Here is a 56,628-nt window from a genome sequence, read left to right on the forward strand (position 1 = left end):
GGCAAACCGACTGGCGGATGGCATATCCGTCTGGCTCGACGCCTCCGGCAATTGGGTGGAGTCGCTGCAGGACGCCTTCGTCGCCCGCCACGCCGAGGCCATTGCGGCGCTCGAAGCAACCGGAAAGCGCTCGTTCGACGAGAATAAAGTCGTGGACGTCAACGTTATCGACGTTGAGGAAGTTGACGGCACGCTTCGCCCGCTGCGCATGCGCGAGCGGATCCGGGCCGAGGGCCCGTCGATAGCCTACGCTCCTGGATATCATGGGCTTTCCGGCCCGAAATTTGCTGCCTAAGGACCTGAGACCCTATGTACCGTTACGACGAATTCGACCACGCCTTCGTTTCTGCACGTGTCGAGCAGTTCCGTGATCAGGTCCAGCGGCGGCTGTCCGGTGAACTGGCTGAAGATGCCTTCAAACCGCTGCGGTTGATGAATGGCGTCTATCTGCAACTGCACGCCTACATGCTCCGCGTTGCTATCCCCTACGGCACGCTGTCGAGCCGACAGATGCGGATGCTCGCCCACATCGCCCGCAAATACGACCGCGGCTATGGGCATTTCACGACGCGCCAGAACATCCAGTACAACTGGCCGCGTCTTTCCGACACGCCGGACATCCTGCAGGAACTGGCAAGTGTCGAGATGCATGCGCTGCAGACCTCGGGCAACTGCATTCGCAACGTGACGGCGGATCACTTTTCCGGCGCGGCTGCCGACGAAGTTGCCGACCCGCGCCCCTATGCCGAGATTCTCCGCCAATGGTCGAGCGTCCATCCGGAATTCTCGTTCCTGCCGCGCAAGTTCAAGATCGCGGTAACCGGTGCCGAGCGTGACCGCGCCGCGATCCAGGTGCACGACATCGGCTTGCACCTGAAGAAGGACGAGAATGGCAGGCTCGGCTTTGCCGTCTATGTGGGCGGTGGGCAGGGCCGGACCCCGATGATCGCCAAGAAGATACGTGACTTCCTGCCGGAAGAGGACCTGCTCTCGTACACCACGGCGATCATGCGCGTTTACAACCTGTATGGCCGCCGCGACAACAAGTACAAGGCGCGCATCAAGATCCTGGTGCATGAAACCGGTGCCGAGGAGCTGGCGCGCCAGGTCGAAGGCGAATTCGCCAAGCTCCAGGACACCGAGTTGAGGCTGCCGGAAGCCGATATCCAGGCGATTTCGGCTTATTTTGCGCCGGCAGCCTTGCCGAACCGACCGGAAGGCTGGGGAAGCCTCGCGCGCTGGAAGAAGGCCGATCCGGAGTTCGCGCGCTGGGTTCCCCAGAACGTCGAGCCGCACAAGCATCCCGACTACGGCATGGTGACCATTTCGCTGAAGCCGATCGGTGGCATTCCGGGCGACGCCAGTGACGCACAGATGGATGCGGTCGCGGATATCGCCGAGGAATACGCCTTCGATGAAATCCGCGTCAGCCACGAGCAGAACTTGATTCTGCCGCATGTGGCGCTCGCTGATTTGGAGCCGGTCTACCGCGCTCTGGTTGCGGCCGGTCTCGCGACGGCCAATGCGGGCTTGATCACCGACATCATCGCCTGTCCCGGCCTTGACTATTGCGCGCTAGCCAACGCGCGTTCGATCCCGGTCGCCCAGGAGATTTCGAACCGCTTCGGCTCCCCCGAAAGGCAAGCCGAAATCGGCGAGCTCAAGATCAAGATCTCCGGCTGCATTAATGCCTGCGGCCACCATCACGTCGGCCATATCGGCCTGTTGGGTGTCGAGAAGAAGGGTGCCGAACTTTATCAGATCACGCTCGGCGGGTCTGGCGACGAGAACACGTCGATCGGCGAAATCATCGGCCGCGGCTTCGAGCCGGAAAAGGTCACCGATGCCGTCGAGACGATCGTCGACACCTATCTCGGTCTGCGCCGGGACAGGTCGGAGACCTTCCTCGAGGCTTATCGCCGGGTTGGACCGCAACCGTTCAAGGATGCACTCTACGGCGGCAATGCACAGGAAGCCGCTTGAGGCAGGGACGAGAACATGACGAAAATCTGGAAAGAAACCGGCTTTGTGAGCGATGATCCCTGGATCATCGAGACGGAAGAAGCCAAGGCCGGCTCGAACGAAAAGGCGATTCTCGGCCTCGATGCGTTCCTCGACGCGGTCTCCACTGGGGACGGGCGCGAGTTTGGTGTCCTGATCGCGCCCGCCGACGACGTGACGCGGTTGGCCCCTTACCTGGATCGGGTCGCTCTGGTCGCGGTCGCGTTTCCGGCCTTCAATGACGGACGTGCCTTCAGCCACGCCTCGCTGCTTCGCGCGCGGCTCGGCTTCGAAGGTGAAGTCCGCGCCGTCGGAGACGTGCTGATCGACCAGATCCCGTTGATGTTGCGTTGTGGCATTGACAGTTTCGCTGTCACCAATGCGACGGCGATCAAGCGTCTTTCGGAGGGGCGCCTACCCGGCATCGCCAATCACTATCAGCCGACTGCAAGGCCCTCATCGGACGTGAAATCTTACAGTTGGCGCCGCGTTTCTTAAAAAAACGCGGTTGCGACAGTGTGAAGCAAGCCGAAATCCTCGAAAGCGCCTATATTTGGAAGGGATTTCCTTTCAATCGAGTGCGAGTTGGAATATCCGCTCATACTTGATAGACAGGGTCACCATTACAGGACTGTAGCCACGATGAATGCTCCGGCAAAAACGGAAGATTTCGCGATCCAGGCACCGGCGGGTGTCTTTGTCGAGACGGTCACGAGTGTCACGCACTATACGGACCACCTTTTCCGTTTCCGCATGACCCGTCCCCAGGAGTTCCGTTTCCGCTCCGGCGAATTCGCCATGATCGGTCTCATGGTCGGCGACAAGCCCATCTATCGCGCCTATTCGGTCGCAAGCCCGGCATGGGACGAGGAACTCGAGTTCTTCTCGATCAAGGTTCCGGACGGTCCGCTGACGTCGCATCTGCAGAAGATCAAGCCGGGCGACCAGGTTCTTATGCGCAAGAAGCCGACGGGCACGCTGGTGCTCGACGCGCTTGTGCCCGGCCGCAGGCTTTACATGTTCTCGACCGGTACCGGCATTGCTCCCTTCGCGAGCCTCATCCGCGATCCGGAGACCTATGAAAAGTTCGAGGAAGTCATCCTTACGCACACCTGCCGCGACGTGGCGGAACTGAAATACGGTTTCGATCTGGTAGATGAGATCCGCAATCACGAGTTCCTGAACGAGATTGTAGGCGGCAAGCTTCGCCACTATGCGACGGTGACGCGCGAAGACTATCCATTCAAGGGCCGGATCACCGACCTGATGACCAACGGCAAGTTCTTCGCGGATCTCGGCCTTCCGCCGCTCGATCCGGCGATCGATCGCGGCATGATCTGCGGGTCGACTGCGATGCTCAAGGACACCAAGGAAATTCTGGAGGCCGCCGGCCTGACGGAAGGCGCCAACAACAAACCGGCGGAATTCGTTATCGAGCGTGCATTCGTCGGCTGATATCGCAGGCAATTGAGATATCAATGATTACGAAGAGGCGCGTCCCGAACGTGCCTCTTTTCGTTTGTGGAGCGTTGAGTTCAGGCAAACATCACGCTGCACGCCGCGCAGACGTCGCATATTCTTGAAGAAGCCTTTCACTGGAAAGGGCGGTTAAAGACCGGAAGCATGTCGCCGGACGCTCGACATCAGGCGTCCGCGAGGTAATCCATCAACTGCAACATGGCCGCGGCGGCTTTCTCGGCATCCGCTGCCTCGATCGCGCGCATCACCTTGATGTGACGTTGCACTGACGCCTTCATCTTTTCCGGCGCCGCGGATGCAAACCATATGCGGCGCGCATGGGTCTGCAAGGGCGCAAGTGCTGCCGTCAGAAACCTGTTCGGGCAGGCGTCTTCCATGATTTCGTCGAACATCTTGTCGGCGACGAGGAAGCCTTCCATGTCGCCTTGATCCGAACATGCCGCCATCTGTTGCTCGCAGCCGCTTATCGCCAGCCGAGCCTCGGGGCTCGCATGTTGCGCGACGAGGGTTGCCGCTAATGGTTCCAACCGTTGGCGCGTCTGCATCACGTGAGCGCGATCCTCCGGTTGGATCATGGTGATCTGTAATCCCACCCGCGCGCGAATCTCGATGAGCCTCTGCCAGGCAAGTTTCTGGATCGCTTCCCGAACAGGGGTACGGCCATGCTCGGCGAGTTCGATGAGCTGGCGCTCGGTTACGAGCGATCCGGGCTTGAGCTTTAACGTGACGATGAGGCGTTCGAGCGCCAGATAGGCGAGGTGGGCCTGGGAATGGACTGGCATGGGCATCCCTTGGTTCTGATATATCAGAAAATGACACGTATTCGAAATGGTGGCAAGCAAGCTGATATATCAGAAACAAGGAGGCCTATCATGTGCGCGGCGTATTTCCTGCAGTAACCACAAAATTCACGACTGAGGGCGAGTTCGACAAGGCGGAGATGGAACGCCGCTTTGCGTTCGAGGCCGGCGCGGACGGCATGATCGTTTGCGGTTCGCCTGGCGAGAACATGACGCTCGACGCGGAGGAGGTTGCCGGCGGCAAGCGGCCGACACTGCCCGCACTTTGACAGTTCCGGCGGGGCCGGTTGCCGGTCCGCCTCGTTCTAGGCGGTCACGCGATCCCGCGAGGGCGGTACGGAAAAACTGACGATTGAAACGAGAACGGCCCGCCAGTTGCTGGCGGGCCGTTCTCGTTCGAATTTATGCTCTCGATATCAGTGCAGGATCTGGCTGAGGAACAATTTGGTGCGCTCGTGCTGCGGATTGTCGAAGAACTCGGCAGGCGAATTCTGTTCGACGATCTGGCCTTGATCCATGAAGATCACTCGGTTGGCGACCTGACGCGCGAAACCCATTTCGTGGGTCACGCACAGCATGGTCATTCCTTCTTCGGCGAGGCTCACCATCGTGTCCAACACTTCCTTGACCATTTCCGGGTCGAGCGCCGAAGTCGGCTCATCGAACAGCAGGATCTTCGGCTTCATGCACAGCGAACGCGCGATCGCCACACGCTGTTGCTGCCCGCCAGAGAGCTGGCCCGGATATTTGTGCGCCTGCTCCGGAATCTTTACGCGCCTCAGGAAGTGCATCGCCACTTCCTCGGCCTGCTTTTTCGGCATCTTGCGAACCCAGATCGGCGCCAGCGTGCAGTTTTCAAGAATCGTCAGATGCGGAAACAGGTTGAAGTGCTGGAAAACCATTCCGACTTCGCGGCGCACCTCATCGATCTTTTTCAGGTCGTTGGTAAGCTCGATGCCATCGACGACGATCTTGCCCTTCTGGTGTTCCTCGAGCCGGTTGATGCAGCGGATCATCGTCGATTTGCCGGAACCGGAAGGGCCGGCGATGACGATGCGCTCGCCTCCCATAACTTTGAGATTGATGTCGCGCAGAACGTGGAAGTCTCCGTACCACTTGTTCATGCCCGTGATTTCGATCGCAACATCGGTCCCGGTCATTTTGGAAGTTGTGGCTAGATTGGCCATGTTATTTCCCCTTTTTATCGTTGTTGGCTCGTGTCGAGCACTCGCTCCATAAAGCCTGAATAGCGCGACATGCCGAAGCAGAAAAGCCAGAATATGAAGCCTGCAAAAATCAGACCCGAGACCGGCGTAACCGCAGAAGCCCAATTCGTATCCGAGAAATTCAGCCGGACGATGCCGAGAAGGTCGAACATGCCGATGATCGAGACCAGCGATGTATCCTTGAACAGGCCGATGAAGGTGTTCACGATTCCGGGGATCACGAGCTTCAGCGCCTGCGGCAGGATGATCAGGTTCATTTTCTGCCAGTAACCCAGGCCGAGCGAATCGGCGCCTTCATATTGACCCTTCGGGATCGCCTGCAGGCCACCGCGCACGACCTCCGCCATATAGGCCGACGCGAAGAGCGATACGCCGATCAGGGCGCGCAGGAATTTGTCGAAAGTGACGCCCTGCGGCAGGAACAGCGGCAGCATCACGCTCGCCATGAAAAGCACTGTAATCAGCGGAATGCCGCGAACGATCTCGATGAAGATCGTGCAGAGCATCTTGATCACGGGCATCGTCGAGCGCCTGCCGAGCGCCAGCAGCACGCCCAGAGGAAGCGAGACTGCAATGCCGACGAACGAAAGGACGAGCGTGACCATGAGGCCGCCCCAGAGCGGCGTCTCTACATAGGTCAGGCCAAACCAGCCGCCCGGCAGCAGAATGATGGCGAGGATCGGCAGCACGACGAGGAGGAGAAACGCGTTCAGTCCCTTGTATGGAACCTTCGGGATCAGCATCGGCACGAGGAAGAGCACGAAGATGATACCGACGAGAGCGGGCCGCCAACGTTCATCAGGCGGATAGCGCCCGAAGATGAACTGGCTGAACTTCGCGTTGACGAAAGCCCAGCAGGCACCACTCCAGCCATCCGGTTGCGAGCCACCCTGCGCCACCGTGGCGCAAACGCCACGACCGCCGCCACTCCAGGCCGCGTCGATGAAGAGCCATTGGATTGCCGGCGGAATCAGCCATGCCAAAACAAGCAGGCTGATGATCGTCAGGGCCGTGTCCTTCGGCGTGGCGAAGAGATTTTTTCTCAGCCAGTAGGCAACGCCGCTTTCCAGCAACGGTGCCGGTGAGGCCTCGATCATCGAGGCACGAACAAAACTTGCCTGGTGCGTGGTCATGATCTCACCTCTCCACCAGAGCCATGCGGGCGTTGTACCAGTTCATGAACAGCGACGTCGCGAGACTGAGGCTCAGATAGACGATGAGCCATATGCTGACCACTTCGATCGCTTGCCCGGTCTGGTTCAGGATCGTACCGCCGACGGCGACGAGGTCGGCATAGCCGATAGCGATCGCGAGCGACGAGTTCTTGGTGAGATTGAGATACTGGCTGGTCAGCGGCGGGATGATGATCCTCATCGCCTGCGGCACGACTACCAGGCGCGTCGTCAGCCTGGGGCGGATGCCGAGCGCGTGCGCCGCCTCCGTCTGCCCCTTGGACACGCCGCGAATGCCCGCGCGGACGATCTCCGCGATGAACGCTGCGGTGTAGAAGGAAAGCGCAAGGAACAGCGACAGGAATTCCGGTCCGACGACCGAACCGCCGGTGAGGTTGAACTTGCCTGCAACAGGCACATCGAAGGTAAGTGGTGCTCCCGTCGCAACGAACGTCACCAGCGGCAAGCCGATGACGAGCCCGAGCACTGTCCAAAGCACCGGAATGCGCTGGCCGGTCTCGGCCTGCTTCCGGCGTGCATAGCGGCTGACCAGGAAGCTGGCGAGCGCGGCCAGGATGAAGGCGTAGAGCGTGTACTGAAAACCGTCTCCGAAGACAGGTCTCGGGAAGGCGACGCCGCGGTTGCTCACGAAGATGTTCAAGGGGAGGGCGAGCGCTTCACGCGCCTGCGGCAACACAGCAAGAACGCCGCTGTACCAGAAGAAGATGACGAGCAACGGAGGAATGTTGCGAAAAACCTCGACATAGGCGAGCGACAGTTTCGCAATGATCCAGTTGTGCGAGAGGCGGCCGATGCCGACGACGAAGCCGATGATCGTTGCCGTGATGATCCCCGCAATCGCCACAAGCAAGGTATTCAAGAAGCCGACAACCAGCGCGCGGCCATAGGTGGAATCACTCGTGAAGGCGATCAGGGATTGCCCGACGTCAAAGCCTGCGCGGCCCCTGACGAAGCCGTATCCGGAAGCGATGTTCGCGCGCCTCAGGTTCTCGATCGTATTGTCGGCGATCCAGTAAATCAGTAGTGCGAGGATAATGACCGTGATTGCCTGGTAGAAAATCCCGCGCACCTGCGGATCGTTGATGAATGAACCGGCAGATTTCTCTTTTTCAGGCGTGGTTGTTGCGCCAATGGCCATGCAATGCCTCTTTCCCCTATCCACTCTTTTTGAGTGTTCTTATCGTTGGGATGGAGGAGCGGTTTCCCGCTCCTCCAAAGTCGCAGGCGATCAGCGGACCGGCGGTGCGTACTGGATGCCGCCCTTGCTCCAGAGCGCATTCAGTCCGCGCTCGATTTTCAGCGGGCTGCCGGCACCGATGTTGCGATCGAAGACTTCGCCGTAGTTGCCGACGGCCTTGATGATGTTGACGGCCCACTCATTGGTCAGGCCGAGGTCGGTACCGATCTTGCTGTCGGCCTCAACGCCAAGGAAGCGCTGGACGTCAGGGTTGGTCGACTTCTTCATCTCTTCGACGTTCGCCTGGGTGATGCCGAATTCTTCAGCCTGGACCAGCGCGTAGTGAACCCAGCTGACGATGTCGAACCACTGGTCGTCGCCCTGGCGGACGGCCGGGCCAAGCGGCTCCTTCGAGATGATTTCCGGCAGGATCATGTGATCATCCGGCTTCGAAAGCGTCAGGCGGAGAGAGTAGAGGCCGGACTGGTCGGTGGTGTAGACGTCGCAACGGCCGGCGTCGTAGGCGGCGTTCACTTCGTCGAGTTTCTCGAAGACGACCGGATTGTACTGCAGGTTGTTCGACTTGAAGTAGTCGGCAAGGTTCAATTCGGTGGTCGTGCCGGTCTGCACGCAGACGGCAGCGCCGGAAAGTTCAAGCGCCGACTTCACGTTCAGGCCCTTGCGGACCATGAAGCCCTGGCCGTCGTAGTAGTTGACCGTGCGGAAGTTGAAGCCGAGCGCGGTGTCGCGGTTGATGGACCAGGTCGTGTTGCGAGCCAGAACGTCGACTTCGCCCGACTGCAGCGCTGGAAAGCGCTCCTTGGCGGAAGTCGGAGTATACTTGACCTTGCTGCCGTCGCCGAAAACTGCCGCGGCGATTGCCTTGCAATAGTCCACGTCGAAACCAGCCCAGTTGCCGGAAGCGTCGGGAGCGGAGAAACCGGCCAGACCGGTGTTGACGCCGCACTGCACGAAGCCTTTGGCCTTCACGTCGTCAAGGGTTGCAGCCGATGCCGCAGGTGCGCCAATACCCATGACAGCAGCGCCAACCAGAGCTGTCAGAATTCGTCTTGCCATTTTTTGAACCTTTTCGGTTGTCGTTAGTTCCCGTCTGCACAGTCGCGCTCTGTCGGCGCGTGCAGCCTCCGCCACCCTCCTGGCGTGAGTGCAATCTATCTCATGCTCAAAATTCACAAGGGTCAAGAGATGTTGCCGATTTTCTGATTTTGCATGTGAAAAACCCGAACTTCGCCAGAAGTTTAGGCAAATTCTCGCCGGGAACTGGGCTTCTTTGAACAAAAAACGGCCAGGTCGGCATTTTGCACCCGCCGTCGGCCTTTCGCCGGAATTTTCCCTTGACCCGGCGGGTGCTGCGTTCGATGAGTTGGCGTCGAATTCAAACAGCGGATTTTTCAATGGCAGACAAGATCAGCGCGCTCAAGGAAACGGGCATCAACACCCGCCTGGCGCACTCCGGCAACAATCCCTCGGATTTCCACGGTTTCGTCAATCCGCCGGTGGTGCACGCTTCCACCGTGCTGTTTCCTAACGCCAGGACCATGGAAAGCCGGGCGCAGAAATACACATACGGGACGCGTGGCACACCGACGACCGACGCGCTTTGCGAGGCGATCAACGAACTCGAGGGTGCTGCCGGAACGATTCTCGTGCCCTCGGGGTTGGCGGCCGTCACGGTGCCGTTCCTGACCTATTTGTCCGCCGGGGACCACGCCCTCGTAGTCGATTCGGTTTACTTCCCGACACGGCATTTCTGCGACACGATGCTGAAGCGCCTCGGCGTCACCGTCGAATACTACGATCCGATGATCGGTGCCGCCATCGAGAGCCTGATCCGCCCGAACACGCGCCTGGTGCATACCGAGGCGCCGGGCTCGAATACGTTCGAAATGCAGGACATTCGTGCGATCGCGGCCGCGGCGCACCGGCACGGCTGCGTTGTGACGATGGACAATACCTGGGCGACGCCGGTTTATTTTCGCCCGCTCGATCACGGTGTGGACGTCTCGATTCATGCGGCGACGAAATACCCGTCAGGGCACTCCGACGTGCTGTTCGGAACCGTGTCGGCGAATGTCGCCCATTGGCCGGCGCTAACCGAGGCGATGGTCACGCTCGGCGTCTGCGCATCGCCGGACGACAGCTATCAGATCCTCAGGGGCTTGCGCACGATGGGGATTCGCCTCGAACGGCATCAGGCGAGCGCGCTGGCGATTGCCGGGTGGCTCGAGAGCCGCGACGAGGTTGCGCGCGTGCTGCATCCGGCGCTGCCGAGCTTTCCGGGACATGACCTCTGGAAGCGCGACTTCGGCGGTGCGAGCGGAATCTTCTCCTTTGTCCTGAAGGCCGACAGCCCGGAAAAGTTCAGGACCAAGGCCCATGCCTTCCTCGATGCGCTCTCGCTGTTCGGCCTCGGCTATTCCTGGGGCGGCTTCGAAAGCCTCGCCGTTCACGTCAATCTCTCCGACCGCAAGGTGGCGAAGGCGCCGTCGGAAGGGCCGGTGATCCGATTGCAGATCGGGCTGGAAGACGTGCCGGATCTTCGCCGTGACATCGAAGCGGGCTTCGCCGCCGCGAACGCCGTTTAACGCTTCAGCGTCCCCTACAGCGCCAAGCGTCCAATCCGACGCGGAAAGGTCGCTGTAGCGCTTTGAATTGGCGCATGTTTTTACCCTTAAATCGGCTACGATTTAAGGGTAGGTGCAGCAGCGCCGTAGCCGTAGAGCCAGTCGAGGTCGGCAGCCAGCGCTTCAGGACCCTTGAGGGCCAGAACCAGATCGCGCCCTAGCCTCACCGGGCCGCGGGCGTGATAGGCGAATCGGTTGAAGGCAGCGCGCTTCCGCACACGATCGATCCGCGACCGCCGTGCGCGATCATATCCGGCAAATGCGGAGGGGATATCCTGGGCTTCAGCGAGGCACCGTGCGAGTTCTCGCGCATCCTCGATCGCCATTGCGGCGCCCTGGGCCGCAAATGGCGTCATGGCATGAGCTGCATCGCCGATGAGAATAGTTCTCGCCCCGTCGTGCCATGCGCCGTCATCGACGGTGCACAAGGGCCAGTAGGTCGCCGCGGTAGCGCGCGTCAGAAGCTCGCGCAGCTTGGGATGCCATCCATCGAAAGCTGCTGCGAGTTCGCGCCGTCTGTCTTCGGAATCCTTGCCGATCCACACGCTGTCGGCGGCCTCGCCCCCGACGATCGCAACAAGGTTGAAGCCGCCGATCTCCTTGATCGGGTAGGCGACGAGGTGCGCATTGGGACCGAGGAAAGCCGTGACGCGATCGGTCGACAGGCAGGCCGTCGCCTCAGCGCCCGGCAGCATCATGCGCCAGGCGATGTTGCCCGAGAACCGTACGGCGCCGGCGCCCGGAATGGACACCCTTGTCTGCGACCAGATACCGTCGGCGCCGACGATTACCTGCGGACGCCGCATCATCGAGCGATCGATGGCTGCCTCCGGCCCGCTCTCGATCCGGCAGCCAAGGTGAACGCGGCAGCGCGGCTCGGCTTTGACCGCGTCGAACAGGATCTTCTGCAGGCTGGCGCGGTGCAGGACGCCATAGGGAGCCGCCCACCGGTTGCGGGCACGGGCACCAGCCGGCACGCTTGCAAGCGAACGTAACGAGTGGCCGTCGACAAGCGCAATCGAGCCCGGCTCGCTCCAGACACTTTCGAGGGCAGGAAGCAGACCGAGTTCGATGAGGATGCGTGACGCATTCGGCGACAATTGCAACCCGGCGCCCACTTCTTTCAAAGCGTCGGCCTGTTCGAATATTTCCGTCTCGAAACCCTGCCGGGCGAGGCAGAGAGCAGTCGTCAGGCCGGCGATACCGGCGCCGACAATTGCGACCGGACCAGCGTTTTGCATCGATCTCTTGCCGGGGAGTTGGGGCGACTTAAGCGGCCTTGCTGGTGAAGAGGCACCCCGGAGGATTCGTATCCGTTGCCTTCAGCGAAGGATTGTAGCGGTAGAGCGTCGAACAATAGGAGCAGACCTTCTCGTTGTCGTCGCCCATGTCGATGAAGATGTGGGGGTGGTCGAAGGGAACGGATGCGCCCGTGCACATGAATTCCTTGACGCCGATTTCGATCGCCTGGTGTCCGCCGTCATTCTGAAAATGCGGGATGCTGTGGCCGGCCATGTCATGCTCCGATAATGCAAGTCTCTGGATGTGAATTTGCCGGCACCATAGTGAGCTTTGCCGTAAATGTGTAGCGGCAAACATGCCGCGCCTGTGGGTTTTTGGACGGCCGGGGGTTTCACGCGAGGGCGTTACAACCTAGTTTGCGCCGAAACAGAACGACCCTTCAGGAAACGAGACATGGATCTGATCCCGCCGCCATTTTCGCACTTCGCGCATGAGGGACTGGAGATCGCCTTCTTCGACGAAGGCGATCCGTCTGGAGAACCTATCCTCCTCATTCACGGTTTTGCGTCGAGCGCCAATGTCAACTGGGTGTATCCGGGCTGGTTGAAGACGCTTGGCGACGCCGGCTACAGGGTTATTGCCTTCGACAATCGCGGCCATGGAAAGAGCAGCAAGCCCTACGATCCTGCGCTCTACCATCCGCAACAGATGGCAGGGGATGCGGCGGCACTTTTGGTCCATCTCGGAATCGGCGAAGCGCATGTCATGGGCTATTCGATGGGCGCGCGCATTTCAGCGTTCCTGGCTTTAATGCATCCGGAGCGCGTGCGCTCGCTCGTGTTCGGCGGCCTTGGAATAGGCATGGTGAGTGGGGTCGGAGACTGGGATCCGATCGCCGACGCGTTGCTTGCACCGTCGCTGGAGAGCGTGACGCATGCGCGCGGCCGTATGTTTCGTGCCTTTGCCGATCAGACCAAGAGCGACCGCCAGGCACTTGCGGCCTGCATTTCCACGTCGCGTGATCTGCTTTCGGCCGAAGATGTGGCGCACATCGACGTACCGGTACTGATCGGTGTCGGAACGAAGGACGAGATTGCCGGATCGGCGCAGGAGCTTGCCGCGCTTATGCCGCGGGCGAGGGCGCTCGACATTCCTGGGCGTGACCACATGCTGGCAGTCGGTGACCGCGTGTTCAAGAAGGCCGTGCTCGAATTTCTTGGCGAGGTCGGGCGAGCGTAAAGCGGATCTGCGACCGGTGGCTGAAATGTCGGGCACCCATTTATGTCGACCGGGAATTACCCTATATTCGAAACCATCGATCGATCATGAAGGAGAGCGACTATGGTCGCCAAGACCGAACTGCGCCATACGGAATCGTTCAAGGCGATAGACCCGATCTGGGACAGCCTGCGCGAGGAAGCCCGGTTGGCCGCCGAGCGCGATCCGATGCTGGCAGCGTTCTTGTATTCGACCGTGGTCAATCAGCACTCCCTGGAAGAGGCTGTCATCTACCGGATTTGCGAACGGCTGGACCATCCGGACCTGCAGGCAAACTTGCTGCGTCAGACCTTCGCCGAAATGCTGGAGGACTGGCCGGAATGGGGCGCGATCCTGCGCGTCGACATCCAGGCGGTCTATGATCGCGACCCGGCGTGCACGCGGTTCATCGAAGCTGTGCTCTATTTCAAGGGATTCCACGCTATCCAGACGCATCGCCTTGCCCACTGGCTATGGAACCAGGGGCGGAGGGATTTCGCACTGTATCTGCAGAGCCGCTCCTCCAGCGTCTTTCAGACCGACATCAATCCTGCAGCCCGGATCGGGCGCGGCATCTTCCTCGATCACGCGACCGGCCTCGTGGTCGGCGAAACGGCAGCCATTGGCGACAATGTGTCGATCCTGCATGGCGTGACGCTTGGCGGCACCGGCAAGGAGGGTAGCGATCGTCACCCGAAGATCGGTGACGGCGTGTTGATCGGGGCGGGTGCGAAGATTCTCGGCAATATCCACATCGGCCATTGCTCGCGCGTGGCCGCCGGTTCGGTCGTGCTGAAGCCCGTTCCCCCCAAAACGACGGTGGCAGGCGTTCCAGCAAAGGTCGTGGGCGAGGCCGGGTGTTCCGAGCCGTCGCGCCAGATGGACCAGATCCTGGCCAGCTTCGACATCTGAGCAGATAGGAGCACCGGCGCCGCAGCAGCCCTTGCCGATTGCTCGGGTCGCAGGCGTTTTGATGGGACGAGGCAGTTGCGAGCGGTTTTCCGCTCGCGTCCGGTTCGTGCCTTGCAGAAAATTGGACAGAAATTCAAGCCGATACGGCGACTTCGCAAGTCTGCAGGGACGCCCGGTGTCCAAGTGGGTTTACACTTGGCAATTCCGCGTGCGAGAAGCGCCGCAAATCAAACATCCACGGAGAAGAGATTTGAAGCCCGAAGAGATCCGAAAGCTTGAAGCCTATTTCAAGCGCACCTTCAACCAATCTATGGTCGTCAAGGCACGGCCGAAGAAGGACGAGTCCGCGGAGGTCTATCTCGGCGACGAATTCCTCGGTGTCGTTTTCCGCGACGAAGAGGATGGAGAGCTTTCGTACAATTTCTCGATGGCGATCCTCGACATCGACCTGTGAGATCGACATCCATCGTCGGATCTTCCACCCGGTTCTGAGCAATCAGGCCGGGTTTTTTCATTAAAAGTCATATTTAACGCGCTCGCGCGAAAAAAATTGCCAGTTTTGTCACGGATTTTCATCAAGTCGTTGCAAGAACAGCGTTTTATTGCGTCGCACACAGAACTTGACTTTTTGTGCACTGCACATAAACTGACTGACAGTTAAGCCGTCCAAAGGAGACACCCTGATGTTTAACTTCGACGATGCGAACAAGAAAAGCAAAGAAGCCATTGACGTTGCTGTCAAAAGCTATTCGACCCTGACCAAGGGTTTTCAGGCCATTGCGACGGAAGCAGCGGACTATTCGAAGAAGTCCTTCGAGGACGGAATTTCCCATTTCGAAAAGCTGACCAATACCAAGAGCCTTGAAGCTGCTTTTGAGCTTCAAACCAATTATCTGAAGGCGAGCTACGAAGGTTTTGTCGCCGAGGCGACGAAGATCGGCGAGATGTACGCTGACCTCGCCAAGGATGCCTATAAGCCTTACGAGGCGCCGGTCGCCAAGGCGACTTCAGCAGTCAAGTCTGCCGCCGCGGCCTGACGACAAAGACCATCGCCATCGTAAGAAGGCCGGTCGCGGTTGCCGCGGCCGGCTTTCTTGCTTTTTGAAATACCGGCCGCTTATGCCCCAAGAAAGTTGATCAATCTTGTGTTTCGCCGTGCGAATATGATTGCAGTGCGTTGGTTCGGCCTTAAAATTCGGAAACGAACTATTAGATAAGGACAAGCACGCCGCAGCCACGTTCGTTGGATGTGCGGCTGTACAAGGAACGAACAAGAATGATCGCCATGCCGGTCCGGATGCAGCAGGGAAGCGAAGGAGACGGAGGCGGGGCCAGTCGTGGCACCTCCGTTATCACGCGTACCAAGCCGAAGACCAAAAAGCCGAGTCTGTATCGTGTTCTGCTTTTGAATGACGATTACACGCCGATGGAATTCGTCATCCATATTCTGGAGCGCTTCTTCCAGAAGGATCGGGAAGAAGCGACCCGCATCATGCTCCACGTCCACAACCACGGTGTGGGAGAGTGCGGCGTCTTCACCTACGAAGTCGCCGAAACCAAGGTGACGCAGGTGATGGATTTCGCCAGGCAGCATCAACATCCGTTGCAATGCGTCATGGAAAAGAAATGAGGAACTAACGTGCCAACATTTTCGCCCAGCCTCGAAAAGGCGCTGCATCAGGCACTGACTTTTGCCAACGAGCGCCACCATGAATATGCGACGCTCGAGCACCTGCTGCTGGCATTGATCGACGATGCCGATGCGGCTGCTGTGATGGGCGCGTGCAACGTAAATCTCGAAACACTTCGCAAGACCGTGACGGATTACGTCGACAACGAACTGTCGAACCTCGTTACCGGCTATGACGAAGATTCCAAGCCGACCGCCGGTTTCCAGCGTGTGATTCAGCGTGCGGTCATCCACGTGCAATCCTCCGGCCGGGAGGAGGTGACGGGCGCCAACGTGCTGGTGGCGATCTTCGCCGAGCGCGAAAGCCACGCCGCCTATTTCCTCCAGGAGCAGGAGATGACCCGCTACGATGCGGTCAACTTCATTTCGCATGGAATCGGCAAGCGGCCGGGAAGCTCAGAGTCGCGGCCGGTGCGCGGGGCCGAGGATCAGGATTCCGAGCAGAAAGCGCCCCGCGAAAGCGAGGAAGCCGGCCCGAAGAAGCAGCAGGACGCGCTGACCGCCTACTGCGTGAACCTCAACGAGAAGGCGAAGTCCGGAAAGATCGATCCGCTGATCGGCCGCCATGCCGAAGTCAATCGTACGATCCAGGTGCTCTGCCGCAGGTCCAAGAACAACCCGCTCTATGTCGGTGACCCCGGCGTCGGCAAGACTGCGATTGCCGAGGGCCTTGCCAAGCGCATCGTCGAAAAGAAGGTGCCGGAGGCGCTCGAAGATGCCACGATCTTCTCGCTCGACATGGGAACGCTGCTCGCCGGAACGCGCTACCGCGGCGACTTCGAGGAGCGTTTGAAGCAGGTCGTCAAGGAGCTCGAGGATTATCCGGGGGCCGTGCTTTTCATCGACGAGATCCACACGGTGATTGGCGCCGGTGCTACGTCGGGCGGCGCGATGGATGCGTCCAACCTTCTGAAGCCGGCGCTCTCGTCGGGTTCGATCCGCTGCATCGGTTCGACGACCTACAAGGAATACCGCCAGTTCTTCGAAAAGGATCGCGCCCTGGTGCGCCGTTTCCAGAAGATCGACGTCAACGAACCGACGATTGCCGACGCCATCGAGATCATGAGAGGGCTGAAGCCGTACTTCGAGGATTATCACCACCTCAAATACACAAACGACGCCATCAAGGCTGCCGTCGAGCTTTCTGCCCGCTACATCAACGATCGGAAGCTGCCGGACAAGGCGATCGATGTCATCGACGAGTCTGGGGCCGCGCAGATGCTGCTTCCCGCTGGCAAGCGTCGCAAGCTGATCACCGAGAAGGAGATCGAGGCGACGATCGCGACGATGGCGCGCATTCCGCCGAAGACCGTTTCCAAGGACGATGAAACCGTTCTCGCCAATCTCGAGAAGGAGCTGAGATCCGTGGTCTATGGCCAGGACCTGGCGATAGAGGCGCTCGCCTCATCGATCAAATTGGCCCGCGCCGGCCTCCGGGAACCGAACAAGCCTATCGGCTGCTATGTGTTCTCCGGCCCGACCGGTGTCGGCAAGACGGAGGTGGCAAAGCAACTGGCGTCCTCGCTGGGTGTCGAGCTTCTGCGTTTCGACATGTCGGAATACATGGAGCGGCACACGGTGTCCCGCCTGCTCGGCGCACCTCCCGGCTATGTTGGCTTCGACCAGGGCGGTCTCCTGACGGACGGCGTCGATCAGCATCCGCATTGCGTCTTGCTCCTCGATGAGATCGAGAAGGCGCATCCGGACCTGTTCAACATCCTCCTGCAGGTGATGGACCATGGTTCGCTGACTGACCACAACGGCAAGAGGATCGACTTCCGCAACGTCATTCTGATCATGACGACCAATGCGGGGGCGTCCGACATGGCTCGGCCGGCGATCGGCTTCGGCTCATCGAAGCGTGAGGGCGAGGATATCGAGGCGCTGAACAAGCTGTTCACGCCGGAATTCCGCAATCGCCTGGACGCGGTCATTCCGTTCAACTCGCTGCCGACGCCGGTTATCCATCAGGTCGTGCAGAAGTTCGTCATGCAGCTTGAGACGCAGCTTGCCGAACGCAACGTGACCTTCGACCTCGCGCCCGACGCCATCGCCTGGCTCGCCGAGAAGGGATACGACGAAAAGATGGGCGCTCGGCCTCTGGCACGCGTCATCCAGGAAAACATCAAGAAGCCGCTTGCCGACGAAATCCTCTTCGGCAAGCTCAAGAAGGGTGGCGTCGTCAAGGTGACGATCGGCACGAAGGAGGACGGTACCAAGGGCCTGATGCTCGATGCCGTCCCTGAAACGGCGCCGATCAAGCCGAAGGCTGAAGTGTCGCGTCCCGCAGGCAAGGGCGCCAAGCCCAAGAAAGGCGACGAGAAGGAAACCGTCGCCGCCGACTCCGGGCCGAAGCCAAAGGCGAAGAAGACTGCAGCGAAAGCATCCTCCAAGGACCGCACGTCAGAGGCGGCCCCGCTGAAGGGCCGGACGGTTCCCAAGGTGCCGCGCAAGAAGTAACGCGATCGCTATTAAACACGACCGTGCCGGATGAGCTTCATCCGGCACGGTCGTGTTACCGCATGTTTCCTTAAATCGGAGCCGACCTAAAGCGCGTCGCATTCAATTGGAGTCACGCGACGCGCTCTAAGTCCTTGTTTGCATGCATGTCGTTGTCCCGATACCGCTGCCCACTTTCGGGCGACATGCATTAGGATAAGACATGCGGCAACTCAAAGTGCTACAGCGGCCTTTCTTTGAAGCTCGGTGCAGGTGAGTAAGCGTAACTTGCAGGTGTCCATGGAACGCGTTGAAGACGAACGATCATCTCTCGCCTGGTTTCTGACCGGCGCGTGCGGAATATTCAGCCTGCCCGCCATGATCCTGATGCTTTCCTTCGTCGGCTTTTGTTCGCTGACCGTGCAGGCCGGCGTCCCGCCGGAGCAGGTCGTGTTCATGACGGGCATTGTCTGGGCGCTGCCCGCGAAGGTTATCCTCGTGAGCTCGGTTCTGAGCGGCGCGAGCCTTGCGACGACCTTTCTCGCGGTGACGCTCTCGTCCGTGCGGCTCATGCCGATGGTGGCAGCCCTTGTCCCTGAATTGCGCACGGCGAAGACGCCAACATGGCTGCTTCTCGTATTGTCGCACTTTATCGCGATCACCGCCTGGGTGTTTGCGATGGAGCGCGTGCAACAAGTGCCGCGCCCGCACCGCGTGACATTCTTCGCTGGCTTCGGCATTACGCTCGTCGCCGCAAACATGATGCTCGTGGCAGTCGTCTATCGTCTCGTCACCGACTTTCCGCCGATCGTCGCCGGCTGCCTCTTCTTTCTGACGCCTGTCTATTTTCTCGCCTCGATCTGGAATTCCGCGCGCCATCGCGTGGTCTATCTGGCGCTTGCCGCCGGCCTTGTTGCGGGACCGCTTTTCTATTGGCTGCTGCCGGAGTTCGACATCCTGCTTGCGGGCGTCGGCGGTGGAACGCTCGCTTGGCTCGCCGAGCGGTTCTGGCGCCCGCGACGGGAGGCGGGTGCGTGATGTGGCTTGAAGGTTGGTGGGCTTATGTCTTCATCGCGATTGCCGGCTGGCTCGCGACCGATATCTGGAGATGGCTCGGCGTGCTCGCCGGCAAGCGCCTTCGCGAGGACTCCGAGGCATTGAACTGGGTAAGGGCGGTAGCGACAGCGCTGGTCGCGGCCGTCATCGCAAAGCTTATCCTCTATCCGAACGGCGTTCTCGAACAATCACCTCTATGGTTGCGGCTAGGGGCCGTGGCGCTTGGCGCGATCGCGTTTTTCTTCGCCCGCCAAATACCGGCGGTCGGCATCGCAACGGCAATCGCGACACTCGCCGCCGGACTCTGGTGGCAGGGTTTCTAGACTAGTCCAGAGGGAACTGCTTCGCGGCGTCGGGAGATATTATCCGTGGTGAGGCCGCTTAGAGCGCCCCGCGGATCTTTTCCGCGTTCGCCGCAAGCACTGCGCCATCTTCCATCTTGCCGGAATGCGGCTTCAGCGGAATGCCTTCGCGACGGGGTATGACATGGAAGTGCAGGTGGTAGACGGACTGTCCGGCGGGCGCTTCGTTGAACTGCATGATCGTTACGCCGTCCGCGTCAAAAGCTTCCTTGGCCGCGATCGCGATCTTTTGAACCGTGCCGATCAGCGACGGCAGCGTTGCCGCGTCGGCATCGAGAATGTTGCGGGAAGGGGTCTTGGGCAGCACCAGGACGTGGCCTTCCGCCTGCGGCATCACGTCCATGAAGGCGACCGTCGCATCATCCTCGTAGACCTTGTGAGATGGAATTTCGCCCCGCAGGATCTTGGCGAAGATATTGTTCGTGTCATACGTGCTCATTTTCCTATCCTCGTAATGTCGCGCCGGCGTGGTCGGCGTCCTGTCAGTCGTCCCAGATCACGATAAGTTAAAGCGGGATGCGGGCGGAAAACCGCACACACTTTTCCTCATCCGCTCTAGCGCTCACCTTTGCGGAAAGGTCCGTGCTCCGCAAGAAATTCGCCGGTTTCTTCCACATCGCGGCGTTCGCGTTCGAGATAGTCGGCAACCGCCCGCGCGAGCCCCGAGTGGGTGATGAAGTGCGCCGAATGCGTGGTGACGGGCATGTAGCCGCGGGCGAGCTTGTGCTCTCCTTGTGCTCCCGCCTCGACGCGCTTCAATCCCTTGGCGATCGCGAAATCGATCGCCTGATGGTAGCAGACCTCGAAGTGCAGGAACGGGTGGTCCTCGACGCAACCCCAATGCCGGCCGTAGAGCGCGTCACTGCCGATGAAGTTGATTGCACCAGCGATATATCGGCCGCCGCGCTTGGCCATGACGAGCAAGATGTCGTCGGGCATCCTTTCACCGATCAGCGAATAGAAGGCACGGGTGAGGTATGGGCGACCCCACTTGCGGCCGCCGGTATCCATATAGAAGGAGAAGAACTGGTCCCAGATCGCCTCGGTCAGATCGCTCCCGGTCAGCCAATCGATCGTTATGCCGCTTTCGACTGCCGTCCGGCGTTCTTTTTTCAGTGCCTTGCGCTTCCGGGATGCCAGCGTTTCGAGAAAGTCGCCATAGGATCCGTAGCCTTCATTGGTGAAATGAAACTGCTGGTCGGTCCGATGAAGAAAGCCCGCCCGTTCGAAGGTCGGCATTTCGTCCGCCGATACGAAGGTTACGTGAGCCGAGGAGACGCCGTGGCGGCGCGTGAGTTCCTTCAGTCCCGCGGCAAGCGCATCGCGAACCGGCTGCGGATCGCGCCCTTCGGTGGTGAGCAGGCGTGGTCCTGTGACCGGCGTGAAGGGAACGGAGCACTGCAGCTTCGGATAATAGCGGCCACCCGCGCGCTCGAAGGCGTCGGCCCATCCATGGTCGAAGACGTATTCGCCCTGGCTGTGGCTTTTCATGTAGCAGGCAAGGCCGCCGCGCAGGAAACCGTCCGCATCCTCCATCAGCAGATGTTGCCCTAGCCATCCCGTTTCCGCGGTCGCTGAGCCTGACTCCTCCAGTGCGGACAGGTAGGCGTGCGAGACAAAGGGATTGTAGGGAACGCTGGTACTCAGCTTCGAGGCGCCGGCGAGCCGATTCCAGTTCGCCGGCGAGATCGATGTAAACGAGTGCTCGATGCGGATGTTGATGGCGTCTGTCATGAGCTTAGGAAATCATGGTCTCCCGTGGATCGAAACCCTCGAATGTCATCTGATCGGCATGGGCGAAGGTGTGTTCCTGCGCCTGCGGGTCGCGCACCGTCCAGGTGATGATGGTGTGTCCAAGCGCGCGTTCCTTGCTGATGAAGGCGTTCGGCAGGTGGCCGTAGAAATAGGAGATGAAGTCGAGGCCAAGCTGCATCGCTTCCTCATGCACGAAGAAGCGCTCCGGTTCGGCGCCCTCGGCCGTCAGGCCAAGCGGATAGGGCGCGTCGAGCGCCTTGAGGTCCTTCAGCAGCCAATGATCAAAGCTCATCAGCGCCACCTGGCCCTTATAGCCTTCGAGCGTATCGAGCACCGCGGCGGCAAAGCCTTCGTCGTCGCCTCTCCGGCCCTTTAGTTCGATGACGAGCGGCACGCGGCCGTTAACGAGGCGGAGCATCTGCGACAGCGTCGGCACCTTGTCCTTGGTGCCGCCGACCGACATCAGCCCGAGCTCTCCTGCGGTCCGTGCCCGAACATCCCCCCTTATGCCGCAAAGGCGCTCCGTGGTGTCGTCATGAAAGACAACCGGAATACTGTCGGCGGTATATTGCAGGTCGCATTCGATCGCGAAACCCGCTTCGGCGGCGCGGGAAAACGCCGAAAGCGTGTTTTCCCAAACCTCCCGATTCATGTCGTGATAGCCCCGATGGGCGATCGGTTGGGCCTTGAGCCAGGAAATATCCTTCATGCGATTCCTCGGATCAGGCGATTTCGATGACGGCGTCGATTTCGACGGCCGCGTTGAAGGGTAGGGCGGCCATGCCCACCGCGGCGCGCGCATGCTTGCCGGCCTCGCCAAGCACGTTGGCGAGCAGGTTGGACGCGCCGTTGATGACGAGGTGCTGTTCGACGAAATCCGGGACGGACGCGACGAAGCCGTTGATCTTGACGAGGCGGCGGATGCGCCCGAGATCGTCGGAAAGCGCTGCCTTTGCCTGGGCGAGGATGTTGATGGCGCAGAGTTCCGCGGCACGCTGGGCAGTCGCAATATCGACATCCTTGCCGACATGCCCGGTCACCGCGACCTTGCCGCCTTCCATGGGCAACTGCCCGGAAATATAGAGCATCGAGCCGCTGATCACGTAGGGAACATAGTTCGCTGCGGGCGCTGCTGCCAAGGGCAGGGTAATGCCAAGTTCGGCGAGGCGCGTTTCGATCTCTGCGGACATGGAAGGCTCCGTTGTTGTCTTTTGTGATAAAATCCGGCATGCAAGCTGGATCGCGACGGGCGTCAATCTTTCGTCGCGGATCTGCCTCGCTTCTGCCGACAGTTTGTTTATAGCATTGCCGGCGAGTGCAACAGGAGGAAACGGATGTTTCGTACAGGCTTCGGTCGCGCCAGTTTTGGAAGCGTCTGTTTCGCGGCGATGGTGAGCTTGGACGCCGCTGCTGCGAATGCGAGCGCGCTTGCGCCTCACCGCGCCGTTTACGATCTGGAGCTGAAGGATGCGTCCGATCGGGCGGGCATTTCGAGCATGTATGGCCGCATGGTCTACGAGTTCAACGGCTCGGCCTGCGAGGGTTACACGGTCAGTTTCAGGTTCATGACCCAGGTCGACACCGGCGAGGAAGTTCGCCTTACGGACCAGCAGACGACCACCTATGAAGACATGCGGAACGGCAACTTCCGCTTTCTGACGCGTTCATTCACCGACGAGAAACTCGACAAGGAAGTCCGCGGCAGTGCGCATGAGGACAAGACCGGCGTCAAGGTCGAACTGACGGCGCCGGACAAGCGCGAGGTGGCGCTCGCCGAAAGCCGCTTCCCGACCGAGCACATGCTGGAAGTGATCGAACGGGCGAAGAAGGGTGACGCGTTTTTCGAAGCGCGCATCTTTGACGGCTCCGATACGGGCGACAAGACGCTGATCACCTCGACCTTCGTCGGCAAGGCCCGCAAGCCGGCATCGGACGACGCTGATGTCGGCAAGGCCGGAAAACTGGCGGGCGAGAATTATTGGCCGGTGACGATCTCCTATTTCAATGACGAGAAGAGCGGAGATGCACTGCCTATCTACCGCATGTCGTTCAAGCTCTACGAGAACGGGGTTACTCGCGACCTGACGATGGATTATGGAGATTTCGTGCTGAGTGGAAAACTCGCCAAACTCGAAGTCTTCAATGCGGGAGACTGCAAATAAGCAGGAACCGCACAAAACTGACTTCCAGTCTTGATTTATCGGGCAGTTACCGCTAAGGGGCTGGCCATTCCACACGTGAGGCATGGGATGTTCCGGGAGAAATCCGGATTGTTCCGCCGGTGGGCGCATCAGCGATGCGCTCGACGCCTTGCGGAGGTTCAACCGGAAAAGGAGAAAAAGGCATGGCATTGCCTGACTTTACTATGCGCCAGCTTCTCGAAGCAGGCGTTCACTTCGGCCACCAGACGCATCGCTGGAACCCGAAGATGAAGCCGTACATCTTCGGCGATCGTAACAACGTCCACATCATTGACCTCGCCCAGACCGTCCCGATGCTGTCGCGCGCCCTGCAGGTCGTCAGCGACACCGTCGCCAACGGCGGCCGCGTGCTCTTCGTCGGCACGAAGCGCCAGGCTTCGGAAATCATCGCCGACGCCGCGAAGCGCTCTGCCCAGTACTACGTCAATGCTCGCTGGCTCGGCGGCATGATGACCAACTGGAAGACGATTTCCAACTCGATCCAGCGCCTGCGCAAGCTCGACGAAATTCTCGCTTCGGAAGCTTCCGGCTTCACGAAAAAGGAGCGCCTGAACCTCGAGCGTGAGCGCGAGAAGCTGAACCGCGCACTCGGCGGTATCCGCGACATGGGCGGCACGCCGGACCTGATGTTCATCATCGACACCAACAAGGAATCGATCGCGATCGAAGAAGCCAAGCGTCTTGGCATCCCGGTCGTTGCCGTCATCGACTCCAACTGCGATCCGGACCAGATCGATTATCCGATCCCGGGCAACGACGATGCATCGCGCGCAGTCGCTCTCTACTGCGATCTCATCGCTCGCGCCGCCATCGACGGCATTGCCCGTCAGCAGGGTGCCGCTGGCCGCGATCTCGGTGCATCGGTCGAGGTTCCGGTCGAGCCTGCTCTCGACGAATCGTCCGAGGCCTGATCGGGCCGGGCGGCAGATTAAGGCTGCCGTACCAAATGAAACGTCGGACGAGGCCGTTTGTGATGGAAATCTGAACGGCCTCGTTCTTTTCAGCCGGAAATGGCGCGATCGGGCCTACAATATCTTGCCCACGTATCATCGCGATGAAGCGTTCATCACGATGTCACATTGAAAAGCCATTCCCTGCCAAAACCTCCTGGCACTGCGCCGCTGATGGTGAGCGCGCCAGCCAAACAGACAAAGAGGCAAGAAGATGAGTGTTACTGCCGCAATGGTGAAGGAACTGCGCGAAAAGACCGGCGCAGGCATGATGGATTGCAAGAAGGCGCTTGCTGAAACCAATGGCGATATGGAAGCCGCGATCGATTGGCTGCGCGCCAAGGGCATCGCCAAGGCCGACAAGAAGTCCGGCCGCACGGCTGCCGAAGGCCTCATCGGCATTGCCAGCGCCGGCAACAAGGCCGTGGCCGTCGAGATCAACTCGGAGACGGATTTCGTTGCCCGCAACGACGCCTTCCAGGACCTCGTCCGCGGCGTGGCGGCTGTTGCTGTCGGAACCGATGGATCGGTCGACGCGATCGGCGCCGCCAAGTATCCGGCTACCGGCAAGTCCGTCGCCGATACGATCACCGATGCGATTGCGACGATCGGCGAAAACATGACGCTTCGCCGCGCTGCGCTGCTGTCGGTCGATAACGGCGTCGTCGCGACCTACATCCACAATTCGGTTGCTGATGGCCTCGGCAAGCTCGGCGTACTCGTCGCCCTCAAGTCGACCGGCGACAAGGAAGCCTTGAACGCGATCGGCCGTCAGGTCGCGATGCACGTTGCTGCGACCAACCCGCTGGCAGTTCGCCCGAGCGAAATCGACCCGGCGGTTGCCGAGCGCGAGCGCAACGTCTTCATCGAGCAGTCGCGCGCTTCGGGCAAGCCGGATAACATTATCGAGAAGATGGTCGAAGGCCGCATGCGCAAGTTCTTCGAGGAAGTCGCACTTCTTTCGCAGGCTTTCGTCATGAACCCCGACCAGACCGTCGAGGCAGCGATCAAGGAAGCGGAAAAGACCGTCGGTGCGCCGATCGAGGTTGCCGGTATCGCGCGTCTGCTGCTCGGCGAAGGCGTTCAGAAGGAAGAGTCCGATTTCGCTGCGGAAGTCGCAGCGGCTGCCAAGGGCTGATTTCTTCACCCTTATTGGGAAAACGTGGGGGCATCGCGTGACAACGCGATGCCCTTCGTGTATCCGGCATTCGTCAATGCGTCGGACCCGCCGGTTTGTGCCGGAGCGGTCGATACCGCGCAATACGATATACCCTATGCCGCTGTGCACTGCCTTCCGCACAGGCGTGCCGATCTGTTCAGGAGCGATGATGTCGGCCAAGCCAATCTACAAGCGTGTTCTTCTCAAAGCCTCCGGTGAAGCCTTGATGGGAAGCCAGGGCTTCGGCATCGATGTGGCGGTCGCCGACCGGATCGCCTCGGATATCGCCGAGGCGCGCGCCATGGGCGTCGAAGTCGGCGTTGTTGTCGGCGGCGGCAATATCTTCCGTGGCGTCGCAGTTGCCTCGAAGGGCGGTGATCGGGTAACCGGCGACCACATGGGGATGCTGGCGACGGTGATCAATGCGCTCGCGCTGGCGACGTCGCTGCGCAAGCTGGACATCGACACCGTGGTGCTTTCGGCCATTGCGATGCCGGAAATCTGTGAGAGTTTTTCGCAACGCGCTACCCTATATCATCTATCGCTTGGTCGCGTGGTCATCTTCGCCGGAGGCACGGGCAATCCGTTCTTCACGACGGATTCCGCCGCGGCGCTCCGCGCAGCCGAGATGGGTGCAGAAGCGATCTTCAAGGGAACGCAGGTCGACGGTATTTACTCTGCCGATCCGAAGAAGGACCCGACGGCTACCCGTTTCGATCGCCTGACCCACAGTGAGGTTCTGGAGAAAGGATTGGCCGTGATGGACGTTGCCGCAGTGGCGCTTGCACGCGAAAATGCCATTCCGATCGTCGTTTTCTCGATTCACGAGAGGGGCGGTTTTGCGGAGATCTTGACCGGTGGCGGCCATGCCACCATCGTCACGGACAATTGACAGTTTGAAAGCCCCTGGGGCTGTTGAAGACAGGAGTCTTGAACCATGAGTGAAGGTGTGGATCTGAAGGAACTGAAACGCCGCATGGACGGAGCGGTCTCCGCGTTCAAGCACGACATCGCATCGCTTCGCACCGGCCGCGCATCGGCCAATGTTCTCGATCCGGTGACCGTGGAGGCCTATGGCTCACGCATGCCGTTGAACCAGGTGGCCAACATCACGGTTCCGGAGTCGCGGATGCTGTCCGTTTCGGTATGGGATAAGTCCATGGTCGGCGCCGTTGAACGCGCGATCCGGGAATCGAACCTTGGCCTCAACCCGATCGTCGACGGCCAGAACCTGCGCATTCCGCTCCCGGAGCTGAATGAGGAACGCCGCAAGTCGCTCGTCAAGGTCGCGCACGACTACGCCGAGAAAAGCAAGGTGGCAGTCCGCCACGTTCGCCGTGACGGCATGGACGACCTGAAAAAAGCCGAAAAGGATGGCGAGATCGGGCAGGATATCCACCGTGCTCAGTCCGAGCGTGTCCAAAAGATGACCGACGAAACGATTTCCGAGATCGACCGCTTGCTCGCCGATAAGGAAAAGGAAATCATGCAGGTCTGACGCGTCGATGATCTGAGTCTCTTTTTTCGGACCGCCAATGCAAGAGTTCACCCCCGCAAACGTACCGAATCACGTTGCCATCATCATGGACGGCAACGGTCGATGGGCGAACGCGCGTGGACTTCCGCGCACGATGGGGCACCGAAAAGGTGTCGAGGCCGTGCGGGCTGCGGTAAAGACGGCCGCCGAACTCGGCATTCGCTATTTGACGCTTTTCGCCTTCTCGTCGGAAAACTGGAGCAGGCCCGAGGCCGAGGTCACGGACCTCATGGGCTTGCTCAAGGCTTTCATAAGACGGGATCTTGCCGATCTGCATCGCGAGAACGTTCGCATTCGGGTCATAGGCGATCGCGCAAATCTCAGCGGTGACATTCTGCCGCTGCTGATCGAAGCGGAGGAGACGACGCACGCGAACACCGGTATCACGTTGGTGATCGCATTCAACTATGGCGCGAGGGACGAGTTGGCGAGGGCGATGCGTCGCCTGGCCGCAGAGGTGGCCGCCGGTCGCCTCCGCCCGGACGAGATCACGGCGGAAAGAATCACGGCAACGATCGATACCGCCGGCATTCCCGATCCGGACCTGATCCTGCGGACGAGCGGCGAGGAGCGCCTCTCCAACTTTCTGCTTTGGCAAGGAGCCTATTCGGAATTGCTGTTCATTCCCGAACTTTGGCCGGACTTCACGCGCGAGACGTTCCTTGCCGCCATTGAAAAATATGCCAGCCGCGAACGCCGCTTCGGCGGCCTGCCGCAACCGACGCTGGCGGTTGGCTCCTGATGCAAAGTGAACTCAAGCTTCGCATCGCCTCCGGGGTAGTGCTTGCGGCGGTTGCCCTTGGCGCGACCTGGGCAGGCGGGCTTGCCTTCCAGCTCCTGTCCGTCGCGATCGGTTTGCTGGTCTATTACGAATGGTCGACCATTACCAAACTTGCCGAGAGCGACTTTCAGGGCAACGCTCTCGGGTGGCTTTCGCAGGCCGTGATCGCAATCCTCGTCCTGTTTGACTATATTCACTTCAGCCTGCCGGTGCTGGCGGCCTTTTCGCTTTCCGGCGGGCTTTGGGTGCTGATCCGCAAGACGAGCTGGTGGTTGCCGGGTGGCATCGTTTACGCGGGTTTGACTGCGGTATCGCTCGCCGCAATCCGCGGGGCAGATTATCTCGGTCTGATCGCGATGCTTTTCGTGTTCGCCGTCGTTTGGGGGACGGACATCTTCGCCTATTTTACCGGAAGGGCGATCGGCGGTCCGAAGCTGGCGCCGGCCATTTCGCCTGGAAAAACCTGGTCGGGAGCGCTGGGCGGGACGATCTGTGGCGTTCTTGCGGGTGTTGCCGTGTTCATGGCTCATTTCTCCCTGCAGGATCTGCGCATCCCGATCATTGCGCTTGTGCTGTCCGTTTCCAGCCAGATCGGGGATCTGTTCGAGTCCTTCATCAAGCGTCGTTTCGGCGTAAAGGATTCGAGCAAGCTTATCCCTGGACACGGCGGGGTCATGGATCGGGTCGACGGATTGATATTCGCCTGCGTCGCCGCCTTGATTCTGGTGCTGGCCCAGCTTCTGTTTGCCGGCGGGCGCGCAGTCGCCTTCGGTCCGGTTCTGTTGGGCCTTTGAGGCTGCCGCATAATTCCTTAAGTCGAAATCGAATTAGGGGTAGATTATGCAAGCATGCAAAATGTGACAGCGACAGCCGCGCACCTCAAGTCAGTGCGGTGTCGCAACAGCGGATGCGTTAGGAAATACCATGAGCCTTCTGCTTGAGAATCTGCAATACGCCATACCCACCTTCCTGTTTCTGCTGACCCTCTTGGTCTTCGTTCATGAGCTTGGGCACTACCTGGTGGGCCGCTGGTCCGGCATCCGCATTCTCGCCTTCTCCGTCGGTTTCGGACCGGAGCTCTTCGGTTGGACCGACCGCCACGGCACCAGATGGAAGTTCTGCGTGGTTCCACTCGGCGGCTACGTGAAATTCTTCGGCGACGACGATGCAGCAAGCACGCCCGACTATCGCCGGTTGGAGACAATCGCGCCGGAAGACCGCGCCCGTTCATTCCTGGGTGCGAAGCTTTGGAAGAGGGCTGCAACCGTCGCGGCCGGGCCGATTGCCAATTTCGTGCTGGCGATTGCGATTTTCGCTGTTCTCTTCTCCATCTACGGCCGTGCCGTTGCCGATCCGGTTGTGGCCCTGGTGGCGCCCGGCAGCGCGGCCGAAAAGGCGGGCGTCAAGTTGGGTGACCGGCTGGTGTCGATCGACGGAACGCCGATAGCCACCTTTGACGACGTACGGCGCTACGTCAGCGTTCGCCCGGAACTGCCTATCACGGTCCGCGTCGAGCGCGACGGTTCCGCGATCGACCTGCAGATGGTGCCGCAGCGTATCGAATCCGTCGACCCGCTGGGCAACAAGGTGGAAGAGGGCAAGATCGGTATCGGGACAAATCAGGAGGTCGGGAACTTCCGAATCGAGACCTACGGGCCGCTTGAAGCGGTCGGTCAGGGAGCCCTGCAAAGCTGGCGAATCGTGACCGGCACGTTCGACTATCTGTCGAATCTGTTCGTTGGCCGGATGAAAGCCGATCAACTGGGCGGACCGATCCGTATTGCGCAGATTTCCGGGCAGATGGCCAAGCTTGGCGTCGCCGAAGTCTTGAACTTCGCAGCCGTTCTATCAGTTTCTATAGGATTGCTTAACCTCATGCCCGTCCCCGTGCTTGATGGCGGCCATCTCATGTTCTATGCGGTGGAAGCGTTGCGCGGAAAACCCGTCGGCCCCGCAGCACAGGATATCGCTTTCCGCATTGGATTTGCGATGGTGCTGATGCTCACGGTCTTCGCGGCGTGGAATGATATCAACTGGCTTTTCGGCTGAAACAGGATTTCGAAGATCGAGGCGCTGGCTGCAGGTCTTTGCTCTTCTTGCGATCCGCGTCCTGGGAGGGACGCAGCAACCTTTCGGATATTGTGAACGAGTGACGCGCCGTGGCTTGCGCCGCAAGGATTTGTTTACGATAAGTCGAATCCGTAGTGGCTGTTAAGCCACGGTTCGAATTGAAGTAAACAGAATTTAACCAGCTGACTTGCTTGTATGGCAAAAGCGGGTAAAACGGCAACCGTGACCGGAGTCGGTACGAAATTGCCGCGGGACGTTGGGAAAAGGTAAGATTTAAACATGAAAGCTGGTTCAAGATTTTTGAACGCGGTGTCGGCCTTTGCGCTGTCAGCAAGCATGGTTACCACGGGTGCCGGTGTTGGGGTGTTCGCAGGCACGTCGGTTGCACAAGCCGCGGTCATCAATCGAGTTGAGGTGCGGGGCGCAACGCGTGTAAGCGCGGACACCGTACGTGCGAACATAACGATCGTCCCGGGCAGGAGCTTCAGCAACGCCGATATCGATGCTTCGGTGAAGCGTCTTTATGCCACCGGTTATTTCTCCGACGTCAGCATCAATGTCGCTGGCGGCACGCTCGTCGTCTCTGTCAGCGAGAACCAGCTCGTCAACCAGGTTGTTTTCAACGGTAACCGCAAGATCACGGACGACAAGCTGCAGGCTGCAGTGCAGACCCAGCCGCTCGGTCCTTACAGCGAGGCAACCGTCGAGAGCGATATCCAGTCCATCAAGAACGCCTACGCCGCGATCGGCCGTAGCGACGTCACCGTGACGACGCAGGTCGTGCCGATTGCCGAGGGGCGTGTGAACCTCGCCTTCGTCATCAATGAGGGCGAGCGCACGAAGATTTCTCAGATCAATTTCGTCGGCAACGAGGCTTATAGTGATGGCCGGTTGCAGTCGGTGATTGCGACCAAGGAATCGGGCATCTTCTCGTTCCTGACCCGCAAGGACGTCTACAATCCGGACAAGTTGCGTGCCGACGAAGAATTGCTGCGTCAATTCTATTACAATCGCGGCTATGCCGATTTCCAGGTCGTCTCGTCCGACGCGACGCTGAATGAGGCGACCAATGAATACGCGGTGACGATCACCGTCGAGGAAGGCCCTCGCTACGATTTCGGTCCGGTCAACATCGAATCGACCGTCGAAGGCGTCGACGCCGAGGAGTTGAGGGGGCTGGTCCAGAGCCGGGAAGGCTCCGTTTACAAGGCCAAGGACGTTCAGGACACCATGAGCGAGATTTCGAAGCGTGTAGCTTCGGAAGGCTACCCGTTCGCTCGTGTGACCCCGCGTGGCAACCGTGATCTTGCCAACCACACGATCGCTGTCGATTATCTCGTGGACCAGGGCGAGCGCGCCTATGTCGAGCGCATCGAGATCCGCGGTAACACGCGTACGCGTGATTACGTTATTCGCCGTGAGTTCGATGTCGGTGAAGGTGATGCCTTCAACCAGGAAATGATCGCGCGCGCAAAGCGCCGGCTCGAGGCGCTTGGCTATTTCTCGACGGTAAACATTTCGACGCAGCCGGGCAGTGCCGCCGATCGGGTCGTGATCATCGTCGATGTGCAGGATCAGTCGACCGGTTCGTTCGGCATCGGTGCCGGCTATTCGGCCGGCAGCGGCGGCGGCTTCCTTGTCGAGGCCTCGATCGAAGAGAAGAACTTCCTTGGCCGCGGCCAGTACATTCGTGTCGCAGCCGGTCGTGGTGAAGACAACCAGACCTACAATGTGTCGTTTACCGAGCCTTATTTCCTCGGCTACCGCCTGGCTGCGGGCTTCGATCTCTTCAAGAACGAAAACGACTACGACGACGATCACTACACCTATGACGATCAGGGCTTCAGCCTGCGCGTGACTGCGCCGATCACCGAGAGCCTGTCGACAACGCTGCGCTACAACTTCACCAGGATCGATTACGGTGGCGACTTGGACGAACTGTCCTCGCCTTATGACCGCGTCGTGGAAGAGAGCCCGTGGACGCGTTCGTCGATCTCGCAGTCGGTGACCTACAACACGCTTGATGACGCCCAATTGCCGCACGAGGGCATTCTTGCCACGGTTACGCAGGAGTTCGCCGGACTTGGCGGTACCTCTGATTTCTACAAGCTTACCGGTAAGGCCAAGTGGTACTACACGCTGAACGACGAGGCGGACATCATCGCGTCGATCGGCGGAAGTGCCGGTCACCTGTTCAAGACCTCTGGATCAATGGAAGTCTTCGACCAGTTCCAGCTGGGTAGCAACGATATCCGTGGCTTTGAGCGCAACGGTATCGGTCCGCGCGTCAACAACGGCGACGCGCTGGGCGGCACGACCTACTTCACGGCCTCTGCAGAAGCGTCGTTCCCGTTGCCGGGCATTCCGCGTGATAGCGGCTTCCGCGGTGCACTCTTCGTCGATGCCGGCACGCTTTACGGTAATGACGTGGAGCTGACCGGAGCGGGTGAGTTCGCTCGTGGCACGGACGCATCGTTGCGTGCGTCTGTCGGCGTCAGCCTTATCTGGGCTTCGCCATTCGGTCCGCTGCGTGTCGACTACGCCGTTCCGGTTGCGAAGGAGGACTTCGACGAGGTGCAGAACTTCAAGTTCGGCATTAACTCGTCATTCTGATAAAAGCAGTCCAGAACTGCCGTACAAAATCGTTCTGGAGTGTCCATGGAACAGAACTGCTTTTTTCCGCCCCATCAAGGGATTCGCTTGGGCGACCTGGCGAATCGGATTGGGGCGGAGTTGTCGGATGCCGCTGCCGCGGATCGCTTGATCCACGGGGTAGCACCGGTTTATCGCGCCAAACCGGGTGACGTTTGCTATATGCTCTCGCGCAAGAACCGCGATGAGCTGCAAGATTGCCACGCTTCGGCAATCATTTGCGACAAGGCGATTTCTTCGATCGTACCGGACAGTATCCCCGTTCTCTTGACCCCGAAGCCGCATACAGCCTTCGCGCTTGCAGGTGCGCTGCTTCACGAAACGGCAATGCGCCCATCGTACATTACAAGCGAGCGGGGCGTTGCTGCCGGTGCGTTTGTCGATCCGACAGCCCGGCTTGAGCCCGGTGTAGAGGTCGAGCCGACGGCAGTGATCGGTGCCGGTGCCGAGATTGGGAGCGGAACGCGCGTTGCCGCGGGCGCCGTCATCGGACCGAATGTCCGGATTGGCCGTGATTGCACGATTTCAGCGGGTGCCAGCATTCTTTGTGCGCTGGTCGGCAACAACGTCATCATTCATCCGGGCGCGCGGATTGGTCAGGACGGTTTTGGCTACGCGCCAGGCCCTAAGGGCGGAATGATCAAGATCGTTCAGGTCGGTCGCGTGATCATCCAGGACCATGTCGAGATCGGTGCGAACACGACGATCGATCGCGGCACCATGGATGATACCGTGATCGGCGAGGGCACGAAGATCGACAACCTCGTGCAGATCGGACACAACGTCCGCATCGGCCGCTATTGCGGCATTGTCAGCCAGGTCGGCATCGCCGGCAGCACGAAAATTGGCGACGGCGTGATGATTGGCGGCGGAACGGGCGTCAACGGCCATATCACGATCGGCGACGGCGTACAGATCGCCGCCATGAGTGGCGTTGCGAGCGACGTGCCGCCCGGGGAGCGTTACGGCGGAATTCCCGCACGCCCGATGCGGGATTTTCTGCGGGATATCGCCGAGATGGCGATGCGCGCCAGCGAAAGACAGAAGAAGAAGGGTGGCAAGGATGAATGAGGCTGCAACCGTACTCGGCACGGCGGATATTCAGGAAATCCTGAAGCTTCTTCCCCACCGCTACCCGTTCCTGCTCGTCGATCGCATCATCGAGATCGATTCCGACAACTCCGCGATCGGAATCAAGAATGTGTCGGCGAACGAACCGCATTTCACCGGGCATTTCCCGGAAAAGCCGATCATGCCGGGCGTGTTGCTGATCGAAGGCATGGCGCAGACGGCCGGCGCCATCTGCGCCCGCAAGACCGGGATCGGCGAGAACCTCGTCTACTTCATGACCATCGACAATGCCCGCTTCCGCAAGCCTGTCGTGCCGGGGGATCAGGTCGAGTTCCATGTCGCCAAACAGAAGCAACGCGGCAATATCTGGAAATTTCACTGTGATGCAAAAGTTGACGGGCAACTTGTCGCGGAAGCTGATATCGGCGCGATGATCGTCAGCAAGGAAGACGCCTGAACATGATTGCATCGACTGCGAAGATCCACCCGTCATCTGTCATCGAGGATGGGGCCGTGATCGGAGAGAACGCCAAGATCGGCCCGTTTTGCCATATCGGGCCGAATGTCGTTCTGGGCGACGACGTCGAGCTCATAAGCCATGTCGTGGTCATTGGGCGCACGACGGTCGGCAAGGCTTCGAAGATCTTTCCGTCGGCCGTCATAGGCGGCGACTCGCAAAGCGTGCATCATAGCGCCCTCAACACGACGCTGGTGATCGGCGAGAACTGCACCATCCGTGAAGGTGTGACGATGAACACCGGCACCGTCGAGCACGGCGGCACCACGGTCGTCGGCAACAACAACCTTTTTCTTGCCAATTCTCACGTCGCACACGATTGCCGCCTTGGGAACAATATCATCCTGTCTAACAACGTGATGCTGGCGGGGCATGTGACCGTTGGCGACCGCGCCATTCTTGGCGGCGGGTCCGCCGTTCACCAGTTCACACGCATCGGCAGGCAGGCCTTTATCGGCGGCCTTTCGGCGGTCAGCTACGACGTCATTCCCTACGGCATGCTCAACGGCAACCCCGGCGTTCTGAGCGGCCTCAATGTCGTCGGCATGACGCGCGCGGGCATAGAGCGCGCGACGATCCATGCGGTGCGGCGGGCGTACAAGCAGATTTTCGACGGACCGGAATCGATCCGCGCCAATGCTGCGGCGATCCGGCAGGAGTATCTCGATTGCGCCCCGGCGCTCGAGATCCTCGATTTCATTGCCGCAGAGAGCGATCGCGCGCTGTCGTCGCCGAACCGCGGCGCCAGAGGTTGACCGCAGTGGCGGCCCACGGCCTGCCGGGTACAGGAGGCAGGTTGGCGATTATTGCTGGCGCTGGCGCGCTGCCACATCACGTGGCGGAGGCGGCGCGGCGGCAGGGCGAGAACCCTTTCATCATTGCACTGTCGCGCGAAGCGGACGCCGACTGGACGGGATTCGACCACTCCATCCTCGCCATCGGTGATTTCGCCGCAATCAGCCGGACCTTCGAGGCAGAGGGGATCGATCGTGTCGTGCTCTCCGGAGGTGTCCGGCGGCGACCGGAATGGCGTGATATCCGCCCCACGCTCAGAACGCTCGCCAAAGTGCCGAGCGTCCTTCGGACTCTGATGTCCGGCGGCGACGATGCGGTCCTGCGAATGGCGATGGATCTCATCGAAGCAAGCGGCGCCCGTGTCATCGGTGTGCAGGACGTCGTCCCCAATCTTCTCGCAGATGCCGGCCCACTCGGAACCCACATGCCTACCGATGACGATCGCCGGGATGTGGAAGCTGGGATCGCCGCTGCCAATGCATTGGGAGCGCTCGATGTCGGGCAGGGCGCCGTCGCCGTCGGCGGCAGGGTGATCGCGCTCGAGGGCGCTGAAGGCACCGATGCCATGCTGGCTCGTGTTGCCGCACTCAAGGCGGAAGGCCGGGTCTCTGCCCGCCGCCGCGGGGTTCTCGTCAAGCTCTGCAAACCGCAACAGGACGAACGCGCGGACCTGCCCTCGATTGGTCCTTCCACGGTCGCCGGCGCCGAGGCGGCGGGTCTCGCAGGCATCGCAATCGAAGCGGGCAGGGCACTTGTCCTTGAGCGCTCGCAGATCATCGAAATGGCCGACAAGAGCGGCCTGTTCATTCTGGGTGTTGAACGCGGCGGCTACGGGAGCCGTCGATGACCGGCACAGGTTACAAACTGGCCGTAATAGCCGGAGAAGTCTCCGGAGACCTGCTCGGCGCCGATCTGGTGCGCGCGCTTCGGTCTCGTCTTGAAGGTTCGCTCGAATTGGTCGGCGTCGGCGGCGAGGCGCTTGAAGCCGAGGGGCTGACATCGCTGTTCGACTATTCCGAGCTGTCGATCATGGGTTTTTCGCAGGTGCTTGCGCGTTTGCCGAAGTTGCTCCTGCGCATCCGCCAGACCGCCCGTGCGATCATCTCGGCGTGGCCCGATGCATTGCTGATTATCGACAGCCCGGATTTTACCCACCGCGTGGCTCGGCACGTGCGCGCCGCGCTACCGCACTTGCCGGTGATCAATTATGTCTGTCCGAGCGTTTGGGCGTGGAAGCCTGAGCGCGCACCGCGCATGCGTACCTATGTCGATCATGTGCTTGCGGTTCTACCGTTCGAGCCGGAGGTGATGCGTACACTTGGTGGCCCGCCGACCACCTATGTCGGGCATCGCCTTGCGTCCGACGCGAATGTCCTGGCGGTTCGTGCGCGCCAGCACGAGAAGCAGCGGCGGGAACGGCAGCAAGAGCCCGCGACCTGTCTCCTGCTTCCGGGGTCACGCGGGAGCGAGGTCAGCCGCTTGCTGCCGATTTTTCGCGAGACTGTCGAGGAACTCGCGGCGCGTCACGAAGGCATGCGCTTTCTGCTGCCGACAGTTCCTCGCCAGGAGCGGCGCGTAAAGGAAGTGACGGCATCGTGGAAGGTCCGGCCTGAAATCTCCGTCGCGGCGGACAGGAAGTGGGAGGCTTTTGCCGAGGCCGACGCCGCGCTCGCCGCTTCCGGGACCGTTATCCTCGAACTCGCGCTTGCCGGGATTCCCGTCGTTTCGACCTACAAGGCCGATTGGCTTGTCAGTTTCCTGCACTCGCGGATCGGGATATGGACTGCCGCACTTCCGAACCTGATTGCTGATTTTCCGATCGTGCCGGAGTATTTCAACAAGGCGATCCGGCCGGCGGCGCTGACACGCTGGTTCGAGCGGCTTTCGATCGATACGCCACAACGCCGTGCCATGCTTGACGGTTTCGCCCTTGTGCAACAGCGCATGGCAACCGACCGTCCGCCTGGCGACAAGGCGGCGGAAATCGTCTTCGATTATCTCCAAAGAAAAAAGCCCGGCCATTTCTGACCGGGCTTTTCGATTTCACCGGATGCCCGCTCAGCGCTTTGAGACAGGGAGGTAGTCGCGCTGCGGAGCGCCGACATAGAGCTGACGCGGGCGGCCGATGCGCTGTTCCGGGTCCTCGATCATTTCGTTCCACTGCGCGATCCAGCCGACGGTGCGGGCCAGCGCGAAGAGCACGGTGAACATGGTGGTGGGGAAGCCCAGCGCCTTCAGCGTGATGCCGGAATAGAAGTCGATGTTCGGATAAAGCTTCTTTTCGATGAAATACTCGTCGGTCAGCGCAATGCGCTCGAGTTCCATCGCGACTTCGAGCAGCGGATCGTCCTTGTGGCCGAGCTCGGCGAGAACCTCATGCGTCGTCTTCTGCATGATCTTCGCGCGGGGATCGTAGTTCTTGTAAACGCGATGGCCGAAGCCCATCAGGCGGAACGGATCGTTCTTGTCCTTGGCCTTGGCGATATATTCCGGAATGCGATCGACCGTGCCGATCTCGGCGAGCATATTGAGTGCCGCTTCGTTGGCACCACCGTGAGCCGGTCCCCAGAGGCAGGCGATGCCGGCCGCAATACATGCAAACGGGTTTGCGCCCGACGATCCGGCGAGGCGGACGGTCGAGGTCGATGCATTCTGCTCGTGATCGGCGTGCAGGATGAAGATCCGATCCATCGCGCGTGCAAGAACCGGGTTCACGACATACTCCTCGCAGGGTACCGCAAAGCACATGCGCAGGAAGTTAGAGGCGTAGTCGAGGTCGTTCTTCGGGTAAACGAACGGCTGGCCGATATGATATTTGTAAGCCATCGCGGCAATCGTCGGCATCTTCGCGATCATGCGCAGCGACGCGACCATGCGCTGGTGCGGATCGGTGATGTCGGTCGAGTCGTGATAGAAGGCCGACAAGGCGCCGACGCAGCCGCACATGACGGCCATCGGGTGCGCGTCACGGCGGAAACCGGTGAAGAAGCGCGACATCTGTTCGTGGACCATCGTGTGATGGGTCACCCGGTAGTCGAAGTCGTCCTTCTGAGCCTTGGTCGGCAGTTCACCATAGAGGAGCAGATAGCACACTTCGAGGAAGTCGCCGTGTTCCGCCAGTTGCTCGATCGGATAGCCGCGATGGAGCAGCACGCCCTCGTCGCCGTCGATATAGGTGATCTTGGATTCACACGACGCCGTCGACGTGAAGCCGGGATCGTAGGTGAACATGTGCGTCTGCTTGTAGAGCGATCCGATATCGACGACGGCCGGCCCAATGGATCCCGATCGCACTGGCAGTTCCGCCGATTTTCCATCGAATGTTACGACCGCGCTTTTTTCTGACATGGGACCCTCCGTCTTATGGCAACGTGGCATAGAGATATGCCACGAAAGTGAACGTTGCGAATTTGCTATATGATTTATTTTCGACTGCCAAGCTGTACGAAAGGCAAATGGTGCGATGCGAAAATGTGCATATGGCAACGCAATAATCGCACGTTATGGCAAGATGTCCAATCAGATCAATGATCGTTAATCTGATAATGCGGTACCATTCTATATAGCTCTGCCGATTTTTTGTGCAAATGAGCTTCTGGTTGCAATATCACGACGTTGGTTGCAGGATCCGGTTCGACAGCCGCAGAGGGGCAGAGCGGAACGGGAATGGGTACGGAAGAGCGAGGGCGGACAACGCGCGATGCGGTGGACCGTGCGCCGTCTTTCATCGGCAGTCAGGTCTCCGTTCTTGCCGTCAACGCGCCGGTAGTCCGGCCCAGCGGCCGTTTGCCGTGGCTACCGAACGGCTCGTCAATGGGTTATGGGATCCATGCGGCCGCGTCTCCGATTTTCCGGCGTTTTCGCACGGCCGTGGAGGAGGAAGCCGACTTCGGGCACGGTTTCGTGCTGATCTCGGTGCTTCTGGCGCTAGGCTCGCTCGTTTGGTTCGCGCTGCCATACGACGTCGGAATCGCCAAACTTGCACCGCTGCTTTGCGTTTTCGGCATATCGGTGCTTCTGTGTCGAGGGCGGTTTGCGCCTTGGCGACCGCTCGCGGTCGCGCCCCTCATCTTCGTCGTCGGCATGTTGCTGGCCGCGGTCGAGACCGCACGTCTCGACACGGTCATTCTCGATGGACCGGTGACCACGAACCTTCGCGGAACCATTTTGTCGCGCGAGCAGGATGACCGGGGGCGCTGGCGGTATCTGGTCGAGGTCGATGAAACGTCCAGGCCGCGGCTGCGCAGACCGCCTTCCAAGGCAACGCTGCTGGCGCGAAGTCGCCACGAAGGATTTCCGGTCGGGGCGACCATCGAAGGAAAAGCGCGCCTTTCTCCGCCTTCGGGACCTGCGTTACCCGACTTGAACGACTTTGCCTTCGACGCCTTCTTCAAGGGCGTTGGAGCGGTCGGGTTTTTCTACGGCTCGCCCAGGCAGGCGCTGGGCGCGGCCGAGTCTCGCGCCGACACGTCTCTGTTTGCGCAGGGCAAGGCGCTTCTTGCTGCGGCGCGCGAAACTGTCGGCGCGCGGATCAGGGAGACGGTCGGCGGCGATACGGGTGCCATTGCGGCGGCACTCATCACCGCCGAAGAACGGGCCATCAGCCGCGAAACCGTCGAAACCCTGCGAGCGGCCGGGCTTTCGCATGTTCTGGCAATTTCGGGGCTCAACATGGTTCTCGCGGCGGGGACCTTTCTTGTTGGAGCGCGCACGCTTTTAAGTCTGGTTCCGGGCTTTGCCGAGCGGCTGCCGGTCAAGAAGATCGCGGCGGCCGGGGCCTTGGTGATGGTCCTGCTTTACATCCTGATTTCCGGCGGCGCGGTCTCGGCGCTTCGGTCCTGGATCATGATTTCCATCATGCTGGTCGCGGTCTTCTTTGACCGCGTCTCGATCAGCCTGCGGAACGTCGCTCTGGCAGGGATCATCATTATCGCCTGGACACCGTCGGCGGTTGCCGGGCCGGGCTTCCAAATGTCCTTCGCGGCCACGCTGGCATTGGTGGCAGGCTATGCTCGCTGGCGCGAATATCGGATGCGGGAGCAGGAGAGAGTGGCTGGCAGGCACCGCTGGGAGCTGGCGTCCAATTTTGCCATCAGCAGCGTCGCCACCTCTCTTATCGGCGGATTGGCGACGGCAGTTTACGCAGCCGCCTATTTTCATCGACTGCCGGCCTATGGATTGATCGCCAACGTCCTTGCCACGCCATTGATCAGCGTCCTCATTATGCCGTTCGGCTTGTTCGCCATGCTCCTTATGCCATTCGGGCTCGAACATTATCCATTGGTGGTGATGGGGCAGGGACTGGACTGGATGCTTGCGGTGGCGCGCTATGTGGCTTCGTTCAACGGCGAATGGGTGACGGGACGGGTGGGCACGGGCGGTTTTGTGCTGGCAGCGTTCGGCGGCATCATCCTGTGTGTGCTGCGAACGCGGCTCGCGCTCGCAGGCGCCGTGTTGATCGTGTTCGGCGGAGCGGCGATCGCCTTGGAGCAGCGGGCGCAACGCCCCTCGGTCACGATATCGGAGGATGGTCAACTTGTCGGGCTCATCGCCGAAGATGCGATCGCCACGAACCGGACCCGGCCGCCGGACTTTATCTTTTCGCAATGGCAACGGGCGCTTGCCGCCGCCAATCATGTTGCACCTACCATCGAAGGTGCTCCCGCTTCAGCCGCCAAATCGGAACCGCGCGACCGACAGGCAGGTACGGCGAGCGTGGCTGAAGTCCTTTCATCGGCAGAAACCGGCGGCTTTGTCTGCCGCAAGGGCGAATGGTGCGTCGGCCGAAGCCAGGAGGGCTGGACGATCATCATTGTCGAAGAGCCTGAACTCTTCCCAGTTTTGTGCGAAGCAGCAGATCTCGTCATTGCAGCCACTCGTCGGCAGTTGCCCACCTGCAAATCGAGCCGCGCGCTGATCGTCACGGCCGAGACTCTGCGGGGGAGCGGCGCGATCGAAATTTATGCCGATCGGACACAGTCCGCAGCGCCGCCGCGCATGCGCATCACGAAGTCGTTCACCTCCTCGGAGAGACCGTGGCAACGTCACCGCCGGTACAATTGGCGCAGCAATGACTTCTCCACCGAGGAAGGCACCTTCTAAATTCGTCCGACAGGAAAAATGCGACTCGGCTGCATTATTCTTGATTATTTTACTCCACAAATTCTTGCCATTCGGTCATAGTTCGTCGTAAAGAGCCAGCGAACGCACGCGGGGCTTGTTCGTACCCCCGGGGGTTGCATCGCGACCATGGCGGCAAGACAGGCGCACTATATGTGAGGAACGAGATGTCAAACCGGATCCGGCGGAAATTAAACGTGTTGTTTGCGGCAACACTCGCCATTTCGTTTGTCGGGGCGGCCGCGACCGGCTTCGCCCAAGCGGTGCAGCAGGACCCTTCCGCCGCGATCGTCAGGCAATCACAGGATGCGCCCGCGCCCGCCGTCACGGCGCCGGTAGGTTCCGGCGGCCAAGCGAATGTCGCACCAGCGCCGTCGGCAACTGCCGATGCTGCGACACCGGCCGCAGAGGTTAACCCGGTTCTTCCTCACGATCTGTCGCCAATCGGCATGTTTCTCGCGGCCGATATCGTCGTCAAGGCCGTGATGATCGGCCTGGCGCTGGCGTCTGTCGTCACCTGGGCGATCTTCCTGGTAAAGACGGTGGAACTCGTTGGCGCAAAATCGCGGCTGAAGCGTGCGGTCCAAGTACTCACCGCAGCGAACGGCCTCGCCGAGGTCAAGACCGGACTTGATCGCAAGACCGGCGTTGCTGCGGAAATGGTCGCTGCGGCGATCGACGAAATGGTCCGCTCGGAAGCGGTTCTGGATCATGCGCCGGCCGCAGGCATCAAGGAGCGCGTTTCGTCGCTGCTCGGCCGCATCGAGGTTAGAGCCGGCAAGCGGATGAGTGGCGGCACCGGCATTCTGGCCTCGATCGGCTCGGTCGGTCCCTTCGTCGGCCTGTTCGGTACGGTTTGGGGAATCATGAATTCGTTTATCGGCATCAGCAAAGCGCAGACGACCAATCTGGCCATCGTCGCGCCAGGTATCGCCGAGGCCTTGCTGGCGACCGCAATCGGCCTGGTGGCGGCCATCCCGGCCGTGGTGATTTACAACTACTTCGCCCGGTCCGTGGGTGGATATAAGCTCATTCTGGCGGATGCCGCGACAGCGGTGGAGCGATTGGTGAGCCGCGACCTCGACCATCGATACGCGCGCAAGGCGCAGCCGCACAGGCGCGATGGCTATGCCGACGGTTCGATAGCCAGGATCGGATAAGGCCATGGCGGGAAGGATATCTGAGAGCGGTAGTGATCTCGATGAGAACAGCGAGATCAACGTTACGCCCTTCATCGACGTCATGCTGGTCTTGCTGATTATCTTCATGGTTGCCGCGCCTTTGGCGACGGTCGACATGAAGGTCGATCTGCCGCAATCCGTGGCGAAGCCCGCGCCGCGAGACGACAAGCCTGTTTTCGTGACCCTCAAGGCAGACCTTACTCTGGCGATCGGCAACGACGAAACGGCTCGCGAAAGCTTCATTTCCGAGCTCAATCGGATAACGAACGGGAACACGGAAACACGGGTGCTCCTGCGTGCCGATCGTTTGGTCGACTATGGCGAGCTAATGACGGTGATGAACCTCATTCAAAGCGCAGGCTACGGCAAGATCGCTCTTGTCGGCCTCGAGGCCGCGCCTGGACGCTAACAATCGGCTGGCTGCGTCGCGGCTTTCGAAAATCTGCTGATACTTTGACGGGCTGCCTGAGGACCGATCCGCTCTTGGCTGGCGGATCCGTCGCGTTTCATTGCCCTTCTTTCGCTGCCGCTGTGCTGCGGCCTCCCGTTGCCGTTTTCCTTTTTGCTTGCCGAAACGTCGCTGTCGCTTGAAACCGGCGGTGCGGCGATTTATGAGCTTAGGCAACGGGCTGCGCTTCGGCAGCCAGATGCAAGATCGCGCGGATTTCCAGGACACCGGCACCGCGCCTATCCGGGACACGAGGGCAGTATCATGAACTTCGAAGCAGCGCGCATTAAGATGGTGGACAATCAGATCCGGACCACGGATGTGACCTCCCATTCGGTGCTGTCTGCCTTCCTTTCCGTGCCGCGCGAAGAGTTCGTGCCTGCGAAAATGAAGGAGCTGGCCTATATCGATGCCGATATCGAGCTCGTCGGCGGCCTCGAGCCGCGTTACCTGATGGAGCCGTCGCCGCTTGCGAAGCTGTTGCAGCTTGCCGGAATTTCCAAGTCAGACGTCGTGCTGGAGATCGGTTGCGGTACGGGTTACGCCTCGGCATTGCTATCTCTGATTGCTGGCTCCGTCGTCGCTTTGGAAAGCGACGAAGGGCTGGCCGCGACGGCGACGGCGACGCTGGCGCGCCTCGGCTATGACAATATTGCGGTGGTGACCGGCAATCTTGCCGAAGGGTACGCTGCAGAATCGCCCTATGACGTGATTTTCATCAACGGTGCCGTGGAAACGATACCTGCCGGCCTTCTCGAACAACTCCGCGACGGCGGGCGTCTCGTGGCGGTGGAAGGATTTGGTAACGCATCTCGTGCGAAACTTTATGTGCGCGGATTCGGCAAGATCTCGGAGCGATCTGACTTCAACGCGGCCGTGAAACCCCTTCCCGGATTTCGGCGCGAGCGTTCGTTTGTTTTTTGAAGTACCACATGTTGAGGTTACTCAACATAGAAGTGTCGGCGCGAAAATCGCAATGTTGCCAATTGGCAACGTACCCTTTGTTTCTTTTGGAAATGGCTGCACATAGCGTCAGTGGATAGTTGTCGCGAGACCGAATCCGGGTTTCAAAGAGCACAGAGGTGGTGATTTGCTCGCCAGTGGGTGGCACGAGCACGTTACCACGGTAATGGTGCAGGTCGCCCGTAACGGAAGCGGACCTGCTGGAAATTGCGAGGCGGCGCCGCTGCCTCGGCTGATCGGAGGGAAGATGGTGTCGATTGTCCGCAAAGCAGCCTTGTGGGCGGCTGTCTCGACCAGTGTGCTGATCGCGCCGCACGCAACGCTCGCTGAGACGATCTCCGGCGCAATGGCGAGGGCCTATGCCAACAACCCGGATCTCAACGCCGCCCGCGCTGGCCTTCGGGCCACCGATGAGGGGGTTCCAATCGCCAAGGCCGGTTACCGGCCTCAGGTTTCGGCGTCAGCAACCGGTACGCTGACTCGTGTAGACGCCGAGAGAACCGGCACCCGCGATTTTCACAGCGGGCAGATTGGCATCAGCATTACACAGATGATCTTCGATGGTTTTCAGACGTTGAATAACGTCAGGGCCGCTGAATCGAATGTCTTTTCCAGTCGTGAAACGCTGAAGGCCAACGAGATCCAGATCCTTCTGGCCGCTGCGCAGGCTTATGCCAATATCGCGCGCGACCAGCAGGTCGTTTCAATTCGCAGGCAGAACCTGGCCTTCTTGAGAGAGCAGTTGAATGCCTCGCAGGCTCGCCTCGAGGTGGGTGAAGGAACGCGGACGGATGTGAGTCAGGCGGAGGCGGAACTCGCCAACGCCCAGTCGTTGCTTGTGAGCGCGATCGCTCAACTCAAGCAGAGCGAAGCAGTATACGTTCAGATCGTGGGCGCAGCGCCTACGGGTATCAGGCAGCCGGCGCCGGCGAACAAGGCCATGCCGAGATCGCTGGATCAGGCGGTGGCGACGGGACTGCGTGAAAATCCGCAGATTCTGGCGGCGCAGTATGCGGTTGATACGGCCGGGTTCCAGGTGAAGTCGGCAGAAGGCACGATGTTGCCGGGTGTCGTTCTTCAAGGCGCGGTGACGCGCAACACCGGCAATGTCGGCACCGGTTTGGACGATACGACCGCGAGCATAACGGCGCGGGTGGAGGTGCCGATCTATCAGGGCGGCGCCGAATATGGCCAGATACGTCAGGCGAAGGAAATCTTGGGCCAACAGCGGATCCTCGTCGATTCCGCGCGCGCTTCGGTTCAGCAGACCGTCGTCTCGGCCTACGCGCAGCTTGATTCCGCGCTCGCTCGCATCACCGCAAGCCGGTCGCAAATTTCCGCCGCCAACCTGGCGCTCGAGGGTGTCATCGAAGAGCGCAAAGTCGGCCAGCGCACGACCCTCGACGTGCTCGATTCGCAGCAGGACGTTCTGGACGCGCAGGAGGCGCTCGCCGGCGCACAGCGCGACGCCGTAGTGGCGAGCTATTCCCTGCTCGCCGCCATGGGCCGACTGACCGTCAAGACCCAGGGTCTCGCCGTTGCCGAATATCGCTCCGAAGAGCACTACGAAGCCGTCAAGGACAAATGGTTCGGCCTGCGGACAGTCGACGGCCGCTGACCACATGAAACTACAGCGTCGCGCGTCTTGATCAGACGCGCGACGGACGCTGTAGCACTTTGAATTGCTGCATGTTTTGATCCTTAAATCGACTACGGTTTGGGAAACATGCAGTAGGCGAGGCAGGCAGTATCTGCCCCGAAAAACAAATCTGTGCAAGAATTCCCCTGGTTGATTCGCGGCGTTTGTTTCGTCCCCGAACTCACTTAAGGTCTGTTTGAAATCGGCACACGGGGTGTTCCAAGCCCGTGTTTGGCCGCACCAAACGAGGATGGAAATGGCACAGCTCAATGTCGCGCGTGAACCTTCGATGGACGAGATTCTGGCGTCCATTCGCAAGATCATCGAGAACAACGAGCCTGGGCAGGCAGGATCCTCTGTCCAGCAGGAATTCGAAGACGAATCCGCGAACGAGATCGAGCTGACGATCGACTCGGAAATCGAGTCCGTCGCATTCGGCCCATCCGACGAGCCCCTCTCTCCGTCCAAGACGCGGTCGTATGTGTCGGCCGGCGAAACGACCGACAATCCAGCAGAAACGCAGGCGTCGCCGCAGCCGCCGCTTTCCCTTGCCGACGTCGCGGCAAGAGTGAGGGCCGCGTCAGAGCGTCATGCCGTGAATTATGTTTCCAAGGATCAGGTCGGCCCGGCGTCGCCGCTCCCGGTGCAGAATAGTCCTGTGATCACCTCGCGAATGGCGGCAGTCTCCTCGCCGGCCAATCCGGCAAGCGCGGCCGCCGGGACAGAAGCGGAGGATGAGTCCACTCGGCTGGATATCGCCGCAGAACGGAAATCTGCAGTGCTCGAGCCTCATGGATCGCCGCAGACGGCTCCTCAGGAGAAAGCAGCCGTCGCCGAGGAAGCGCCGGGCGCGATCGTTTCGCCAGCCGTCAGCCGTCAGGTGGCGCGCTCGTTCGAAGACCTTGCCCATGCAGTCGAACAAGGACCAAGACGCTCGTTCGACGAGATTGCCGAAGCGATGCTTCGGCCGATGCTTCAGGAGTGGCTGGATGATAATCTGCCCACCCTGGTCGAGCGTCTGGTGCGTGAGGAAATCGAGCGCGTGGCGCGCGGTCCTCGCCGCTGACGGACGCTTCGACGGAGAGTCAAAGCCGCGGGCGTCACCGCTTGCGGCTTTTTCGCCGTTTGTGTTGACTTGCGTTGCCCCTTCCGGTTTACAAAACGCTGATCATCAATCTCCAAAACTGGCGCAAAAAATGCTTGATAAGACCTACGATTCCGCATCCGTCGACCCGCGCATCGCCAAGAAGTGGGACGAAGAAAACGCGTTTCGTGCAGGCGCCGGTGCAAAGCCCGGCGCCGAGAGTTTCTGCATCGTGATCCCGCCGCCTAACGTGACGGGCTCGCTGCATATGGGCCACGCGCTGAACAATACGCTGCAGGACATCATGGTGCGCTTCGAACGTATGCGCGGCAAGGATGTGCTTTGGCAGCCAGGCATGGATCACGCCGGCATCGCCACGCAGATGGTTGTCGAGCGTCAACTCTCACAAAGACAGCTGCCCGGGCGGCGCGAGATGGGGCGTGAAGCGTTCGTCGAGAAGGTGTGGGAGTGGAAGGCCGAATCCGGTGGATTGATCTTCAACCAGTTGAAACGCCTTGGAGCGTCCTGCGACTGGTCGCGCGAACGCTTCACTATGGATGACGGACTGTCCGATGCCGTTCTCGAAGTTTTTGTAAGCCTTTATAAGGAAGGCTTGATCTATCGCGATAAGCGCCTGGTCAATTGGGATCCGAAACTGCAGACGGCGATTTCCGATATCGAAGTCGAGCAGGTCGAGGTCAATGGCCATCTCTGGCACCTGCGGTACCCGTTGGAAGAGGGCGTCACCTATCAGCATCCGGTGGCCTTCGATGACGACGGCAACGCCACGGAATGGGAAACCCGCGACTATCTCGTCGTCGCCACGACACGTCCGGAAACAATGCTCGGCGATACCGGCGTTGCGGTCCATCCCGACGACGCGCGCTACAAGGGCATTGTCGGCAAGCACGTGATCCTGCCGATCGTCGGCAGACGAATTCCGATCGTTGCCGACGAATACCCTGATCCGGCGACCGGTACCGGCGCCGTCAAGATGACTCCGGCCCACGACTTCAACGATTTCGACGTCGGCAAGCGGAGAGGACTTCGCCAGGTCAATGTGCTGACTGCGGACGGACGGATCACGATCAAGAACAATGAGGACTTCCTCGAGGGGCTCGATCATCCGGCCGCGCTCCACGGCGCCTGGGATCAGCTCGAGGGCAAGGATCGCTTCGAGGCGCGCAAGCTGATCGTCGAGATTCTAGACGAAGCCGGGCTCATCGATCACATCGAGCCGCACAGGCATACGGTGCCACACGGCGATCGCGGCGGGGTGCCGATCGAGCCGCGCCTGACCGAGCAGTGGTATGTTGACGCCAAGACGCTGGCCAAGCCCGCGATCGCTGCGGTCAGGGAGGGCCGGACCAGTTTCGTTCCGAAGAACTGGGAAAAGACCTATTTCGAGTGGATGGAGAATATCCAGCCCTGGTGCATTTCTCGCCAGCTCTGGTGGGGACACCAGATCCCCGCCTGGTACGGTCCCGACGGCCAGGTCTTCGTCGAGAGGACCGAGGAAGAAGCGTTGCATGCCGCGATCCAGCATTATCTCGCACATGAAGGGCCGATGAAGGCCTATGTCGAAGACCTTCTCGAAAACTTCAAGCCGGGCGAAATCCTGACGCGCGACGAGGACGTGCTCGACACCTGGTTCTCGTCCGCGCTCTGGCCGTTCTCGACGCTCGGCTGGCCGAACGAAACGCCGGAACTCGAAAAATACTACCAGACCGATGTTCTGGTGACCGGCTTTGACATCATCTTCTTCTGGGTCGCCCGCATGATGATGATGGGCCTTCATTTCATGAAGGATGCCGACGGCACGCCCGTCGAACCGTTCCACACCGTTTACGTCCACGCGCTCGTTCGCGACAAGAACGGCCAGAAGATGTCGAAGTCGAAGGGCAACGTCATCGATCCGTTGGAACTGATGGACGAATACGGCGCTGACGCGCTGCGCTTCACCCTGGCGATCATGGCGGCGCAGGGGCGCGACGTGAAGCTCGACCCGGCCCGTATTGCCGGCTATCGCAACTTCGGCACCAAACTTTGGAATGCAACGCGCTTTGCCGAGATGAACGGTGTGACGAACAGCGAAGGCTTCATTCCGGAAGCCACGTCGCTGACGATCAACCGCTGGATTCTGACCGAGCTTTCGCGAACGATCCGCGACGTCACTGAAGCAATCGAGGGCTACCGCTTCAACGAGGCAGCCGGCGGTCTCTACCGCTTTGTCTGGAACCAGTTCTGCGATTGGTATCTGGAACTGCTGAAGCCCGTCTTTAACGGCAATGACGAGGAGGCCAAGCGGGAGTCGCAGGCCTGCGTCGCCTACGTCCTGGACGAGATCTACAAGCTCTTGCACCCGTTCATGCCTTTCATGACGGAGGAACTCTGGGAGAAGACAGGCGGCCCCGGTCGCGAGCGCGAGACGCTGTTGTGCCATGCGGAATGGCCGTCTGCCTTCTATGCGGATGATGCTGCCGCCGACGAAATCAACTGGCTGATCGATCTCGTCTCGGGCATTCGCTCGGTGCGTGCGGAAATGAACGTTCCACCGGCGGCGACCGCGCCGCTGGTGATCGTCGGTGCAAATGGACTGACGAGCGAGCGGCTTGACCGCCACGTCTCGGCAATAAAACGCCTGGCAAGAGTGGAAAGCATCGAGCATGCGGCCGTGGCGCCGCGCGGCAGCGCCCAGATCGTCATTGCCGAAGCGACGGCCTGCCTTCCGCTCGGCAACCTTATCGATCTTGCGGCAGAAAAACTCCGCCTGGAAAAGGCGATCGCCAAGGTTGAGGTCGAGCGCGAGAGGATTCTCGGCAAGCTTGCCAACGAAAAGTTCGTCGCCAACGCCAAGGCCGAACTGGTCGAGGCAGAACGCGAAAGGCTGGTCGAACTGGACCTGCAAAAGGATTCGCTGGGGGTTGCGCTCAGCCGCGTCTCGGAAGCGGGCTAGACCACTTCGAGGAAGAGCGTGCAACGGTTTTCCGTTGGCGCCGCTTTACCGAAGCGCAGACAAGGTGCAATCCGCGGTAGCAATGCCGCGGATTTTCTATTATCTGGCTTGAATCCGAATCAGACGCGGTTTAACGCGATTGAAAGCAGCAATACACGCACTGGTTTCATTGGCCGCGTACCAAAAGGTGCCTGCGCCCGAGTGGCTGCAAAAAGGGAAATTGTTGTTCCTTGGTCACACTTCGACTTGGAAGTGGAATATTTTTTTCAAGTATCCTGAATAGCCGCCATCGGTTGGAAAACGGTTCCGAGATTCCTGAATTGCGTCCAGATCGTGAAATTCTTACGTAAATTTGATGACCGGTCCGGCGGTCAATCCTGCAGCTCGGCAGTTTGCCATTCACGCAATCGTGAGGATACTTTCTCCAAGCGCGACGTGAGGTGGATTGTCGCATTCTGAAAGTGCAGGGGAGGAGCTTGATGGCTCGAAGTGGAATGAAGCAGGGCATTTTGGCTATCGTGGCTGGAATGTTGGTGGTGTCGACTGCGCATGCGGGAGGGCTTGAGCGCAGCGGCTATAACATCGATCTGCTGTTCGACCCGTCGGACTATGCCGCCGAAGCGACGGCGACCTACGTCAATCCCCAACGTGATCTCGAAAATGTCACGGACATTAACCCGGCGAATGGCATCGGGTCGAATGGTATCGGCGGCGGCAGCACAAGCGTTCGGGATACGGAAAGTTATTGGGCGCCCCGCATAGGTGTTAAGGCTGGTTTGGGTGACAGTTTTGACTGTATGGCGGACTACTCGCAGCCTTGGGGCGCCCACTCCAATCCTGGCAAGAACTGGATGGGAGCCAACGACAACATAGAAACGAAAGTCGAGAGTGACAACTACGCTGCGACTTGCTCCTACAAATGGGATCTTGGGCCGGGCATAATCCGCGTTATCGGCGGCGGGTTCTACCAGGAGGTTAGCGGGTTCAAGGACCGACTCGTCGCGCCGGCAATCGCCGTTGCGCCGCTCAGCGGCATTGGCCGTCTCGAGCTTGAGGGAGACGGTTGGGGTTGGCGGGCCGGCATCGCCTATGAGATTCCCGAATACGCAATGCGTGCGAGCCTCGTCTATAACAGCGAGGTGGATCTCGATAACTTGTCGGGCTTCATTGATCTGACGCAGTTTGCGTTCCCTACGCCGTTCGGCCCGATCAGAGGTACGAAGTATGACGTCGCCGGCTCCGCCTCCATGCCCGACTCGTTGGAACTCAAGGTGCAGTCGGGCATTGCCCCCGGTTGGCTGGCGTTTGGCTCGGTAAAATGGACGGATTGGAGTCAGTTGCAGGTTCTGCGCTTCTGCCCCGCCACGGCATCGCCACTCACCCCCTGCACGAGCCTTGACCTGCTTTACCGCGACGGTTGGACGGTCACCGGCGGTGTTGGTCACAAATTCAACGATCAGTGGAGTGGTGCGGTCAGTCTTACCTGGGATCGCGGTACCAGCACCGGCATTGGCGCGCAGACCGATACCTGGACGCTCGGTACGGGCGTGTCGTACACGCCGACGGAGAATGTCGAGCTCCGTTTTGCAGGTGCCGTCGGTATTCTGACGAGCGGTGAATCCGGCCCAACCACCCACAATGGCGAGGTCTTTGGTGACGAGGTGACCTACGATTTCGACAATGATTTTGTCGGCGCCATTTCAACATCGCTGAAGGTCAGGTTCTGATCTCCATCGATCAGACCACTGGAGGCCCGGTTTTGCCGGGCCTTTCTTTTGTCTAGCGAGCGTTGTCGTGGCGCTGATGCCACTACTTTATGAGCGTTCATGAATGTGACGATTCAGCAACACATTTGCTGCTATGGTTTGCTAGTATCGCGGCCGGGTCGATTATGTCCATTTCCCGCCACAAAATGAGAGCAGCGATGATACCGACAAACGTGCGATCGAGTGCTGTACCTGTGCCGTTTAAGGTGAACTGAGTTTGTGTGCTGTCATGACATCCCTTCGCAACTGGCATCAAACGCCCTGCCGATCCACTATCGGCCGCGCGGACGGAGATGCGCGGGAAAAATATCGTGGGCACCATGGTCGTAGCCTCGTTGGGAACCGATGAGCACTCGAATGGCAAGCGACCCTGCACAGATTGATGTTTGCAGCGGTGATGAGTTCGGCGTGGCCGGCTGGAACGGAAGAAATTGATCGTGATGCTCGCGGGTGAATTCAAGTCGCTTAGGGTTGCAGTGCTGGGTGTGTCGCTGGCGGTTGGCGCGACTGCCGCCGGGCCTGCGCGAGCGTTCGATCCGGGGGCGGGCGTTTCCAAGGAATCGGGCCCATTCGCGCTCTTCAAGTTTGGTTTTTCTGCCTACAAGAACGGCAGGAAGGATGAGGCGGTCGAAGCCTATCGCTATGCGGCCGAAAAGGGACATACCGGATCGCGCTGGGCGCTCGCCAATATGTACGCCTATGGCGACGGGGTCACCGAGGACGACCTAGAGGCATTCAAGATCTACAGCGAAATTGCCCAGCAGGGCGTCGAACCCGGGTCGGAAGATACCGGATATTTCGTCAACGCGCTGATTTCGCTTGCCGGTTACTATCGGCGCGGCATTCCCGATAGCCCGGTGAAGATGGACCTGACGCAGGCTCGGCAGTTGTATTTTCAGGCGGCATCCACTTTTGGTGTCGCCGAGGCGCAGTTTCAACTCGCGCGGATGCTGCTCTCGGGCGAGGGCGGCAGTGTCAATGTTCAGCAGGCCAAGAAGTGGCTGAACCGTGCGCGCAAGAATGGCCATGCCGGGGCGATGGGCGTTTTCGGAAACGTGATCTTCCAGGAAGGCCAGACCGTTCGTGGCCTTGCCTACATGACGGCGGCGCTTGATCAGTGTTCGCCGAAGGACAGGCCCTGGTTGCAGGCGATGCAGGAGCAGGCTTTCTCACTGGCGACCGAAGACGACCGCCGTGTTGCGATCGTCATGTCGCAGAACATGCACCTCCAGGCCGACGACTAAGCTGTTTGTCGTCCCTAGATTAGGCCGGTTCGAACGCGAATTCACCTGCGACCGGCACATGGTCGGACGGTTTTTCCCAAGAGCGCACGTGCTTTTCTATGGACGTCGATACGAGCTTGTCGGCTGCTTCGGGCGAGATCATCAGGTGATCGATGCGAATGCCGAAATTTTTCGGCCAGCATCCGGCTTGATAATCCCAGAATGAATAAAGCGGTACCTCGTCCGAGGTGGCACGGACCGCGTCCGTGAATCCGAGATTGCGAAGCCGCCGAAAAGCGGCCCGCGTTTCCGGCAGGAAGAGTGCATCGTTCTGCCAGACCCTGACGTCCCAACAGTCGTGGGCTTCCGGAATGACATTGTAGTCGCCCGCGAGGATGAGCGGCTCTTCGAGCCTCAGCCTTTGCTCAGCGAATTGGGCGAGGCGCTGCATCCAGCTTAGCTTGTAGGGGTATTTTTCGCTGTCGACGGGATTTCCGTTCGGCAGATAGAGGCAGCACACGCGGATCGCGCCGTGTTTGACGGAGAAAACGCCCTCGATGAAGCGCGCCTGCTCATCCGTATCGTCTCCCGGCAAGCCGCGATTGACCTCGTCTGGCCGCAGTTTCGAGAGGAGCGCGACGCCATTGAACCCCTTTTGACCATGCGTTTCCACGTGATAACCGAGCGCTTCGATCTCGCCTCTCGGAAAGGTCTCATCGACTGACTTGATTTCCTGCAGGCAGGCGATATCGGGGTTCGACTCCTTAAGCCAGGCGACGAGGCTGTCGACGCGCGCCTTGACGCCGTTGATGTTCCAGGTGGCAATCTTCATGGGCCGGCGTCGCCTTTCATGTCGGTGAGTCCTACTGCATGCTTCCTTAGGTCGGCTTCCATTAAGGGCAAAACAAGCAGCAATTCAAAGCGCCACAGCGACCTTAGTGCGTCTGGAAGAACGCGAGGCGCTGTGGAGGCGATTCGTTGTAGCGGCTGCGAATTCTTTTGACAAATCCGTTACCTGCAACATCTGTGGGTATGGAAAACCTGCGCCGGAAAGCGCCTAAATCTCGCTCTCTGCGCGCGGCGATACTGCTGACGGTTGCAGGAATTGATTCCGCCCTGTCTCGCTCTATAGTCCCGCGCATGATCCAGTTCGTCGAAAACTACTGGCCGCATTTTCTGGCGCTGCTTTCCTTCGCTTTGGGCGTGCCGGCGATCATCCATGCGGCGATGACCAAGGACGATGTGCGCGCCGCCGTGGGCTGGGTCGGCGTCGTGCTCCTGTCGCCGGTGATCGGGGCGGCGATATACGCCGTTGCCGGTATCAATCGCATCCGCCGCACGTCCATCGGCCTGCAACGCTCGCTGCTGCGGCCGCGAGGAGCAGATCAATATGGCCGTTACGACGTGACGCATGACGAGGTCGCCGTCCGCTTTGGCCATCGCTTTGCCGCGATGAAGATGCTTGGCGACAGGGTAGCGCGTCACGCGATGTCGACAGGAAACCACATCACGATGCTGGAAGGTGGTGACACGGTCTATGCCGCGATGCTTGAGGAAATCGGCGGCGCACGGCGCAGCATCCTCATCGAAAGCTACATCTTCGACAGGGATCCGATCGGCTTGCGCTTTGCCGATGCGCTGATTGCCGCGGTGAAGCGCGGCGTTAGTGTCAGGGTTTTGATCGATGCGGTCGGCGCGCGTTATTCGGTGCCGAGCGTGGTCAGCTACCTGAAAGAGGGCGGAGTACCGACCGCGGTCTTCAACGGCAACATCATCATGGGGCTGAGACTACCCTATGCCAATCTTCGGACCCACCGGAAAATTCTGGTGGTTGATGGTGTCGTCGCCTTCGCAGGCGGTATGAACATTCGCGCTGGCTTCAGTGCGGAAGTGGCAGGAAAGGCTGCTTCCTTCGACACGCATTTCCGTGTCACCGGACCTGTCGTCGCCGACATTTTCCAGGTCGCCGCAGAAGATTGGCAATTTTCGAGCGGAGAGAGCCTGGAGGGCGACGCCTGGAAAATCGGGGTGCCCGAGGACATGCCGGACGCGCCTCCGGTGCTCATGCGCGCCGTGCCGTCAGGTCCGGACAGCACGAATGAGACCAACCACAAAATGCTGATGGGCGCGTTCTCGGTTGCGCGGCAGCATATCCGCCTGATGTCGCCGTATTTCCTGCCGGACAAGGAACTGATCAGCGCCCTGGTGACCGCCGCCCGAAGGGGTGTGGAAGTGGACATTGTCGTGCCCGCGATAAACAATCTGACCCTCATCGACCGGGCAATGACCGCGCAATTCGACCAGGTTCTCAAGGGCCATTGCCGCGTTTGGCGGGCGCAGGGAGCGTTCAACCATTCTAAACTGATGGTCGTTGACGAGCGTTGGGCCTATGTCGGCTCGAGCAACCTCGATCCGCGCTCGCTGCGCCTCAATTTCGAATTCGATCTGGAGGTTCTTGACGACGCCTTTGCGCGCGCAGTCAGCAGCAAGATCTGCGCGATATTGACGACGGCGGAGGAGGTTACGCTTGCGGGACTCCGTGAGCAGCCTTTTCCGAATCGTCTGGCGAACCGCCTTCTCTGGCTGGGGTCACCCTATCTCTAGCCAGAGCTTGGCCGCGGGAAGTCGAAGCGGGGGACTTCAACTCTGGCGTTCGTCAGATCGAAAAGCTCGTCCCGCAGCCGCAGCTTGCGACGGCATTCGGATTTTTGATCTGGAAGGATTGGCCGAGCAGGTTGTCTACGAAATCGATTTCCGAACCGCCCATGTAGACGAGGGAGAGGCTGTCGATCAGGACCTTGGCGTTCCCTTTTTCGAGAACCAGATCGTCATCGTTTTCTGCGTCGACCAGATCGAATTTATAGGAAAAACCGGAACACCCGCCGCCTTCGACGGAGACGCGCATCGCGCTCTTGTCCTTTTCCGTCTGGAGAATTGCGGCGATGCGCTTGGCAGCCGCGTCGGAAAGGATGACTGTTTCCTGTGTCATATCTGCCTCCTGCCGGGGTCAAGAACCGGAGAGATTCGTACTCGCGCTTGGCATTCCGACGGGTCAAGCCGGAAAATCGGCTTGAATGTCTGGCGCCAAGCCATTGATCTGTCTTCAGGACTCTCACGGCAGTTCGCCGCGGCTTTCCTGTAGCGTACACTATAGGTATGAAGGCTTGAATGTCCCGTCAATGGGACGGCCGGCACAGGTGAGAAATGACTTTCGACAGACAGGCCCTCGGCTTCGGTTACGGCGAGCACGCCGTCTTTGCGTCGGATCCTTGGGCTACACGCGGCAGGCTCTATCCGGAGGCCGTCAGCCCGACCCGTTCCGATTTCCAGCGTGACCGCGACCGCATCGTCCATACGACGGCATTTCGCCGGCTGAAGCACAAAACGCAGGTCTTCATCGCTGCCGATGGTGACCACTACCGCACCCGCCTCACGCATACGATCGAAGTCGCGCAGATCGCACGCGCGCTGGCGCGCGCCCTGAAGCTAGATGAGGACCTTGCGGAGGGCGTTGCTCTTGTCCATGACTTCGGCCATACGCCCTTCGGGCATACCGGCGAAGACGCGCTGCACGAGGTGCTGAAGCCCTATGGAGGCTTCGATCACAATGCGCAATCGCTACGCATCGTCACCAAGCTGGAACGGCGCTATGCGGAGTTCGACGGCTTGAATCTCACCTGGGAGAGCCTCGAAGGCCTCGTCAAGCACAACGGCCCCCTGATGACGGCGGCTGGCGAAGGTACGCGCGGTCCGGTTCCGCAGCCGATCCTGGACTATTGCGCCCTGCACGATCTCGAGCTCGCGAGTTTTGCGAGCCTTGAGGCCCAGGTCGCTGCGATTGCCGACGATATCGCCTACAATACCCATGACATAGATGACGGCCTGCGCGCGGGATATCTGACTTTCGAGATGCTGGAGGAGGTTCCGTTTCTCGCGTGTTTGATGCGCGAGGTCCATGATCGGTATCCGAGGCTGGAAAGCAGCCGGTTTACCCACGAGATTATGCGGCGCCAGATTACGGCAATGGTGGAAGACGTCATTGGCGTCGCGCAGGCGCGCCTTCGCGAAATCCGCCCGCAGAGCGCGGGCGACGTGCGGCTGGCGGGCAGGGCTGTCGCCACGTTCTCGGAGGAGATGAGTGAGACCGATCGGCAGATCAAGCATCTTCTGATGACCCGCATCTACCGCCATCCCGAGGTGATGAGGGTGCGGCAGGGAGCGGCCTCGATCGTCACCGATCTGTATCGAGCCTTCATGGCCGATCCGCTTCTTATGAAGGAA

Annotated in this window: 53 protein-coding genes and 1 pseudogene (2 of these 54 cut by a window edge); 40 read left to right on the forward strand and 14 right to left on the reverse strand. The window is 60.0% G+C overall.

All coding sequences use genetic code 11. The features are described from left to right. The 4 genes from ILFOPFJJ_RS22055 to ILFOPFJJ_RS22070 all read left to right on the forward strand — a co-directional run. Positions 1-295, forward strand: partial view of a DUF2849 domain-containing protein gene (locus tag ILFOPFJJ_RS22055; RefSeq protein WP_173512703.1) — the 3' portion only. The gene continues 20 nt to the left of window position 1, outside the view; 295 of the gene's 315 nt are visible here — the last part of the coding sequence; the start codon falls outside the window, past its left edge; its stop codon occupies positions 293-295. Positions 296-309: 14 nt separating this feature from the next. Further along, positions 310-1,983 carry a nitrite/sulfite reductase gene (locus ILFOPFJJ_RS22060; RefSeq protein ID WP_173512704.1) on the forward strand — a complete coding sequence of 558 codons (1,674 nt, stop codon included), beginning with the start codon at positions 310-312 and terminating at the stop codon, positions 1,981-1,983. 15 nt (positions 1,984-1,998) lie between these two features. Beyond that, positions 1,999-2,499 carry a DUF934 domain-containing protein gene (locus tag ILFOPFJJ_RS22065; RefSeq protein ID WP_173512705.1) on the forward strand — a complete coding sequence of 167 codons (501 nt, stop codon included), beginning with the start codon at positions 1,999-2,001 and terminating at the stop codon, positions 2,497-2,499. Positions 2,500-2,643: 144 nt separating this feature from the next. Continuing rightward, positions 2,644-3,456, forward strand: coding sequence for a ferredoxin--NADP reductase (locus tag ILFOPFJJ_RS22070; protein ID WP_173512706.1), 813 nt, complete (start codon positions 2,644-2,646; stop codon positions 3,454-3,456). Between the two features lie 188 nt (positions 3,457-3,644). Here ILFOPFJJ_RS22070 and ILFOPFJJ_RS22075 read toward each other — a convergent pair whose 3' ends face one another. Next, a complete protein-coding gene (locus ILFOPFJJ_RS22075; RefSeq protein WP_173512707.1) occupies positions 3,645-4,262 on the reverse strand; it encodes a GntR family transcriptional regulator in 618 nt (205 codons plus the stop codon). Positions 4,263-4,354: 92 nt separating this feature from the next. Between ILFOPFJJ_RS22075 and ILFOPFJJ_RS22080 the strand changes: the two are divergent. Next, positions 4,355-4,525 (forward strand): annotated as a pseudogene (locus ILFOPFJJ_RS22080) (dihydrodipicolinate synthase family protein); the annotation flags it as partial. A 171-nt stretch (positions 4,526-4,696) separates the two neighbouring features. On the opposite strand, the gene ILFOPFJJ_RS22085 reads toward ILFOPFJJ_RS22080, so the two are convergent. The 4 genes from ILFOPFJJ_RS22085 to ILFOPFJJ_RS22100 form a co-directional block, all read right to left on the reverse strand. Further along, entirely contained in the window at positions 4,697-5,467 is a 771-nt protein-coding gene (locus ILFOPFJJ_RS22085) for an amino acid ABC transporter ATP-binding protein (RefSeq protein ID WP_173512708.1), read from the reverse strand. Positions 5,468-5,481: 14 nt separating this feature from the next. Beyond that, positions 5,482-6,639 (reverse strand): amino acid ABC transporter permease, encoded by a 1,158-nt coding sequence (locus ILFOPFJJ_RS22090; RefSeq protein ID WP_173512709.1) that lies wholly within the window; start codon positions 6,637-6,639, stop codon positions 5,482-5,484. A gap of 4 nt (positions 6,640-6,643) precedes the next feature. Further along, positions 6,644-7,837: an amino acid ABC transporter permease gene (locus ILFOPFJJ_RS22095; RefSeq protein ID WP_173512710.1), complete on the reverse strand. Its 1,194-nt coding sequence runs from the start codon at positions 7,835-7,837 to the stop codon at positions 6,644-6,646. A 90-nt stretch (positions 7,838-7,927) separates the two neighbouring features. Next, positions 7,928-8,953: an amino acid ABC transporter substrate-binding protein gene (locus tag ILFOPFJJ_RS22100; RefSeq protein ID WP_173512711.1), complete on the reverse strand. Its 1,026-nt coding sequence runs from the start codon at positions 8,951-8,953 to the stop codon at positions 7,928-7,930. A gap of 338 nt (positions 8,954-9,291) precedes the next feature. Here ILFOPFJJ_RS22100 and ILFOPFJJ_RS22105 point away from each other — a divergent pair, with 338 nt between their 5' ends. Continuing rightward, positions 9,292-10,482, forward strand: coding sequence for a cystathionine beta-lyase (locus ILFOPFJJ_RS22105; protein ID WP_173512712.1), 1,191 nt, complete (start codon positions 9,292-9,294; stop codon positions 10,480-10,482). Positions 10,483-10,577: 95 nt separating this feature from the next. On the opposite strand, the gene ILFOPFJJ_RS22110 is transcribed toward ILFOPFJJ_RS22105, so the two are convergent. Both ILFOPFJJ_RS22110 and ILFOPFJJ_RS22115 read right to left on the reverse strand, forming a co-directional pair. After that, complete coding sequence (locus ILFOPFJJ_RS22110; RefSeq protein ID WP_173512713.1) at positions 10,578-11,762, reverse strand: FAD-dependent oxidoreductase; 1,185 nt, start codon at positions 11,760-11,762, stop codon at positions 10,578-10,580. 28 nt (positions 11,763-11,790) lie between these two features. Beyond that, entirely contained in the window at positions 11,791-12,036 is a 246-nt protein-coding gene (locus tag ILFOPFJJ_RS22115) for a zinc-finger domain-containing protein (RefSeq protein WP_173512714.1), read from the reverse strand. Positions 12,037-12,216: 180 nt separating this feature from the next. Here ILFOPFJJ_RS22115 and ILFOPFJJ_RS22120 point away from each other — a divergent pair, with 180 nt between their 5' ends. The 8 genes from ILFOPFJJ_RS22120 to ILFOPFJJ_RS22155 all read left to right on the forward strand — a co-directional run bounded on the left by ILFOPFJJ_RS22120 (position 12,217) and on the right by ILFOPFJJ_RS22155 (position 19,440). After that, on the forward strand, positions 12,217-13,002 hold the full coding sequence (locus ILFOPFJJ_RS22120) for an alpha/beta fold hydrolase (RefSeq protein WP_173512715.1): 786 nt from the start codon (positions 12,217-12,219) through the stop codon (positions 13,000-13,002). Positions 13,003-13,104: 102 nt separating this feature from the next. Continuing rightward, positions 13,105-13,932 carry a serine O-acetyltransferase gene (gene cysE, locus ILFOPFJJ_RS22125; protein WP_173512716.1) on the forward strand — a complete coding sequence of 276 codons (828 nt, stop codon included), beginning with the start codon at positions 13,105-13,107 and terminating at the stop codon, positions 13,930-13,932. A gap of 250 nt (positions 13,933-14,182) precedes the next feature. Next, the gene (locus tag ILFOPFJJ_RS22130; RefSeq protein ID WP_034854672.1) at positions 14,183-14,386 is read left to right on the forward strand and encodes a DUF3126 family protein; all 204 of its coding nucleotides are present in this window, start codon (positions 14,183-14,185) and stop codon (positions 14,384-14,386) included. A 229-nt stretch (positions 14,387-14,615) separates the two neighbouring features. Beyond that, positions 14,616-14,969 carry a phasin family protein gene (locus ILFOPFJJ_RS22135; protein WP_173512717.1) on the forward strand — a complete coding sequence of 118 codons (354 nt, stop codon included), beginning with the start codon at positions 14,616-14,618 and terminating at the stop codon, positions 14,967-14,969. Between the two features lie 239 nt (positions 14,970-15,208). After that, positions 15,209-15,562: an ATP-dependent Clp protease adapter ClpS gene (clpS, locus tag ILFOPFJJ_RS22140; protein ID WP_173512718.1), complete on the forward strand. Its 354-nt coding sequence runs from the start codon at positions 15,209-15,211 to the stop codon at positions 15,560-15,562. A gap of 9 nt (positions 15,563-15,571) precedes the next feature. Further along, positions 15,572-18,082 (forward strand): ATP-dependent Clp protease ATP-binding subunit ClpA, encoded by a 2,511-nt coding sequence (gene clpA, locus ILFOPFJJ_RS22145; RefSeq protein ID WP_173512719.1) that lies wholly within the window; start codon positions 15,572-15,574, stop codon positions 18,080-18,082. A gap of 279 nt (positions 18,083-18,361) precedes the next feature. After that, positions 18,362-19,099 carry an AzlC family ABC transporter permease gene (locus ILFOPFJJ_RS22150; protein ID WP_173512720.1) on the forward strand — a complete coding sequence of 246 codons (738 nt, stop codon included), beginning with the start codon at positions 18,362-18,364 and terminating at the stop codon, positions 19,097-19,099. Next, positions 19,099-19,440 (forward strand): AzlD domain-containing protein, encoded by a 342-nt coding sequence (locus ILFOPFJJ_RS22155; protein ID WP_173513320.1) that lies wholly within the window; start codon positions 19,099-19,101, stop codon positions 19,438-19,440. The genes ILFOPFJJ_RS22150 and ILFOPFJJ_RS22155 overlap by 1 nt, the downstream gene beginning before the upstream one ends. A 58-nt stretch (positions 19,441-19,498) precedes the next feature. Here the strand turns inward: ILFOPFJJ_RS22155 and ILFOPFJJ_RS22160 are convergent, their stop codons facing one another. The 4 genes from ILFOPFJJ_RS22160 to ILFOPFJJ_RS22175 all read right to left on the reverse strand — a co-directional run bounded on the left by ILFOPFJJ_RS22160 (position 19,499) and on the right by ILFOPFJJ_RS22175 (position 22,424). Then, positions 19,499-19,918 carry an HIT family protein gene (locus ILFOPFJJ_RS22160; RefSeq protein WP_173512721.1) on the reverse strand — a complete coding sequence of 140 codons (420 nt, stop codon included), beginning with the start codon at positions 19,916-19,918 and terminating at the stop codon, positions 19,499-19,501. Between the two features lie 116 nt (positions 19,919-20,034). Continuing rightward, positions 20,035-21,213, reverse strand: a complete 1,179-nt coding sequence (locus tag ILFOPFJJ_RS22165) for a GNAT family N-acetyltransferase (protein ID WP_173512722.1) — start codon at positions 21,211-21,213, stop codon at positions 20,035-20,037. Between the two features lie 4 nt (positions 21,214-21,217). Next, the gene (locus ILFOPFJJ_RS22170) at positions 21,218-21,943 is read right to left on the reverse strand and encodes a glycerophosphodiester phosphodiesterase (RefSeq protein ID WP_173512723.1); all 726 of its coding nucleotides are present in this window, start codon (positions 21,941-21,943) and stop codon (positions 21,218-21,220) included. A gap of 13 nt (positions 21,944-21,956) precedes the next feature. After that, positions 21,957-22,424 (reverse strand): RidA family protein, encoded by a 468-nt coding sequence (locus ILFOPFJJ_RS22175; protein ID WP_173512724.1) that lies wholly within the window; start codon positions 22,422-22,424, stop codon positions 21,957-21,959. Between the two features lie 144 nt (positions 22,425-22,568). On the opposite strand from ILFOPFJJ_RS22175, the gene ILFOPFJJ_RS22180 reads away from it, so the two are divergent. From ILFOPFJJ_RS22180 to lpxB, 14 genes are all read left to right on the forward strand, one after another. Then, the gene (locus tag ILFOPFJJ_RS22180) at positions 22,569-23,396 is read left to right on the forward strand and encodes a cell envelope integrity EipB family protein (RefSeq protein WP_173512725.1); all 828 of its coding nucleotides are present in this window, start codon (positions 22,569-22,571) and stop codon (positions 23,394-23,396) included. Between the two features lie 182 nt (positions 23,397-23,578). After that, entirely contained in the window at positions 23,579-24,346 is a 768-nt protein-coding gene (gene rpsB / locus ILFOPFJJ_RS22185) for a 30S ribosomal protein S2 (protein ID WP_173512726.1), read from the forward strand. Between the two features lie 253 nt (positions 24,347-24,599). Further along, positions 24,600-25,523 carry a translation elongation factor Ts gene (gene tsf, locus ILFOPFJJ_RS22190; protein ID WP_173512727.1) on the forward strand — a complete coding sequence of 308 codons (924 nt, stop codon included), beginning with the start codon at positions 24,600-24,602 and terminating at the stop codon, positions 25,521-25,523. A gap of 190 nt (positions 25,524-25,713) precedes the next feature. Next, positions 25,714-26,436, forward strand: a complete 723-nt coding sequence (gene pyrH, locus ILFOPFJJ_RS22195) for a UMP kinase (protein ID WP_173512728.1) — start codon at positions 25,714-25,716, stop codon at positions 26,434-26,436. A 45-nt stretch (positions 26,437-26,481) separates the two neighbouring features. Further along, positions 26,482-27,042 (forward strand): ribosome recycling factor, encoded by a 561-nt coding sequence (gene frr / locus ILFOPFJJ_RS22200; protein ID WP_173512729.1) that lies wholly within the window; start codon positions 26,482-26,484, stop codon positions 27,040-27,042. Between the two features lie 37 nt (positions 27,043-27,079). Next, positions 27,080-27,823: an isoprenyl transferase gene (locus ILFOPFJJ_RS22205; RefSeq protein ID WP_173512730.1), complete on the forward strand. Its 744-nt coding sequence runs from the start codon at positions 27,080-27,082 to the stop codon at positions 27,821-27,823. Further along, positions 27,823-28,656, forward strand: coding sequence for a phosphatidate cytidylyltransferase (locus ILFOPFJJ_RS22210; protein WP_173512731.1), 834 nt, complete (start codon positions 27,823-27,825; stop codon positions 28,654-28,656). The genes ILFOPFJJ_RS22205 and ILFOPFJJ_RS22210 overlap by 1 nt, the downstream gene beginning before the upstream one ends. 130 nt (positions 28,657-28,786) lie before the next feature. After that, positions 28,787-29,911 carry an RIP metalloprotease RseP gene (rseP, locus tag ILFOPFJJ_RS22215; protein ID WP_173512732.1) on the forward strand — a complete coding sequence of 375 codons (1,125 nt, stop codon included), beginning with the start codon at positions 28,787-28,789 and terminating at the stop codon, positions 29,909-29,911. Positions 29,912-30,211: 300 nt separating this feature from the next. Then, positions 30,212-32,545: an outer membrane protein assembly factor BamA gene (gene bamA / locus ILFOPFJJ_RS22220; RefSeq protein ID WP_173512733.1), complete on the forward strand. Its 2,334-nt coding sequence runs from the start codon at positions 30,212-30,214 to the stop codon at positions 32,543-32,545. A gap of 45 nt (positions 32,546-32,590) precedes the next feature. Further along, the gene (lpxD, locus tag ILFOPFJJ_RS22225) at positions 32,591-33,655 is read left to right on the forward strand and encodes a UDP-3-O-(3-hydroxymyristoyl)glucosamine N-acyltransferase (RefSeq protein ID WP_173512734.1); all 1,065 of its coding nucleotides are present in this window, start codon (positions 32,591-32,593) and stop codon (positions 33,653-33,655) included. Continuing rightward, the gene (gene fabZ, locus ILFOPFJJ_RS22230) at positions 33,648-34,112 is read left to right on the forward strand and encodes a 3-hydroxyacyl-ACP dehydratase FabZ (RefSeq protein ID WP_173512735.1); all 465 of its coding nucleotides are present in this window, start codon (positions 33,648-33,650) and stop codon (positions 34,110-34,112) included. Before lpxD ends, fabZ begins: the two co-directional genes overlap by 8 nt. 2 nt (positions 34,113-34,114) lie before the next feature. Next, positions 34,115-34,927 (forward strand): acyl-ACP--UDP-N-acetylglucosamine O-acyltransferase, encoded by an 813-nt coding sequence (gene lpxA / locus ILFOPFJJ_RS22235; RefSeq protein WP_376741442.1) that lies wholly within the window; start codon positions 34,115-34,117, stop codon positions 34,925-34,927. 5 nt (positions 34,928-34,932) lie between these two features. After that, positions 34,933-35,814, forward strand: coding sequence for an LpxI family protein (locus ILFOPFJJ_RS22240; RefSeq protein ID WP_173513322.1), 882 nt, complete (start codon positions 34,933-34,935; stop codon positions 35,812-35,814). After that, a complete protein-coding gene (gene lpxB, locus ILFOPFJJ_RS22245; protein ID WP_173512736.1) occupies positions 35,811-36,995 on the forward strand; it encodes a lipid-A-disaccharide synthase in 1,185 nt (394 codons plus the stop codon). Before ILFOPFJJ_RS22240 ends, lpxB begins: the two co-directional genes overlap by 4 nt. A gap of 30 nt (positions 36,996-37,025) precedes the next feature. On the opposite strand, the gene gltA is transcribed toward lpxB, so the two are convergent. Next, positions 37,026-38,315, reverse strand: a complete 1,290-nt coding sequence (gene gltA / locus ILFOPFJJ_RS22250; RefSeq protein WP_173512737.1) for a citrate synthase — start codon at positions 38,313-38,315, stop codon at positions 37,026-37,028. Positions 38,316-38,780: 465 nt separating this feature from the next. On the opposite strand from gltA, the gene ILFOPFJJ_RS22255 reads away from it, so the two are divergent. The 10 genes from ILFOPFJJ_RS22255 (at position 38,781) to exoR (ending at position 52,368) form a co-directional block, all read left to right on the forward strand. Then, positions 38,781-41,069, forward strand: coding sequence for a ComEC/Rec2 family competence protein (locus ILFOPFJJ_RS22255; RefSeq protein ID WP_246299762.1), 2,289 nt, complete (start codon positions 38,781-38,783; stop codon positions 41,067-41,069). 185 nt (positions 41,070-41,254) lie between these two features. Beyond that, on the forward strand, positions 41,255-42,247 hold the full coding sequence (exbB, locus tag ILFOPFJJ_RS22260; protein ID WP_173512739.1) for a tonB-system energizer ExbB: 993 nt from the start codon (positions 41,255-41,257) through the stop codon (positions 42,245-42,247). A 4-nt stretch (positions 42,248-42,251) separates the two neighbouring features. Next, positions 42,252-42,677 (forward strand): TonB system transport protein ExbD, encoded by a 426-nt coding sequence (exbD, locus tag ILFOPFJJ_RS22265; RefSeq protein ID WP_173512740.1) that lies wholly within the window; start codon positions 42,252-42,254, stop codon positions 42,675-42,677. 303 nt (positions 42,678-42,980) lie between these two features. Then, complete coding sequence (locus ILFOPFJJ_RS22270) at positions 42,981-43,640, forward strand: protein-L-isoaspartate O-methyltransferase family protein (protein WP_173512741.1); 660 nt, start codon at positions 42,981-42,983, stop codon at positions 43,638-43,640. A 286-nt stretch (positions 43,641-43,926) separates the two neighbouring features. Continuing rightward, entirely contained in the window at positions 43,927-45,297 is a 1,371-nt protein-coding gene (gene tolC / locus ILFOPFJJ_RS22275; RefSeq protein WP_173512742.1) for an outer membrane channel protein TolC, read from the forward strand. 277 nt (positions 45,298-45,574) lie between these two features. Further along, the gene (locus tag ILFOPFJJ_RS22280; protein WP_173512743.1) at positions 45,575-46,384 is read left to right on the forward strand and encodes a PopZ family protein; all 810 of its coding nucleotides are present in this window, start codon (positions 45,575-45,577) and stop codon (positions 46,382-46,384) included. 130 nt (positions 46,385-46,514) lie between these two features. Next, complete coding sequence (locus tag ILFOPFJJ_RS22285) at positions 46,515-49,358, forward strand: valine--tRNA ligase (protein ID WP_173512744.1); 2,844 nt, start codon at positions 46,515-46,517, stop codon at positions 49,356-49,358. An 18-nt stretch (positions 49,359-49,376) separates the two neighbouring features. After that, the gene (locus tag ILFOPFJJ_RS22290; RefSeq protein ID WP_173512745.1) at positions 49,377-49,637 is read left to right on the forward strand and encodes a hypothetical protein; all 261 of its coding nucleotides are present in this window, start codon (positions 49,377-49,379) and stop codon (positions 49,635-49,637) included. A gap of 200 nt (positions 49,638-49,837) precedes the next feature. Then, positions 49,838-51,085 carry an outer membrane protein transport protein gene (locus ILFOPFJJ_RS22295; RefSeq protein WP_173512746.1) on the forward strand — a complete coding sequence of 416 codons (1,248 nt, stop codon included), beginning with the start codon at positions 49,838-49,840 and terminating at the stop codon, positions 51,083-51,085. A 479-nt stretch (positions 51,086-51,564) separates the two neighbouring features. Next, complete coding sequence (gene exoR / locus ILFOPFJJ_RS22300) at positions 51,565-52,368, forward strand: two-component system ChvIG regulator ExoR (protein WP_173513323.1); 804 nt, start codon at positions 51,565-51,567, stop codon at positions 52,366-52,368. A gap of 19 nt (positions 52,369-52,387) precedes the next feature. On the opposite strand, the gene xth is transcribed toward exoR, so the two are convergent. Continuing rightward, entirely contained in the window at positions 52,388-53,179 is a 792-nt protein-coding gene (gene xth / locus ILFOPFJJ_RS22305; RefSeq protein WP_173512747.1) for an exodeoxyribonuclease III, read from the reverse strand. A gap of 308 nt (positions 53,180-53,487) precedes the next feature. On the opposite strand from xth, the gene ILFOPFJJ_RS22310 reads away from it, so the two are divergent. After that, the gene (locus ILFOPFJJ_RS22310) at positions 53,488-54,951 is read left to right on the forward strand and encodes a phospholipase D-like domain-containing protein (RefSeq protein ID WP_173512748.1); all 1,464 of its coding nucleotides are present in this window, start codon (positions 53,488-53,490) and stop codon (positions 54,949-54,951) included. Positions 54,952-55,003: 52 nt separating this feature from the next. Here the strand turns inward: ILFOPFJJ_RS22310 and erpA are convergent, their stop codons facing one another. Continuing rightward, complete coding sequence (erpA, locus tag ILFOPFJJ_RS22315; RefSeq protein ID WP_173512749.1) at positions 55,004-55,336, reverse strand: iron-sulfur cluster insertion protein ErpA; 333 nt, start codon at positions 55,334-55,336, stop codon at positions 55,004-55,006. Between the two features lie 215 nt (positions 55,337-55,551). Between erpA and ILFOPFJJ_RS22320 the strand changes: the two genes are divergently transcribed. Further along, positions 55,552-56,628 carry the 5' portion of a deoxyguanosinetriphosphate triphosphohydrolase gene (locus tag ILFOPFJJ_RS22320; RefSeq protein WP_173512750.1) on the forward strand. It continues 141 nt past the right edge of the window, so only the first 1,077 of its 1,218 coding nucleotides appear in the window; the start codon lies at positions 55,552-55,554; its stop codon lies beyond the right edge, outside the window.

The sequence above is a fragment of the Sinorhizobium psoraleae genome, assembly GCF_013283645.1.
GTDB lineage: Bacteria > Pseudomonadota > Alphaproteobacteria > Rhizobiales > Rhizobiaceae > Sinorhizobium > Sinorhizobium psoraleae.

Bases quoted from the DNA above. Each gene is read 5' to 3' on its own strand.
- ILFOPFJJ_RS22060 (WP_173512704.1), top strand. From the start codon at position 310: ATGTACCGTTACGACGAATTCGACCACGCCTTCGTTTCTGCACGTGTC.
- ILFOPFJJ_RS22065 (WP_173512705.1), top strand. From the start codon at position 1,999: ATGACGAAAATCTGGAAAGAAACCGGCTTTGTGAGCGATGATCCCTGG.
- ILFOPFJJ_RS22070 (WP_173512706.1), top strand. From the start codon at position 2,644: ATGAATGCTCCGGCAAAAACGGAAGATTTCGCGATCCAGGCACCGGCG.
- ILFOPFJJ_RS22075 (WP_173512707.1), bottom strand. From the start codon at position 4,262: ATGCCAGTCCATTCCCAGGCCCACCTCGCCTATCTGGCGCTCGAACGC.
- ILFOPFJJ_RS22085 (WP_173512708.1), bottom strand. From the start codon at position 5,467: ATGGCCAATCTAGCCACAACTTCCAAAATGACCGGGACCGATGTTGCG.
- ILFOPFJJ_RS22090 (WP_173512709.1), bottom strand. From the start codon at position 6,639: ATGACCACGCACCAGGCAAGTTTTGTTCGTGCCTCGATGATCGAGGCC.
- ILFOPFJJ_RS22095 (WP_173512710.1), bottom strand. From the start codon at position 7,837: ATGGCCATTGGCGCAACAACCACGCCTGAAAAAGAGAAATCTGCCGGT.
- ILFOPFJJ_RS22100 (WP_173512711.1), bottom strand. From the start codon at position 8,953: ATGGCAAGACGAATTCTGACAGCTCTGGTTGGCGCTGCTGTCATGGGT.
- ILFOPFJJ_RS22105 (WP_173512712.1), top strand. From the start codon at position 9,292: ATGGCAGACAAGATCAGCGCGCTCAAGGAAACGGGCATCAACACCCGC.
- ILFOPFJJ_RS22110 (WP_173512713.1), bottom strand. From the start codon at position 11,762: ATGCAAAACGCTGGTCCGGTCGCAATTGTCGGCGCCGGTATCGCCGGC.
- ILFOPFJJ_RS22115 (WP_173512714.1), bottom strand. From the start codon at position 12,036: ATGGCCGGCCACAGCATCCCGCATTTTCAGAATGACGGCGGACACCAG.
- ILFOPFJJ_RS22120 (WP_173512715.1), top strand. From the start codon at position 12,217: ATGGATCTGATCCCGCCGCCATTTTCGCACTTCGCGCATGAGGGACTG.
- cysE (WP_173512716.1), top strand. From the start codon at position 13,105: ATGGTCGCCAAGACCGAACTGCGCCATACGGAATCGTTCAAGGCGATA.
- ILFOPFJJ_RS22135 (WP_173512717.1), top strand. From the start codon at position 14,616: ATGTTTAACTTCGACGATGCGAACAAGAAAAGCAAAGAAGCCATTGAC.
- clpS (WP_173512718.1), top strand. From the start codon at position 15,209: ATGATCGCCATGCCGGTCCGGATGCAGCAGGGAAGCGAAGGAGACGGA.
- ILFOPFJJ_RS22150 (WP_173512720.1), top strand. From the start codon at position 18,362: ATGGAACGCGTTGAAGACGAACGATCATCTCTCGCCTGGTTTCTGACC.
- ILFOPFJJ_RS22155 (WP_173513320.1), top strand. From the start codon at position 19,099: ATGTGGCTTGAAGGTTGGTGGGCTTATGTCTTCATCGCGATTGCCGGC.
- ILFOPFJJ_RS22160 (WP_173512721.1), bottom strand. From the start codon at position 19,918: ATGAGCACGTATGACACGAACAATATCTTCGCCAAGATCCTGCGGGGC.
- ILFOPFJJ_RS22165 (WP_173512722.1), bottom strand. From the start codon at position 21,213: ATGACAGACGCCATCAACATCCGCATCGAGCACTCGTTTACATCGATC.
- ILFOPFJJ_RS22170 (WP_173512723.1), bottom strand. From the start codon at position 21,943: ATGAAGGATATTTCCTGGCTCAAGGCCCAACCGATCGCCCATCGGGGC.
- ILFOPFJJ_RS22175 (WP_173512724.1), bottom strand. From the start codon at position 22,424: ATGTCCGCAGAGATCGAAACGCGCCTCGCCGAACTTGGCATTACCCTG.
- ILFOPFJJ_RS22180 (WP_173512725.1), top strand. From the start codon at position 22,569: ATGTTTCGTACAGGCTTCGGTCGCGCCAGTTTTGGAAGCGTCTGTTTC.
- rpsB (WP_173512726.1), top strand. From the start codon at position 23,579: ATGGCATTGCCTGACTTTACTATGCGCCAGCTTCTCGAAGCAGGCGTT.
- tsf (WP_173512727.1), top strand. From the start codon at position 24,600: ATGAGTGTTACTGCCGCAATGGTGAAGGAACTGCGCGAAAAGACCGGC.
- pyrH (WP_173512728.1), top strand. From the start codon at position 25,714: ATGTCGGCCAAGCCAATCTACAAGCGTGTTCTTCTCAAAGCCTCCGGT.
- frr (WP_173512729.1), top strand. From the start codon at position 26,482: ATGAGTGAAGGTGTGGATCTGAAGGAACTGAAACGCCGCATGGACGGA.
- ILFOPFJJ_RS22205 (WP_173512730.1), top strand. From the start codon at position 27,080: ATGCAAGAGTTCACCCCCGCAAACGTACCGAATCACGTTGCCATCATC.
- ILFOPFJJ_RS22210 (WP_173512731.1), top strand. From the start codon at position 27,823: ATGCAAAGTGAACTCAAGCTTCGCATCGCCTCCGGGGTAGTGCTTGCG.
- rseP (WP_173512732.1), top strand. From the start codon at position 28,787: ATGAGCCTTCTGCTTGAGAATCTGCAATACGCCATACCCACCTTCCTG.
- bamA (WP_173512733.1), top strand. From the start codon at position 30,212: ATGAAAGCTGGTTCAAGATTTTTGAACGCGGTGTCGGCCTTTGCGCTG.
- lpxD (WP_173512734.1), top strand. From the start codon at position 32,591: ATGGAACAGAACTGCTTTTTTCCGCCCCATCAAGGGATTCGCTTGGGC.
- fabZ (WP_173512735.1), top strand. From the start codon at position 33,648: ATGAATGAGGCTGCAACCGTACTCGGCACGGCGGATATTCAGGAAATC.
- lpxA (WP_376741442.1), top strand. From the start codon at position 34,115: ATGATTGCATCGACTGCGAAGATCCACCCGTCATCTGTCATCGAGGAT.
- lpxB (WP_173512736.1), top strand. From the start codon at position 35,811: ATGACCGGCACAGGTTACAAACTGGCCGTAATAGCCGGAGAAGTCTCC.
- gltA (WP_173512737.1), bottom strand. From the start codon at position 38,315: ATGTCAGAAAAAAGCGCGGTCGTAACATTCGATGGAAAATCGGCGGAA.
- ILFOPFJJ_RS22255 (WP_246299762.1), top strand. From the start codon at position 38,781: ATGGGTTATGGGATCCATGCGGCCGCGTCTCCGATTTTCCGGCGTTTT.
- exbB (WP_173512739.1), top strand. From the start codon at position 41,255: ATGTCAAACCGGATCCGGCGGAAATTAAACGTGTTGTTTGCGGCAACA.
- exbD (WP_173512740.1), top strand. From the start codon at position 42,252: ATGGCGGGAAGGATATCTGAGAGCGGTAGTGATCTCGATGAGAACAGC.
- ILFOPFJJ_RS22270 (WP_173512741.1), top strand. From the start codon at position 42,981: ATGAACTTCGAAGCAGCGCGCATTAAGATGGTGGACAATCAGATCCGG.
- tolC (WP_173512742.1), top strand. From the start codon at position 43,927: ATGGTGTCGATTGTCCGCAAAGCAGCCTTGTGGGCGGCTGTCTCGACC.
- ILFOPFJJ_RS22280 (WP_173512743.1), top strand. From the start codon at position 45,575: ATGGCACAGCTCAATGTCGCGCGTGAACCTTCGATGGACGAGATTCTG.
- ILFOPFJJ_RS22285 (WP_173512744.1), top strand. From the start codon at position 46,515: ATGCTTGATAAGACCTACGATTCCGCATCCGTCGACCCGCGCATCGCC.
- ILFOPFJJ_RS22295 (WP_173512746.1), top strand. From the start codon at position 49,838: ATGGCTCGAAGTGGAATGAAGCAGGGCATTTTGGCTATCGTGGCTGGA.
- exoR (WP_173513323.1), top strand. From the start codon at position 51,565: ATGCTCGCGGGTGAATTCAAGTCGCTTAGGGTTGCAGTGCTGGGTGTG.
- xth (WP_173512747.1), bottom strand. From the start codon at position 53,179: ATGAAGATTGCCACCTGGAACATCAACGGCGTCAAGGCGCGCGTCGAC.
- ILFOPFJJ_RS22310 (WP_173512748.1), top strand. From the start codon at position 53,488: ATGATCCAGTTCGTCGAAAACTACTGGCCGCATTTTCTGGCGCTGCTT.
- erpA (WP_173512749.1), bottom strand. From the start codon at position 55,336: ATGACACAGGAAACAGTCATCCTTTCCGACGCGGCTGCCAAGCGCATC.